Here is a 57,671-nt window from a genome sequence, read left to right on the forward strand (position 1 = left end):
CCTCCCATAACAGCTAACCAAAAGAAACTTACAAGAGTAGGTAAAAACAATGTTCCTACTACAAATTCTCTAATAGTCCGTCCTCTAGAAATTCGCGCAATAAACCCTCCTACAAACGGAGTCCAAGCAATCCACCAAGCCCAATAGAAGATAGTCCACCAACCTGGCCATTTACTCTGACTTATAGGACTAGTAAAGAAGCTCATATCAAAGATATTCTGAAAATATCCACCTAAACCTTGAGTAAAGTAATCAAAAACAAATACAGTAGGACCTACAATAATCATCAATAGTAATAATAGTGAGCCTAAAGAAATATTTATATTACTTAAAATTTTAATTCCTTTATCTAGACCTGTAACTGCCGATAGAATAAATGCCGCTGTCACTATACCAATGATAGTTACTGCTACTGTATTATTATTAGCTACCCCAAATAATGTATGGAGTCCACTATTAATTTGTTGTGCTCCTAGCCCTAAAGAAGTTGCAATACCAAAAAGAGTTGCAAATACAGCTAAAATATCAAATACTTTACCTGCAATCCCCTTAACTCCTTTCTTCCCTAATAATGGATATAAGGTAGAACTAGGTAGTTGTGGCATATCTCTTCTGAAGCCATAATAGGCAATCATCATCCCGAATAGAGAATATAAAGCCCAAGGGTGCAAGCCCCAATGAAAGAAAGAATATCTAATGGCTAACAAAGCAGATTTAGCAGTCTCCCCATCTCCAAATGGTGGGCTGGCATAATGATAAATCGGTTCAGCAACTCCCCAAAAAACAAGTCCAATTCCCATCCCCGCACTAAAAAGCATTGCAAACCATGATCTTGTACTGAATTCTGGTTCTTCATCAGGTTTTCCTAATTTAATATTTCCAAATTTACTTAATCCTAATACTAAAGTAACTACTAAGACTCCAGAAACAAATAATAGATAAAACCACCCAAACTTTCCTACTAAAAAATCAAAGACACTATTTACTACATTACCAAAGCTTTCATTAGCTACAATCCCCCACATGATTAATATAGCGGAGATTATAACCGAAGGCCAGAATACAACAGGATCTACGTCATTACTTTTCTTTGTAGAATTTGCCCCTATCTCTTCTTGTGGATTGGGCATATTAATATCACTCCTTTAAATTTATTTAGAATATGAAAGTGATAGTTGTTATTTATCACCCTCAAAAGATTACTCATTTAGTAAGTATTATGTTAATTTTCTGATAATTTATAGTAAAAAACAAACATCTTGTATAATATTGCGCTATCAATATCTTTATTATTTTAGCTGCTATTAAATAGTTAACTTATTACTCTTAGCAGCTTTAATATAATTAGCACAATAAGTATCATTACCTAAAAGTGTCTCAGAAGCTGTAGCTAATGACATGATTTTATCATCTAATGGATCCATAATTGCACTATCTAAACCTCTACTCATAGCTAATACTAAATAAGCTTGATTCAATAATTGCCGATTAGGTAATCCGTGTGAAATATTACTTAAGCCACACGTAATATGAACTTCTTCATACTTATTAGTAATTTCATCAATTGCATTTAAAATATGAACACCCATTCCATCATCCGTTCCAATCGGCTGAATAATCGGATCAACATAAATATCTTCTAAAGCGATTCCATCAGCTATTAAATCATCGATTAATTTAGAAGCAACTCTAATTCTATCATCAGCGTCGCTTGGCATACCGCTATCATCCATTGCTAAAGCAACTACAGCAGCATTATGCTCTTTAAGCAATGGTAGTATTTCTTCATATCTCTCTTCTTCAGCAGTAATAGAATTAATTATTGCTGGCTTCTCATGCTCATAAGCTTTTAATCCTTTCTTAATAGCATTTGGATCTGGGCTATCAATACAAAGAGGTGCATCTACAGCTTCTTGTACAGTACTAACTAACCACTCTAAAGCTTCAGGTTCTTCTCTAATTAATGTCCCACAATTAACATCAATGTAATCTGCCCCTGCCTCTTCTTGTTCTTTAGCTAAATTTTGAATAAACTCTGCATCTCTTTCTTTGACAGCTGGTTCCACATCATCTCTACTAGTATTAATTAACTCGCCAATAACTATCATAAGTTAATACCTCCTTAAAATTTACTTATTCTTAATAAACTAAAGTCGTACTATGAATGCAATAATAATATAATGTTATAGTAAGAAAGCTACCGTAATTTTGGCCGTCCCATAGCTACAATTTTAAATCTGCTTTCTACATATAAATCTTTCTTATCTGGATCTAGTTGGGAAAAACTACTATAAACATCTTCATGATCAACTGTCACTTTAAGATCAGTTGCTCCTGACCTTTTAGCTATATCTTTGACATATTCTTTCCCAACCTTTTTAACAAATTCCACAGCATCCTTCAACTCATTAAATCTCTTTACTTCCCAAGGAAGATGAACTACATAACCACGCTGGTCTCCTGGTTTAATTAAGATTTCAACTCGTTCAATTACTTTACCAGTAATAGTACCTACCGCGTTAGCTACTTCTGAATGGGATGGAATCCTTAATATAGTATTAAATCTTTCAGCTACTTCTGGAAAATAAGCTTCTACTGGAGCACCGATAGCAATAATAGGTAAATCTATTTTGCCTGAAAATTCAATTAATCCACCTTCATCTTGTTCTTCTACTCTTTTAAACATCTTCTCTAAAAGAAACTCTGTTAGACTATCCTCTTCCCAGTCAAACTGAACTTCTTGATTCTTAAGTAACATTTCACTTATTACTAACGCAATCTTATAATAAATTTCTTCATAAACTGCTTTGATAAATTCTTGAGATTCAGTGCCATATCTACTGGCTGCCATTTCTACTCCAATTTCTGCAACTTGATTATTCCAAATTTCTAATTTTTTAGTAGCATGGAGGATATCAGTAGGAGTCAACGAAGCCCGATGAATCGAGCCAATACTTACTAATCTTTCCCACGGTAATATATTAGGATCTTTTTCTAATTTCTTCCCTAAATGATATAGAGATTGAGGTTTATCTTGAATTAATTTAATAATCTTAGACTCCGTACTAGTTAGATCAACATGTAATGGTTCTTTTATGAAGAATAAAATATCTGTAGGTTGTGAGCTAACTGGGAAGTATTCTTCTCTCTTATTCTCCATTAACTGCTTTTTTAAATGCTTATGTTCTGCTACAGCCCAAGAAATAGGGAATACACGCTGAGGACCAACTTCAAGCAAACCATCTTTAGATACTTGGATATGACTATCTCCACCAATCCCAATTGTAGCAACATCTACTGCTTGCACTCTAGTTAACCAGCCACCAACCATAGCACCTTCTTTATTAAGAGTTGGAGTACCATCTCGTAGAAAAGCTACATCGGTAGTAGTACCACCCATATCTACTACTATCCCATCTTCAAAGTCAGTTAAATAAGTAGCACCTATTAAACTAGATGCTGGCCCTGACAATACTGTCTCAATCGGCTTTTCTCTAGCTACTCTTTCACTGATTAAACTACCATCACCTTTAACAATCATCAAGGGGGCATCTATATTCTTTTTAGCTAAACTCTCCTTTACTGCTTCAATAAGTTCAGTAATAATCGGAATTAATCGAGCATTTAAGACAGCAGTAGCAGTACGTTCATGAATCCCTAAAGATGAAGTCAACTCATGAGCACAAACCACTGGATAATCAATTAATTCCTTAACTAATTCTCTTACTTGCACTTCATGTTCAGGATTTCTCACACTTAAATAACCTGAAATAGCAAATGCATCTACTTTACCTTTCATTTCATCAACTATTTCTTTGACTTCATTAAGTTCTAATTCATCCTTAGGCTTGCCTTTAATATTATGTCCACCTTTTATTTGGGCTACATATTCTGTTGGAATCTCACGATCAGGCTCAAATCCAATTAAAATTAATCCCACTTCACAGCCTTGCCCTTCAACTGTAGCATTAGTTGCTAAAGTAGTAGAGAGTGATACCATCTCGATATCACTATAATCTATGCTATCAAGATTATTAATACATTTATTTATACCTATCGAAAGGTCTTGACGAGTTGTGAGAGCTTTTGCTTTATCATGAATAACCCCTTCATTAATATCCATTGTCACTCCATCAGTATAAGTTCCACCGGTATCGATTCCCAGTGCTATTTTCATGGGATATCCTCCTCAGTATAACAATATGCATTATCTTTCTTCTTAAATATGAATTATATTTTATCTTAGGCAAGGTAGCTTCTACCTCACCTAAGATTATGGGTTTATTATTCTGGTCAAATATCTAAATTACTTTCTGCTCTCTTAACTATATCATCTAATTTTTGAACAGTATCCTGTGGTAATGGCTCAGGATCATAATTTTCAAGAATTTCAATAACCTTATCATTGGCCCGATCAGTAAGAGTCTTTTCTCCATCATTTACCCACTCACCATACCGCTTTCGTTGGAATAAATCTGGATACCAAGTCTCCTCCTTAAAATGTTCCATTGTATGTTCATGACTAAGGAAATGTCCACCTGGCCCTACTTCATCAATAACATCAAGTGCTAATGTTTCTTCGGTAACTTCAATCCCATCAACTACTCTTCGAGCCATGCCAATTAAATCATCAGCTACTGCTAAATTCTCTAAACAACCAGCATTACCATGTTCAATATAACCTACATCATGATTTAAATTAGCCCCTGATTGAGCAGTCATTAAAATAGAAATTGCATCCTCAATTGCTGCCTGTTCATCTACAACTTTAGAATCTGTACAACCACAAGTACCAAACATTGGAATCCCTAAATAATGAGCCATATCAGCTAAAGCTGCCTGCATTAAATCAAATTCTGGAGCACCATAAGAGAAAATTGTAGTGTCCATGTCCATAATTGTAAATACTCCACCCATAATGAATGGATTTCCTTCATTAGTTAATTGGTTAAGAACTAATCCACTTAAACTCTCTGCTAAACCGTTAGCCATAGCTCCAGCTAAAGTTGCTGGAACAGTTCCCCCTGCCATGATACATGGTGTATAAACAACAGGTAATGACTTCTTACCAGCTAATACTAATTTATTAGAAGCATCATTATCATGCTGTAATGGAGAAATCGGTTCTGCATAAAGAGTCATGAATGGCTTTTGTCTTAATTCTTCTTCTCCTCCGGCAACAATTTCACACATCTCAATAATATCAGCATAACCATCAACATCAGTTGCTGTAGTAACGATCGGTTTAGATGTATTTAATATCTGAGCTCGAAATTGGTATCTATCATAAATTGGCTGTGGTACATCTTGAACAATTCCTAAAGACATTACGAAATCTAAATTAGGCAAAGCATCTATTACTTTAGTAGCCATCTTTACTGTTTCCTCACTAGCTTTGATTCTTTCTTGAGTATAAGGATCAATAAAGTAAGGAGTATCAGACCCTGTTCCAAAATATGCATTACTTCCTTCTAATCTTAATACTGGTTCTTTGGTTCTACTATTATATAAAGTTACCCTAGATGGTACACTTCTTAATGCCTTTTCAACTAATCTACTTGGAATCCGTACTCGATTTCCATCTACATAACATCCAGCATCATCTAGAGTTTCAAGAGCTTCATCATAATGGTACACAACTCCAGTTCGTTCTAAAACCTCCATAGCAGCTGATAAAATTTCTTGACATTGATCTTCACTTAATACCTCTAAGACTGTTGAAGCATTAGCCTTAAAATTACTGCTTGTCACCTTTTCCATAAACTCATCTCTCCTTTCACAGAATATCTATCATCAATTTAGCTTAATTAATTAGGATAATTAACCAATTAATTCTAAAGCTTGATCTTTAGCTGAAGCAGCATCCGGAGACCAACCATCTGCATTAATTTCTTCAGCAAAATCCGGAGTTACAGGAGCCCCTCCTACAATAATTTTTAGTGAGTTCCTTAATCCTTCTTCTTCTAATAACTCAATTGTATTCTGCATTTCTAACATTGTTGTTGTTAATAAAGCACTCATTCCTAATACATTTGGTTCATGCTCTTTTACAGCTTCTACGAATTCTTCTGGATCAACATCTGTTCCTAAATCAATAACGTCTAAGCTAGCACTCTCCATCATCATCCCAACTAAGTTTTTACCGATATCATGTAAATCACCAGCAACTGTTCCTAATAACACCTTTCCTTTAGAAGATGTCTCCCCATCAGTTAGTAATGGATTCACTAACTCTACTCCACTCTTCATTGCTTTAGCTGCCATCATTACTTCTGGTACAAACATATCTCCATCTTTAAACCTCTGGCCAACAACAGACATTCCTGCAATTAAACCATTATTAATAATCTTCTTTGGCTCTAATCCATCATCTATTGCCTCTTGAGTAAGACCAACTACTCTATCAACCTCACCAGCAATTACACCATCGCTTAACTTCTCAAAATCTGACATTATTTTTCCTCCTTTTTAATTTATTAATTTTCATTCATTTTAATCATAATTAAGTTTACTTTTAAGTAAATCACCTCCTAATTAACTCTAATACTAAAATTAGGCAATTTAATCAATATCACAATCAGATAAAAAATCATTATTGGCTTCACTATAATACAAATGCAACACTCATGCCAAATATTGAGTAATCATGATTATAATTAGTATTTTTACCATCAACCACCATATAATAGGAATTAAAACTATATTTTTTTAATATGAATTATTTATTTCTTTCTAAAAAGTCAGAATATTTTTGATATATTATCTAACTTTGAGATTTTTTTAAAATAATCATCTATGAATCCTTATATCTCAATAGTTATAGACTAATTCTCATTTTGATATTTCATCTCAAAATGAGAATTAGAAAAGCAGCCCGAATAAATCGGACTGCTTAACCTTTAATTAATTATATACTTTCCATATAATTAATTAACTTCTGTTCAATATCAGAATTTAATTCTGGAGCTTCAAAACCCTTTACAATTGACTTCCATTTTTTATTAGCTCGTTCAACGGCAGGAATCAAATCATCGTCTGATTTATAACCAGCTCTTGTACTCAAAATAGGATCTCTAAAATCTCTCATATGTTCCATAGTATGAGGTGATGACAAGTAATGCCCTCCATGCCCCACATTTTTAATCACTTCTTTAGCAACTGTATCCTCATTGACCTCAATACCTGCTTGGTAATTAGTTATCATCCCTAAGATTTCATTATCAATAATAAATTTTTCATAAGACATGGTCATATAGTTTTCTAAGAGTCCAACAGAATGTAATACAAAGTTCAATCCATGATTAATTGTAGACATAAACATCATCATCGATTCATATCCCGCCTGTGCATCGGCCATAATAGAGTCAGTAATAGACCCACCAGCTCGACAAGGTAATCCATAATATCTAGATAATTGAGCAGTTGCTCCTACAAATTTAGCATATTCCGGGCTCCCTACGGCTAAATTAGCTGTTCTCATATCAGTAATAGTTGTAGCAGAACCATAAACCACAGGGGTACCAGGATTAATCATCTGTGCTAAAACAATCCCAGCTAATACTTCTACATTCTGTAAGGTAAGAGTTCCTGCTATGGACATAGGTCCAGTAGAACCAGCCATAATTAAAGAAGCAATCACAACCGCTTGATTATATTTAGCATGTTCTATTAATGAATCTAACATCCTATGGTCATACTTTAATGGACTAGTCGTATTTATTAAAGTAATTACTATAGGTTTATCATCTATGATCTCATCTTCACCAAAAAGCATACTAGCCATTTTAAAACAATCCCGTGCTTTCTTCTTACCTAAAGCGCTTCCCATTAGACATTTATCTGAATATTTAGCTCCTGCATAGAGCATTTTAGCATGTCTTTTTTCATCCGGAATATCTGTCGGTTCTACCAAAACTCCACCTACTATATCAATGTGGTCACTAGCGGAAGCTAACTTTGTGAAATTTAAATAATCCTCAAAAGTTGAATTTCTTCTCCCAGTGTCTAAATCGGTTACAAACGGTGCTCCATAACCTGGAGCTATTACTGAATTATCATCACCAATTATCACATTATTAGCTGGATTTCTAGCATTTAATGTAAATGATTCCGGAGCTTTTTTTAAAGCACTTTCAATGATATCCTGTGATAAATAAACGCGATTTCCGTCAACCTTAGCACCATTTTTTTCAAAAATATCTCGTGCTTCTTCATGTAAAACTTCTATTCCTGTCTTTTTTAATAAATCCATTGATGCCTCATGAATCATCTCTACATCTTCACTTGACAAAATCTCTTGAACTGAAACCTTTTGTTTAATCATATTTTTCCTCCTTTTTATATAATGCAGTCTAATTGTCAATAAAATCCTTTTCAATAATGTAATATGGTAGAATTAAATCATAATTTAATTATTCTGTTCTCTATTAACTTTATATGCAATTTCTATACCAAACTTAATGAGATATGCTTTTTTATTATAATTTATTAAATAAGTGGTTAATTAAAGGAAATATCCTTTCAAAAACGATAAATTAGCTTAATATAATTAACAAAGACATCTCAATATGAGATGTCTTTGTTAATCAATCTTTATTAAACCCTATTACATTAGGGTTTAAATGCATTTTATATTTTTGAGAATTTATTTCATAATGAGAATCATCTACAATAATAAATACCTATGATAATTCTTTTATCTGCTTAGCCTCAATATCAATATGGGTAGAATCAATATCAAATTTTTTAATCTTCCGATATAAAGTAGCTCTACTAATTCCTAATGCTTTAGCTGCTCTCTTTTTAGCTTTACCACTTGTGCCAAATTCTTTTAATGCTTCAATTATGGCTTTCTGTTCTAATTCACTAATAGTAGGAATTATAGAATTATCTTCGAATTCAAAAGAGGTTTCATTTTCTATAATTCGATCTGGGAAGCTCTCTTTAGTAATATAATTTGAAGTTTCAAGATTGACGGCATATTCAATAGTATTTTCTAATTCTCGCACATTCCCTGGCCATGAATAATTAAGCAATTCCTTTTTTGCTGTTTTAGTAAAATCAATTATATCTTTTTGCAATGTTTGAGTATATTCTTTTAAGAATAAGTGTAGTAAAAGGGTAATATCTTCTTTCCTTTTACGTAAAGGAGGGATATAAAATGGAATAACATTTAATCTATAAAATAAATCTTTTCTGAAATCACCTTCTTGAACCATCTCTTCTAAGTTATGATGTGTAGCAGCAAGAATTCTTACATCAACATCAGTCGACTCTACTCCACCTACTCTTTCTATCTTTTTAGTCTCTATTACCTTTAGTAATTTAACTTGAAAATGAGTAGGCATATCTCCAATTTCATCTAAAAATATGGTACCTTTATGAGCTAATTCAAATTTACCAGGCTTTCCACCTTTTTTAGCCCCTGTAAATGCTCCTTCTTCATAACCAAACAATTCTGATTCTAATAAAGACTCTGGAATAGCTGCGCAGTTAACTTCAATAAAAGATTCATCACGTCTATCACTTTCTTCATGAATAGCTTTTGCAAACATACTTTTTCCTGTTCCACTTTCACCACGAATTAAAACGGTAGAATCAGTATGTGCAACCCTTTGCATATCATCTTTAATTTTTGTAATCTCTTCACTAGTACCTTTGATATTATCAAAGGTAAATTGATTATCTTTAGCAATGATCTTATTAGCTAATTTTTTTATCTCATCTAATTCTCTAAAAGATATAGTGGCTCCTGCTCTCTTATTATCATTTTCAATTAAAGTTATATTAGAGATTAAAGTCATTTTTTTATTCTCTTGTCTATATTTGATTCTAGTTTCTAAATAATTACCTTCGTTCATATTATTTAAAACTTCATCTAGATCAAAATCAGAAAATAAAATACTAATATCTTTTCCAATCTGCTCCTTTCCAATTTTCAGTATCTCTTTAGCTGATTGATTAATATGCGTAATCTGTTGCTGATCATTGATTGCAATGATACCTTCATGTACTGAATTAATTACCGCTTTAAATTTGTTAGCCATAACTATTACTTGGCTCTTCATCGCTTTTTCACCTAAAGTATTAGTAATGAATTCTGCTACTTTTCGTAAAAAAGTAATTAATTTTAAACGATTACTAATTAAGTTTTTTTGTTGTTCTTGATTGAAAGCCATTAAAGATAATGAACCTATAACTTCACTAGAATATACAATTGGACACATAATAACTGCCCAAACAGGACAACTCTCTCTATCATCACATTCCTCACATAAATCACTAGATTTAGAATCTTCTACTACTAATGCTTTTTGATCAGGATCAGATATAAGTTTCCTTGTCATAGAACCTGGTCCATATTGTGTATTTATCTCCTCTTGATATCGTCCAGTACCTGCTAAAACCTCTAATGCATCATCAATTACAGCAACTTCATAATCTAACACCGGCGCAAATGCTTCAGCTACCTGCTGAATAAATTCTTCTACATCCCTTAAATTAACCATTTAAAGCCTCCTTTTAAAATTATAAAACCTCATAAGTAAGAGTTTAAATGTAATTGCTGTAATTTGTTATAATATTCAGAATTATATATAGAAAAAATTGAGTGACCAGATCTGATCACTCAATTTGTAAATAATTCTGCAGATAATTTCGATGATTAAATAATTTCAATGATTAAAATTAGTAAACAAGTATATAAAGTAATCAGGTTTAGCTACTAAATTACATACCTTTTATTTCTATAACTAAATGAAATCTCCTGCATATTATTTATTATTTTTATATAATTTCCCATCATTTAGCCATGAATAGCTGTTCCCATTGTATCTTCAGCCGCCTCTAATACTGCTTCAGCTAATGTAGGATGAGCATGAATCATATCTGTCAATTCTTCTACAGTTAACCCAGATTTAATTGCTAATGCTATCTCATGAATTAAATCTGAAGCGTGAGGACCAACAATATGGCCTCCTAAAATAGTTTCATCCTTAGCATTCATAATAATTTTTACTAATCCTTGAGTTTCATTAAGGGTTACAGCCTTACCATTCCCTTTAAAGAAAAACTTACCAACTTCTATTTCAATATCAGCCTCTTCAGCTTCTTGAGTATTTAGGCCGACACTTGCTACTTCCGGATGAGTAAAGATAGTATTTGGTACTACCCGATAGTCCATCTCTTGCTTTTCATCTAAAATATTCTCCACTGCTACCATCCCTTGCTTAGAAGCAACATGGGCCAATTGGATCTCATCTGTCACATCACCAATAGCATAAATTCCTTCAACAGCGGTTTCTAAATACTCATTAACTTCAATAACTCCATTTGCTGTTTCTAAGCCAATAGCATCTAAATTTAGACCTTCAGTGTAAGGCTTTCTACCAATAGCTACTAAAGCCATATCAGCCTCAATTGAATCTCTATCTCCAATAATCGCTTCAATTCCTTCTTCATCAGTCTTTATTTCCTGAATTTCAGTTTCTAGATTAGTCTTAATTCTAGCTCTTTTAAAAGCCCGAGCTAAATTTTTACTAATCTCTTCATCTTCAGTTGGTAATAATCTAGACATTACATCTACAACAGTTATCTTAACGCCTACTGTAGCAAAAATAGAAGCAAATTCACATCCGATTACTCCAGCTCCTATAATTAAAAGACTCTCTGGTAATTCTTCTAATTCTAAAAGTTCTTTACTAGTCACTACCTTATCTCCATCATAATTAAAGGCCGGTACTACCCTTGGTTGAGATCCAGTAGCAATAATTACATTCTTTGCTTTTACTTCAGACACTTCATCGTTATCGGAAATTTCTAATAAATTCTTTTCTTTAAAAGAAGCAGTTCCAGAAACAAAATCAATATCATTCTTCTTAATTAAGTATTCAATACCTTTAACTAATTGACTAACCTTGCGGTCTTTATTTTTAGCCACATTTGACCAATCAATTTCAAAATCATTAACTTTTATTCCAAATCTTCTAGCTCCTTTAATATTTCTGACAACATCACAACTAGCGGTCAATGCTTTAGTCGGAATACAGCCTCGATTTAAACAAGTTCCACCTAAATCTTCTTTTTCGACTAAACAGACATCAGCCCCTAATTGGGCCGCTTTAATAGCCGCTACATAACCACCAGGTCCTCCCCCAACAACTGCAATATCATATTCTTTCATACTCTATCCCTCCTAGTAAACTATTCTATCTCTTAAAGTTCCAATCTTGACTACTATACTTTTCTGCTGCCAACTTTTTAGCTAAACTTAATTCTTTTTCCGTTAATTGTCCTTCTTCTAAAATAATGTCCATTCCTTCTTCCATACCTTTCTTAAAAGCAATAGATAATTCCTTTAAAGTAAAGCTTTGACCTATAGCCTCTTGAATAGTAGTTGCCTTTTTAGCAAAGATCTTTTTGAACCTTTCTTTTCTTCGGTCAGATTTAAATTTAAGAGTATCCATTAATTTATCAACGTCTTGAGTATTTAGAATAGAACCATGCTGTAAGATAACTCCATCTCGTCTAGTTTGAGCACTTCCTACCAGCTTCTTACCATCTACAGAAATCTCATACCACGAAGGAGCATCAAAGCAGGCAGCACTTTGACTACCTGATTTCTTCTTTTTATCTGCTAAAGAAACCATCTTAGCCTCTATACCCAATTCTTGTAATCCTGCTAATAATCCTTGACTAATTATCTTATAAGATTCAATAATAGAATCTGGCAAAAAATTAAGTTCTTCCGAAATTACTAAACTATAAGTCAATTCATCATCATGAAGCACTGCTCTACCACCGGTCAATCGCCGAACAATATCTACTCCTCTTTCTTTGCAGCCCTCTATATCAATCTCTTTTTCTAAACTTTGAAAGTAACCTAGTGAAACAGCTGCTGGATCCCAACCATAAAATCTGATTGTAGGTGGAACATCTCCTGCTTTTACAGACTTTAATATGGCTTCATCTAAAGCCATATTCATATCTCCAGTAGAATAACCGGTATTCAATAATCTCCATTTCATCTTAGCCATCTATAGTCACCAACTTACTCTCTTTAATAGCTTCTTTTATTTCTTTAGATCTTAATTTTCGTGGATAATTATAAATAGTCCCCCCTGGTTTTTCATTATAATAGGGTCGGTTACAATCAGGACATCCAACCGTTTCAAAAGCTTCACCAGTAGATAATATTTCTAAAAGTTTTGCATCAGTCGCTTCTACTCTTATTAACCTATTATTCTCAAAACCAAAATCATTCTTTTTAAAACCATACTTATTAATTAAATAATTAGCAATTTGGATTCGACGATACTTATCTATTTCTGGTCGAGGATGATCAACTAACTTTGTTCCTGGTAAAGGCGTAAAGGCAAAAATAGCAATCCCAACTTTTAATTTCTTTAATTCTAATAATAGCTCTATTACTTCCTTTTCACTTTCACCTAGGCCAATAATTATATGAGTAGAAATCTTTCCAGGAAACCTCTTAGCTGCTGCAGTCAATAAATTATACTTCTTTTGATAAGTACCACCTTTAATCTTTGTATGCTCCTTAGGATTAATTACATCAAGGGAAATATTAACCTTGTCTGCACCTGAATCTAAAAGTTTATTAATTTCATCTAAAGAATTAATATTCTTAGAAACACAAACAGGTAATTCAACTTTAGAATTCATTTTTTCTAAAAGACTTGGCAATAATTCCTTCACTGCTTTATTATTTACTACCTGAATACATGTTCGCTTTAACTTATCATCCTCTGCTGCTTGGTCTAAGTTTGCAACTATATTATTAATCTCATACTCCTGCCATCTAATTCTTGATAGATTATCTTTATTAGCATCACTAGTAATAGCTTGAGAACAAAATCCACAACTATTCTTACAACCTTCACCAGCCATTAAGTATGCGGTAGTAGGAGGAGCATCCGTCTTTAATCTCTTTAGACCTAATACATTGGCTGTTCCTGCTGATAATTTAATCATAATACACAACACTCCTCTCCCTTTTCGATCGTAAGTCCCAGTTCTTCTGCTTTTTTAACTCCAAAGCTAGTAGGCACTACTAACTTATTGACTCCAGCTTCTACTGCATAGTAATCTAATTCAGCCCGATATCTACCTTTTGGCCGCATACAGCCTAAGTGGATAGGGATTTCTGGAAACTTAATTCTGGCCATAGTTAGTAATTCTATTACTTCTTCTAAAGGAGGTGGAGTACAATCGGCATATTCAGTATCTTTAGTAGGAATAAATACAATGAAAACTAATCCATCTGCTCCTAATTCTTCTAAAACCTCCAAAGCCTCATACTCTCCCGCAAGCTCTCCTCCTTTTAAACCAATACAGATATGAGGAAGTACTTTTACTTCTTTTTTTAATTTTTGATAAGTATTTATATAATCCTCCACACTTCTATCTAAACCATATACTTCTTGAATAGTCTCTTGATCAGCTATAAAATCAAAAGAGACAACATCGGCTAATTGACTAATTTCTGCTATTTCTTCTTCTTCCACTAATCCTACATGCATATTAGTTCTTTTATTATCAGCAATTTCCTTTAATTCATCTAAATTTTTAGTAAGATTAACTTTTCCATTTGGGTCACATCCACCACTAATTAAGCAACTTTTAACATCTTCTTGGCTTTGAACTTGAAATTCCTCTAAAGAATCCATATGTTTTAAATAATGCCCTCCACAATGGGCACAATCCAGGCTGCACTCATTACCAGTTAAACTAATTGGTTTTGTTTTACTCGGATATTCAAATTTAATAAAAGAAGGGAAGTTCCTACAACGAACTTCCCAAGCTTCTTTTAACTTATTTTGTAAACTAGAACTTATTTCTCTGACTTCCATCTTACCTGCGGCTTTCTTGCAGCAGTAGTTTCATCTAATCTACCTACTACAGTATTATGTGGGGCCGCCTGAACTCTTTCTGGATCTTCTTTAGCTTCTTTAGCAATCTTCTTCATAACATCTATAAATTGATCTAAGCTTTCCTTATTCTCTGTCTCTGTTGGCTCTATCATTAATGCTTCATGAACAATTAATGGGAAGTAGATAGTTGGTGGATGTACACCAAAGTCTAATAATCTTTTTGCTATATCTAATGTAGCAACTCCATTTTCCTTTTGATGATCACCTGAAAACACAAATTCATGTTTACAGACTCTATCATAAGGTAATTTATAATCATCTTTTAGTTTTTCTTTTAAATAGTTAGCATTTAACACTGCATCTTCACTGACACTTTTTACCCCTTCAGCACCTAAGGCTAATAAGTAAGCATAAGCTTTAACTGCCACTCCGAAGTTACCATAATAAGATCTAACCTTACCTATTGAATCTGGCATATCATAATTAAATGAATAATCACTGCCGTCTTTTTCAACTAAAGGCTTTGGTAAGAACTTAGCTAATTCTTCTGTAACTCCTACTGGACCAGAGCCTGGACCTCCTCCACCGTGAGGAGTACCAAATGTCTTATGAAGATTAAGATGGACTACATCAAAGCCCATATCTCCTGGTCGAGCTTTACCCATGATTGCATTCATATTAGCACCATCATAATAAAGCAAGCCACCAACATCATGAACTATTTCTGCCATCTCTAAGATATCTTCTTCAAATAATCCTAATGTATTAGGATTAGTTAACATTAATCCGGCTGTCTTTTCACTAACTGATTCTTTTAAGGCATCTATATCTACTAATCCTTTATCATTAGATTCCACTTCTACTACTTTAAAACCAACCATAGAAGCACTTGCTGGGTTAGTACCGTGAGCTGAATCTGGAACGATTACTTCTGTCTTTTCATCGGCTCCAATTTTTCTTAAGTATTCTTTAATAATCATTAAACCGGTTAATTCACCATGAGCTCCAGCTGCTGGTTGCATAGTAAACCGATCCATCCCGGTAATTTCAGATAACTTATGCTCTAAGTCATAAATTAGTTCTAAATTTCCTTGTACCATATCTTCAGACTGTAGAGGGTGAGTACTAGTAAAGCCTGGATACCTTACTACATCTTCATTTACTTTAGCATTATACTTCATTGTACAAGAACCTAGAGGGTAGAAGCCATTATCTACTCCATGATTTCTAGTCGATAACTCTGTAAAGTGTCGAACTGCTTCTAATTCGCTAACTTCTGGCAATTCAGGGGCTTCATCACGCAGATATTCTTCAGGAATTTGATCTTCCACATTCACTTCCGCAAACTCATCTTCAGGAAGAGAGTAACCAACTCTATTTTCTTTACCTAATTCAAAAATTAATTCTTTCTCTCTTCTCATTTTATATCCCCTCCAATCCTTGTACTAGCTCATCAATTTCCTCTTTAGTTCTCTTTTCAGTTACAGCTAGCAACATAGTATTCTTTAATTCAGAATAATCTTTTCCTAAATCAAAACCGCCTACAATCTTATCATTTAACAATTCATCATTAATTAGAGAAACAGGCTTTGTAGTTTTAATAGCAAATTCTTTAAAAAACGGCCCATCAAATGCTAATTCATAACCATCTAATTCTGTAATTCTTTCAGCAGCATAATGAGCTTTCTTTAAAGACATCTCTGCTACTTGCTTTAAACCTTGCTTACCTAAGGCAGTCATATATACTGTAGCTGCTAGAGCATTTAAAGCCTGATTAGAACAGATATTAGAAGTTGCTCTTTCCCGACGAATATGTTGTTCTCTTGTTTGTAAAGTTAGAACATAACCTTTATTACCTTCATCATCTACTGTTTCACCAACAATCCGTCCTGGCATTCTACGCATATTTCTTTTAGTAGTAGCGAAGAAACCAAAATGTGGTCCTCCAAAATTAAGATTATTTCCTAAACTTTGTCCTTCACCGACTACAATATCAGCTCCAAGATTACCAGGAGCTTCTAAAAGAGCTAAAGAAATCGGATCAGTAGCTACTACGAATTGAGCATCAACTTCATGAACAATGTCAGATAATTTGGCTACATCTTCTAATTGTCCAAAGAAGTTAGGACTTTGAATAATTACAGCAGCAGTTTCTTCACTAATTGTATCTTTTAACTGCTCTATATCAATAATTCCTTCTGTAAAATCTACTTCTTTTATTGTTAAATCAGCGGCATTACCATAAGTATCTAATACTTCTCTATTTTCTGGACTAACAGTAGTAGAAACAACGATTTCTTTTCTTCTACGCTTAATAGCCGTAGACATTAAAGCTGCTTCAGCTACAGCACTAGCTCCATCATACATAGAAGCATTAGCTACATCTAATCCCGTTAATTCACAGATCATTGTTTGATATTCAAAAATAGCCTGTAAGTATCCTTGACTAATCTCTGGCTGATAAGGAGTATAAGCAGTATAGAATTCAGATCTTAATAAAATATGATCTACTACACTAGGAACATAATGATCATAAACACCTGCTCCTAAGAAAGATGTATATTCTGTCATATCTTCATTTTTATCGCTTAGCCTTTTCATTCTTCTCTTAATTCCTAGTTCTGAAAGAGGCGCCTCCAAATTAAGTTCTTGATTTAATTGAACATCTCTTGGAATATCTGTAAATAATTTATCTATCGACTCAACTCCAACTCCTGCCAACAGCTCTTTTCTATCTTCTTCAGTATGGGGTAGATAAGGAAACATTAGGTTTATTCCTCCTCTTCTTCACAGAATTTTTCATAATCTTCTGCATTCATTAAATCATCTAATTCTCCTTCATCTGACAACTCAATAGCTATCATCCAAGCTTTATATGGATTTCCGTTTACCTTTTCAGGTGCATCTTGTAGTTCTTCATTAACCTCTAAAATCTCTCCACTTACTGGAATATATAAATCTGACACAGCCTTAACAGATTCAATAACCCCTGCAGGATCACCAGCTTCATACTCATCTCCTTCAAATGGTAATTCTACAAATACAATGTCTCCTAAAGCCTCCTGTGCATAATCAGCAACTCCAACATAAGCCTTGCCATCTTCTACCTTTACCCACTCATGATCCTCAGTATAATATAATTCATCTAAAATTTCCATTTTCTTATCCCTCCATTTTTATTTTAAATTTAATTAAGCAAAGTTAATAACTTTACTTGTCACGCTTATACAATGGTAATTCTATCACTTTAACCTTACACTCTCTTCTTCTAATCTGCACCTTAAGCTCATTACCTACTTCAGCGTATTCTGTTTTAACATAACCTAACCCTACATTTTTATCCAAGGTTGGGGCATAAGAACCAGTAGTTATTTCACCAATCTCTTCTTCACCCTTTAATAATGCATATCCTTCTCGTGGAATCCCACGATCAATCATTTCTATACCAACTAATTTACGTTCATATCCATTCTCTTCAATCTCTTGTAAAGCCTTTTGGCCGATAAATTCTACATCTTTATCTAGGGCTACAAAATATCCTAACCCAGCCTCCAATGGATTTTTATCTTTACCTATTTCATGACCATATAAAGGAAGTGTAGCTTCAAAACGCAAAGTATCTCTAGCTCCTAGACCAACTGGTATAACATCTTGATCTTCTCCAGTTTTTAAAATTGCATCCCAAACTTGTTTAATATCTTCATTAGCAGTATATATTTCAAAACCATCCTCACCAGTATATCCAGTACGAGATACTATGACCTCCACTCCTGCTATCTTTACACCATCTTCGAACCAAAAATATTTAATATTACTTAAATCAAAATCAGTCAATTCTTGAAGCACTTCTTCAGCCAATGGCCCTTGAAAGGCTACTTCTGCCACTTCAGTAGATTGATTAATAATTTCTACTCCCTCTTCTTCATGCTCCTTAATCCATTCATAATCCTTATCTATATTGGAGGCATTAACTACTAATAAAAACTCTTCATCATTATAACGATAAACTAACAGGTCATCTACAACTCCTCCATCTGAATAGCACATCATAGTATACTGAACCTGATTATCTTCTATTGTAGATAAGTCATTAATTAGTAACTTTTGTAGAAATGTTAGAGCATTACTACCAGTAACTCTAATCTCTCCCATATGAGAAACATCAAAAAGTCCTGCTTGATTTCTAACTGCCTTATGTTCATCAATTACTCCACTATACTGAACCGGCATATTCCAACCACCAAATTCAACCATTTTTCCACCTAAATCAACATGTTTTTGATAAAGTGGAGTCTTCTTTACATTATCACTCATTTGTTAACTCCCTCCTTTTTTAATTTTAAATTATTATTATTTTACTCCCCCTTTTTATATTATCCTCATCTTTATATTATTTATAAAATTCAAATAATTACAACATTATTAAATAATAAAAACAGAGGAGAGATAAGCTAGCATAGCTAACTTTAAACTCTCCTCTGTCCTAATCAAAGTGATCAGTCCAAAGTCCGTCCTCTTAAGGTCCTGGTGCCTGAGAGTTTAAGAAAATTCTGTCTTCCTTGCCCCTTCGGCGTCTAATCATGCTGACTAGACCTCTCCCTTAAGATTCATCCGGTCTATAAACTAATATAATTCTAAATTTTAATAGAGTATTCTATTCTACCATATAAACAATATTATTATACTTAATTATTCCACTTTTTATGACATAATTCCTGCATCATTTATTAATTTTTTTAATTATATTTAATTCTATGGTTATTATTTTATACTCACTTAATATTTATAACTTACTTATTAATTATTATTCCAATCCATGAACTATATTAAAGTAATAAAAAACAGAGGAGAGATAAGCTAGTATAACTAACTTTAAACTCTCCTCTGTCCTAATCAAATTAATCAGTCCAAAGTCCCGTCCTCTTTAAGGTCCTAGTGCCTGAGAGTTTAAGAAGATTCTGTCTTCCTTGCCCCTTCGGCGTCTAGTCATACTGACTAGCTCTCTCCCTTAAGATTCATCCAGGATTTATTCTTTTATTATACTGATATTCAAAATAATTTAATATTATTCCTACTTAATTAAAAATAATTATACATTTTATTCTTTACGACCTATCTTTTTCCTATATTATTATTTCATGATTAATTTAATAATCCCTTCATTTTTTCTAAAAAATTTAATTTTATTTAATACCCATTTCTTTCAAAATGATTTTTAATTTATTCATTGTTTTATAGCGGCTCCACTGATTAAAAGAAGGATGGGGAATTTCTGAAATAATTCCCTTCTCTTGAATAACTCCATTTGAATTTTTAATTAAATCTAAATAAGTGGCTGCTAGTTTACCACAAGGAACTAAATACTTAAGCTGAGGTATGCTTTTTATTTGATTAACTAATCTTTCTTTAAAGTCAGTTAATATGATCTTCTTTATTTGATTCCAATCTTGATTTCTATGTTCTTTTGTTTTGTAATTAACTCTCAATTTCTCTAGAACCTCTCCTACTTCTTTATCTTCAACAGTTAAATCATAACCTTTAAGTCCACCTAATTGCATAGGTGCTGGTGATACATTTAATAATCCAAAATTCTTTATATTATTATATTCTTTTTGATGCTTTTTAGGTTGGCCAACAATCTTCCCAAAAGCATCATCTTTATCATCCCCATAAATAAATTTAGTCATTTCTAATCCTGAATTACCAGCTACAGGATAACCATATTTAATCTCCTGAGTATGAGGTGATTCAAGAATAAATAATACAGTAGTTTCCTGGTAAACAACATCTTCTACTTCATATTTTTTAAAATAACACTTTGCCATATTAGCTATATTTTCCATGTTATCTCTTTATCGGAAATTAATGTCTAACTCCGATAAAAATTCCTCCCTTCTTAATGAAACTTCTATAAATAACTTTCGACAAATAAACAAGTTTTCCTTAAATAAATTTTATTTTTTCGATTGAGTTACAGTTATTATAAATTTTAATTACTGGAATTTAGTTAGATGATTCCAGTGATTTTTTCTATATTTTTTTAAGAAATTTATTTAAGAATATATATCTGAAAACTCTATATTAACTTTATCTATAAGATGTTTTTCAATTTGGTGATTATCACCTTGAGGTAACTTCTCATTAGGTAATTTTACAATAAATCTACTTCCCTTACCTAATTCACTTTCTACTTTTATACTGCCACCATGCATCTCAACAAGTGACTTAACAATGAATAAACCTATTCCACTTCCTTCACTATTTCTTGTAAAAGATTTATCTACTTGTCCAAATCGTTTAAATATTATCTCTTGTTTTTCCTCTAGGATACCAATCCCTGTATCCTTAACTTCAATTACTACATAATCATCTGTTTCATATGTTTTCACTAATATTTCATCATCTTCTTCAGTAAATTTTATCGCATTTGAAATTAAATTTAATATAATTCTTTCTAAATTAAAGAAATCACAAGCAATTATCTTTTCTTTTAATTCTGAATCATATTTTAATTCTCTATTTATTTCTTTTGCATATGACTCAACCGATAAAACTATTTTTTTAATTAAATCTACTACATCATGATTTTCTAAATTTAATTCCAAAGCATCAGATTCTATTTTATTAATATCAACTAAATTATTTATCAATTTCAATAGCCTATAGCTATTTTGCTTAATAACATTTAAATATCTGTCACTTTTCTCATCTTTATCTATCTTTAAATTCTTATTTAAATGTAAATTTAACATTTGTAATCCAGAGAATATTAAATTTAATGGAGTTTTAAACTCATGTGATAGATTAGCAAAAAACTCATTCTTTAATTTACTATACTTTAATTCTTCTTGTAACTGTTTTCTTTCTGTTATATTTAAACCAATCTTAAAAAAACCTATTACTTTATCTTGATTATTCCTCATGGGATATATTCTCTGTAAAAATATCTCTCCCTGATAATTTGTACGCTTCCCTTCCTCAATTTTACCTGTTTCTTGTGCTTGTTCTACTATACATCCTTCACAGATATCGTCTCGATTATGTAATGCTTTATAACAATATTCACCTTTAATTTCATCTAGTGATAAATCATATTTATCTAACATTGTTTGATTAGCCCATATTATTCTATAATTTATATCCTTATAGACAACAAGGTCATGTAGACTATCTAATACTCCGGCCCAATTCTTACTAAAGTCAACTTCTTGGTCAACTAATCTTTGTAGTAAGTCTTCCACTCCTATCCCACCTTTTTGCAATTAATAAATCATAACGTTAAGATTTGGGTTTCAATATATAACATATTACTATATAATATTATACATTGTATATAAAAAATACTTTTTATGTAATATTTTTGTAAAAAAGTAAGTTGGTTATCCATTTAGAAGATGGGGGTGAAATCACGATTCTAAATTCCAATATTTAACTAATTTATCTACAATCTCTTTTGCATCTGGAGGACAACCTAATACATTATCCTTAGCCATTTTAGTACAATTTCCTATTCCTAAGCTAGCCACTGCTTCTTTTTGAAAACCCTGTCCAATATAAATAGAATCATATTTTTTAGGTAACCCATACTTTTCATCAATTCGTTGCAAAGCATGAACTAAACTACCAAAACAAGCAGAACAAGCCTCATCTTCTTCAATATATCTAGTTATATTAGCAACCTTTTGGGCACCAGAATCTGCAAAATCCATAGTTTTATTTTTATCTATTTCTAATTCCCCCACTTATGTAAGTCTTAGTCATATCATCTTTTCATTTAATTCTAAATCCATATTTTCTAATAACTTATATGCCATCTCTTTACCATTAGCACCAAACAGGTTATAAATCTCCCGCATCTATTTCCCTCCTAATACAACATTTAGCTTCAATTGTTTATATTCTAGTAAACAATTATACCATAAATATTTGACTTCTTAAAATAGTCTCATTAACTATTAATCCTTTTTACAAACTTTTGAATATCAGTAATAGGTGCTTCACAAGCATAATTTTCACAGATATAAGCTGTTGGCAAATCTCTAATTGATTCTTGATCTGCTACAAATGGTACTAACTCTGATAATTTCTCATTTTCATTTTCAGTATTTAATATAGTAACTGTAAATGGAGTAAACTTCTTTCTTAAACCATCTAACATTTTTTTAGTATTAGCATGGTCACGTTCACCAGTAATTACAATTTCCTTGCCATTATTTTGGATGAATAATAAAGCTGATAAGAAATAAGTATAAGCAGTTGGATTCTGTTTAACTTTCCCGCTAAAGAACTTAAACTGTTCTTCAGCTTTCTTATCTAATTCTTCATCTCCTAGCAATTTAGCTAAACGCAATAAATTTAGAGTAGCTACAGAATTGCCCGATGGTGTTGCTCCATCATAAATCTCTTTAGGACGAGTAATTAATTCTTCGCTATCTTCACCATAAAAATAGAGGCCACCATGCTCTTCATCCCAAAAATAATTTAACATATCTTGATTCAATTCTTTAGCCATCTTAAGATATTTAGTCTTAAAGCTAACTTCATAGAGTTCAATTAACCCCCAAACCAAATAAGCATAATCATCAACATATCCTAAATAAGCAGCTTCTCCTTCACGATATCGTGCTAACAATCGACCATCTTCACGTCTTAGATTTTTTGAAATAAAGTCTACTGCTCTTTCGGCAACTTCCTGATACTTTTTATCATCCAACACTTGGGCAGCTGTTGCCATGGCAGCAATCATTAATCCATTCCAAGAAGTTAAAATCTTATCATCTTTATGTGGGTGAACCCTTTCTTCTCTGGCTTCAAATAATTTTTGTCGTTGTTGAGCAAATTCTTTATCTATTGCTATCTTACCTCGCTTATTTCCTATCAAATTAAGAATACTCTTTCCCTCAAAATTACCTTCTGAAGTAATATTATAAAGTTCACAGAACCTTGTTCCCTCTTTTTCTCCTAATACTGACTTTACTTCCTCCGGTGTCCAAACATAAAATTTACCTTCTTCTCCTTCAGAATCAGCATCTTCTGCAGAGTAAAAACCACCTTCTGGTGAAGTCATATCACGCATTATATAATCTAAAGTTTCCTTTGCTATTTGAGCATAATCTTTTTTATTAGTAATCTGATATAATTCAAGATAAGCTATAACTAATAAAGCATTATCATATAACATTTTTTCAAAATGGGGTGCTAACCACTTTCTATCAGTCGAATATCGAGAGAATCCATAACCTATATGATCGTAAATTCCACCTCTCCACATGCTATCTAACGTTTTTTGGACCACTTGTAATGCTTCATGATCACCGATTAATTTCCAATATCGTAATAGAAACATCAAGTTATGAGGTGTAGGGAATTTTGGAGAAGTTCCAAAACCACCATGTTTATTATCAAAGTTTGCTTTTAATCGTTTAAAAGTATCATAAACTAAATCATGAATTTCTTTTTTAGAAAGAGTTCCTGTAACATGGGAATCACTTCTTTTTTGTAATACATTCAATATTTTCTCGCTAGAATCTATAAGATCTTGCCTATCATTCATCCAAGCCCGTTGAATCTTATTTAAAATTTCTAATAAACCTCGCCGTCCTCTTCGAGACTTTTTTGGAAAATAAGTTCCAGCAAAGAAAGGCTTCTTAGCAGGATCCATAATGATTGTTAAAGGCCATCCTCCTCTACCAGTTAAAGTCTGACAAACAGCCATATAAATATTATCAACATCCGGTCTCTCTTCTCTATCTACTTTAATTGATATGAAATTTTCATTTAAAACTTCAGCTACTTCCTCATCTTCAAAAGATTCACGTTCCATCACATGACACCAATGACAGGTTGAATAACCTATTGATAGAAAAATTGGCTTATCTTCTTCCTTAGCTCTCTTAAATGCGTCTTTTCCCCATGGATACCAATCAACTGGATTGTAAACATGCTGTAAAAGATAGGGGCTTTTTTCATTTATTAAATGGTTTGGATTACGATTCTGATTCTTTATCATAATTAAATTACCTCCTATGTTAATAATATTCCTATTTAAATTATGACACTTTTCTTGCTCTCTTATTAATATTACTCTAATTAATTAAAATAGAGATTAATTTTAGTGTTTACTTTCGAGTAGAAATATAAGTATAAATATAATTTTAAGGGGTGATAATAAAATTAAACATGAAGGTAAAGGGGGCAAAACATGGAAATCTCATTTAAGAGGAATATTGGATCAATTGATAGAGTAATTCGCATGATTATTGGCCTTACTTTAATTGCCAGTGGATTTTTAGGTTTATTTGAAAGTAATTTAATAGCAACTCTAGCTTATTTATTAGGTCTAAGTCAAATTATTGAATCCATATTAGGATACTGACTAGTCTACGATATTTTAGGTTGGTCAACCTATCGAAAAGAAAATATTTAAACAAAAAAGTCTTCCTTCTATGGAAGACTCAAATTTAATCATTATTTATTTGAGATTCTAATTTATCTATTAAATTAATATATTTATCTTGAACCCCTTTATCTTTAGCATTTTCTTCAATCACTTTACATTCTTTTCCTATCTCATCTAAAGATTCTTTACTTAAATTCTCTTTTCCATAATTATAGACAATATTATTCTCCTTAAATATATGTCTATTAAGCAAATCAGCATAACAAATAGCATTGGCAATTATATCAATTTTTGATTCTTCATCTCCATCTTTAACTGCTTTTAATGCTTGTTCTAAGTTATTAATAAAGTATCTGCCAAAATCATGCTCTGAATGCATGGCAGCAATTGTAATCTCTTCTACATCCTTTTCTAATTCGCCCGCCATTCTTTCAAATAAAATATCTTCTTCTTTACCATGATGATGATTATCAGCATAATTTCTAACAAAATCTATAATATCGTAAAATGCTTCAAAATCAACATCACCGGTATTTAATATATTAATACATAACTTACGAGCCACTACTAATACTCTTTTTATATTATCATGTTCCTTTACTAATAAATCTATTGCTTGCAAATTATTTTCCCCCTTTACTCTTTTGATTTGTTTTTTAAAAGTTTATCCATGAATGATAAAATTGGAGCTATTTTAACTAAAGTAGGTGCTCCTCTTAACCACACAACCTGTCGCAGCACTTCAATTATTTCTTCTTTAGTAGCACCATATTTTATTGCTTTTTGCAATTCTAGTTTAGCTCTAGCTTCATGGTCACCAAAAACAGCTGAAGATATTGCGATTAAGTATTTGTATTTTAATGGAATCACTTCATCGCGCCAAACGATATGATGGTAATCTGAAATAATCTTTTGAAAATCTTCACCTAAAACCTCTCCAGTCATCACACCTGGAGGAATAAATCCTATCTCTTCTTTAAAACTTTCTTTCATTTTTTCACGGTCAAAGCTTTCTTTATCCATGTTAATTCCTCCTACTTAAACTTCTTTAATTTATTCTTTGCTTTTCCCATAACTACTATTCAATAAAAAACCATACTTTAAAATTTTAAGGTATAGTTTCATGAGGCTTATATTTACCAAGTATGAGAAATACTAACTCCATCATATGTTTTTATATAACTTAGATTTTCTCTATTACTCCTTTTAAATGTTCACTCACTTGATTAGCAACTTTCAATAATTTCTCATTACCAGCAATATTTAAAGCCTTTTCAGGATTTATACTAGATACAACTACGTCACTAGTCTCTTTTTCATAAACAATTACATTACAAGGTAATAGTAATCCTAATTCCTCTTCTAACTTTAATGCTTCATAAGCAAAATTGGGATTACATGCTCCTAAAATCATATACTTTTTAAAATTTTTTCCTAATTTTTTCTTTAAAGTAGCTTTTACATCAACCTCTGTTAAAACTCCAAATCCTTCTTCTTTTAGTGCACTTTTTGTTTTCTCTAATGCTTCTTCATAACTATAATCTACTACTTTATTAAAGTCATAATGTCCTATGTTCATCTTTTCTCCTCCTTAAGATTATTTCGATTATATTTTATCCCAAAAATCCTCTAATTTATTAAATTAATCTTTTCCAATATTCACTATTAATCTTACTTCAAAGTTAATTTAAGTAATTCTAACATTAATTTGAATATTGCCCTGTTTTTTATTGATGATTAAAAACATAATCATCTTAGCAAATATAGATACTAAATTTATAGATATTAATATAGAAAGGAGGAAAAATATGAAACAGACTAAAAAAATATTGACTCTACTTGTGCTCAGCCTTACCTTTATTTATTTAGTTACTATTTTTAGTGGATGTTCAAATAAGAATCAAGCTCAAGTAGTCCCAGATACTAAAGAAGAAAATAATGTAGCAAAGGCAAATCAAAATGACTGGCTAGAAAAAAGATATCAATTTCAAAAGAATTATATTCAAAAACAATTAAAGAGAGATTTAATTACTGAACGACAGGCTGAATATATGTTAGAAAGATTAAATGCAATGAAAAATTATTATGAAGAGATAGATGATAATCTACCTCAAAAAAATTACCAATTCCAAAAAGATTATATTGAAAAACAATTAGAAAAAGGATTAATCACAAAAGCTCAAGCAGATTATATGCTTGCCCAATTAGACACCATGAAAGATTGTTTTGAAGAATACGGGCAAAGTTGTAACTCCGGCATGTTTGGAATGATGTCTGGCTTTAGTCCAATGATGCATGGGCCAGGAATGATGAATGGTTATGGATGGGGGTCTCAAGGTAACCAAAATTTTGGTCCCAATATGATGCAAGGAAGTCAAGGATTTGGTCCTGGTATGATGCGAGGAAGATAATCATCTAAAGTAAAAGGCCATTCCAATATTGGAATGGCCTTTTACTTTAGTTATTTTCTATTTATGCCAAATATATTATTTAACCAAAAATGCAGGATAGAATTAGTTTAATATAGAATGTTATTCATAGTAGAGTAACTTAGCAAGCAAGGAGTTGTCATAATGAAGAAATATTTAATAATCATTTTAATTATTTTAATTATTAGCCTATTGATAGGTTGTAATAGAGTATGTAACTTTAACCAATCAAAATTTTTGGAAATGAAGAAAAAAGAATTTGATATTTCTAAATTCTCTAATCCTGATAAAATAGCTATTAATCAACGAATGAACAAGTATTTACTAACTAATATTACAGAGAATCCTAAAACTTTACACACTTTATTTGTACCTAATCAACCTATTTCAATCTCGGTTCATGGAGTCAGTCCTGTCTTTATTCTCATTAATAAACAGCTTAAGATAGCTGGTACATATGATAATAGAGATGAATGTGTAAAAGAGGCAAAAAAGAATTGGCAATATGTAGACACTAAAATAAATAAAATTTTAAATAGAAGCATTTCAATTTCCGGCAATTCAGCTACTTTAACAGGCGAACTATGTGCAGAATCTTACATAGATAAATCTGCTCTTGTCGGTACTGTTACTGCATTAGGTACTGTTAAAGTTAAATTCTTAAAGTTGAATGAAGAATGGTATATTCGTGCAATAGATATTAACATGGCAGGCTGTCAGATAAGTAGTTAATGCACTAAAATTTATCTTTAACAAGTGATTTTAAATTCACCATACTTCCCTGCCAGTCTGGTTCAAATTGCTCTTTACTTTCACGATTAATAAGAAAATCATTAATTAAGAAAGTAGTCACCCCTAATTTGCCTACCACCATATCTTCTTGCACATCATTCCCTATCATTATACAATTTTGTGGAGACGTGTTAACCTTGTCCATTATCTCTTGATAATACTTTAAATTCGGTTTAGAATAATGCATATTTTCATAACTAGTTACTAAATCAAAATCATCAGGGTTTAATCCTACCCATCTCATCCGTTCTACCACAGCTTCCCTAGGAAATAAAGGATTAGTAGCTATAACCATTCGATATCCTAAATCTTTAAATAATTTCACTAATTCAGAAGAAATATTATTCAATTCCCAGTTTTCTTTTAAAAGCGGAAATTTTTCTCTATAAAATTGATCAAAGCGCCCAATAATCTCAGTTTTATCATCTATTTCCACCTGTGGAATGAATGCTTCCATAAACACCTCTTGATTAAGTTTTTCTCCATTATTATTAATCATTTCTCCAGTAGCCTTCATTAACATATTTATGAATTCATTTGGATTAGCTACATCCATAAATTCCTTAGTCAATGCTTGAAAATAATTTTCTAAAAAAACGTCTAATTCAATTGGTAGTAATGTGCCATCTAAATCAAACAAGACTGTGTCACGCCCTTTTATTAAGTCCAATACTTTATTCACTCCTCTACATTTATATTTATTATACTATTCTTCACTGCTTCATTAATTTCCTGCAAAATAAAAAAGACTGGATTACTCCAGTAAATTTTCTATGTAGTAGAACCCCGCTCTAAGCAGGATTCTAATATTTAATTGTTAATCATACTTACGTCTATTATTATGATGATTATGATTATATTCATCACCATGTTTCTCCATATAATCTCTTACAATATCTAACGTCTCACCAAATCGCTGGAAATGAACTACCTCTCGTTCTCTTAAGAAACTAAGAGCATCAATTACCCCTGGATCATTAGTAAGATTAATTAGATTTTCATAAGTGGCTCTTGCTTTCTGTTCAGCCGCCATATCTTCGTGTAAATTAGCAATTGGATCTTGATGTGACTGTAAATAAGCAACAGTGAACGGTACTCCTGCAGCATCATGAGGGAATAACGCTCGACCGTGTTGAGCATAATGAGCACCTAACCCCGCTTCTTGTAAAGTCTCAACTGGTACTCCTTGAGTTAATTTATAGATTAAAGTAGCAATAATCTCCCAATGTGCTAATTCTTCAGTACCTATATCTGTTAATACTGCTTTAGCTTCATCAGTAGGCATGGTATATCTTTGAGTTAAATACCGAATCCCTGCTGCTAATTCACTATCTGGACCTCCATATTGAGCATAAAGCATACCTGCTATTTCCAAATCATTACCGGATACTTCCACCGGATATTGAAGCATTTTTTCATAAACCCACATATATTTTTTCCTCCTTTTTAGTAACTATAATCAATCTGCCATGGCCATGGAGTAGAAATATATTCCCATAAAGGTCCACATTCCTCAGCACATTCCCATGGCTTTTGAGTCGGATGATAAGCAACAATTGGACCATACTCTCGTTGATATTCCATCTTTAAATCTCTTAATTGATTTGCATACTTATTATGATCTTCTAATGCTTCCCTACTCTGTGGATGAGTGTCAAGAAATAATACAAGCTCATGCACAGTAAATTGTAACTCCATAATTTCTATTAACATGTGAAGCTGTTCTCGAGTCATACTTTCACCTCCTTATTTAAAATTCTAATATCTTTTTCTTTGATAAGGGAAATATAAGTCTGGAAAGAGTGTTCCTCTTTCTAAAGCCTCCTCAGGATAAAAAATTTCATCATACATCTGATAAGGAACATACGCCTGAGCTAATCTAGAATCATGTGAATAACTTAGCTTTAAATTCTTGTTTTTATTTTTATTGCGCATTAACTTCACCTCCATTGACAATTTAATACATTTTATGAACTAGCTAGATAATCTGTGCATAAAAAATAGCCCTCACACCAAATTAAGGCATGAGGGCTAAAATACTTAGACACTTTCTTCCCATAAATTATAATATTTTTTTAATTTTTCTTTTGTCTCTTCATACTCCTGTGATAATTTAGCTAACTCTTCTTCATCATTATATAATTCTTGATTATTAAACTTTAATTCTAATTCTTCAACCTTGTCTTCTAATTCTATAATCTCTACTTCTAATTCTTCTATATCTAATCTTTGATTCTTTTCATCTTGCTTATCCTTCTTTTCATTCGTTTTTTTCATAACAGTTTCTTTTTTAGCTTCTATATTTTCTTTATACTCTTGACGATAATCTGAGTAGGACCCTATATACTCTACTAAAGTATCATCTTGAAATGCATAAACTTTATTGATTAATCTATCTAAAAAATAACGATCATGAGAAATAACTAAAATAGTCCCCTGGTACTCTTGTAAAGCTTTCTCTAAAATCTCTTTTGACTTAATATCTAAATGATTTGTCGGCTCATCTAATAATAATAAATTATAATCTTGTAATGATAATTTTGCTAAGACTAACCTTGCCTTTTCTCCTCCACTTAAAGTCGAAATCTTCTTAAACACATCATCACCTTTGAATAAAAACCGAGCTAATACGTCTCGGGCTTGACTTTTAGTAACATCTTTAATCTTTTGCATCTCTTGTATTAAATTATATCCTAAAGTTAATTCATCTTGTTCCTGATCATAATAACCAACCTTTACTTTAGCGCCGAATCCAATCTCACCACAATCTGATTCTTCCTTATCAATTAACAATTTAAAAAGTGTAGACTTTCCCGTGCCATTTGGCCCAACTAAAGCAACTTTTTCTCGACGATATAACCTAAAATTAATATCTGAAAATATTACTTCATCATCATAAGATTTAGTCAAACCTTCTACTTTAAGAACATCCTCCCCACTAGTAGTCTCTAAATTGAATTCAATTTTTGGAATATGTAAACTAGGAGGAGGAGGAATTATTTCCATACGATTTAATTGCTTTTGGCGACCACGAGCTTGTTTTGCATCTACTCCAGCTTTATTCTTTCTAATATAATCTTTCATTTTCTTAATCTTTTTTTGCTGCTTTTCATATTCACGTTTCCAAGTTAATAATTTACGTGGTTTCTCTTCTAAATAAAATGAATAATTACCGGCATATTTCTCTAATCTACCCTTCTCTAGTTCCCAGATTCGATCAACTACTTCATCTAAAAAATAACGATCATGAGAAATAACTATAATTGCACCTGGATAACTATTTAAATAATCTTCTAACCATTCTTTAGCTTGTAAATCAAGATGATTCGTAGGCTCATCTAAAAGCAAAAGGTTTGGCTTTTGTAATAATAATTTAGCTAATGCTACCCTAGTTTTTTGACCTCCACTGAAATTAATTATCTTTTCTTCAAAATCATTTTCTGTAAACCCAAGTCCTCGTAGTACTCCTTTAATCTGACTTTCATATTGGTATCCATTTCTTTCTTCATATTCCTGGCGTAGTCTACTATATTTCTTCATTATCTTATCTAAATCATTACCGTTAACTTGACTCATTTTAGATTCTAATTCTTTTATTCTTTCTTCTAATTTAAATAATCCTTGATAAACACTCAACATTTCTTGATAAAGAGTAATATTTACTTCTAAATCAGCATTTTGAGCTAAATAACCTATCTCTAAATCATTACTAGTTAAAATTTCGCCATCATCTAAATATTCTCTATCACTAAAAATTTTAATTAATGTAGATTTCCCTGTACCATTCTTTCCAATTAAGCCTATCTTATCATCTTTTTGAATTTGTAAGGAGATATTGCGAAAAATTTCTTCTTCGGGATAGACCTTTGTTGCGTTTCTTAATTGTAATAAAGCCACTTTTATTCCTCCTGATTTTAACACTGTGAAATAAACTAGTTATTTTTTTATTTTAAGATTTTTATTTAATCTTCTAATATAGCTTATCATCTATTAAGTATATTGTTAAGTACAGAACGTAAAATTAAAGCTTATAATTTATTTAAGCATTAATTTTAGTATACCTGTAAAATATTTTTTAAAGACATAAAAATAAAGGAGACCATTAATGGCCTCCTTTAAGATCATTCTTGCATTTTATTATCAAATTTGAATATTATTGATAATTATTCTTCTGTAGAAGCTACTTGTTCTGTAGCGGCAGCCACTTCGCCTTCAGTATTATTCTTCTCCTTTATGGCTGCTAATAATTTTTCTGGAGTAATAGGTAATTCTTTTATTCTAACTCCAACAGCATCATAGATTGCATTAGCAATTGCTGGAGCAGTAGCGACTAAACCAGATTCTCCAACACTTTTAGCGCCAAAAGCACCTGTTTCAGAAGCAGCTTCTACTACAATTGGATCCATATCTGGCATATCCACTGATGTCAATACTTTATAATCAGAGAAATTAGCATTCATTGGATGACCATCATCTGAATACTGCATATCTTCTGTTAATGCATAACCCATACCCTGTTGAATTGCTCCTTCAATCTGCCCTTCAACAGATGGTGGGTGAATGGCAACACCAGTATCATGAGCAGCTACAAAATCTAACACATCTACTTTACCAGTCTCCACATCGACTTCTACTTCAGTAAACTGCACTGCATATACCGGTGGGTTTCCTGGCGGTTCAGTACTAGCTATACCCATGATTTGATGACCATGTTCTCCAAAGTGAGCTTCAAAAGAAACCTCCTCAATCGATAATGATCTTTCTGGATCTTCTTTAAGATACACATGACCATCTCCAGTTTCTAATTCTTCTGGAGAGCAGTCCATCATTTTACTAGCCATTTCTAATAGGCCATCTTTAGCGTCTTTAGCTGCTTGTTCAACAGCATATCCTCCAGAATAAATCTGTCTACTGGCATGACTTCCAATCTCAAATGGAGCTGTGTCAGTATCCGCATCTTGAGTTATAACTACATCTTCAAATTTAACCCCTAAAGTTTCTGCACAAATTTGACTTAACGCTGTAGCTGATCCAGTTCCTATATCAGAACAAGCATAAGTTAAGTTTACTGAACCATCTTCATTAACCTTTATTATTGCTGAAGAGTTTTCATGTAATTCAGGTTTAGCTCCACTTACATGCATCATATAACCAAAACCGACCCCGCGGCGCTTAGTTCCTTCTTCTTTTTTCTCTTTATTCTTCTTTTCTTCCCAACCGATTCTTTTAGTAGCTTTTTCAATACACTCTTCTAAACCACAACTTTCAATCGGCATCTTACTCCATAACCAAGTTTCTCCCTCACATGGATGATTCTTTAATCGAATTTCTATTGGATCTAACCCTAGTTCTTCAGCAATCTCATCAACTTGTGATTCAACTGCAAAAGCAACTTGTGGATTACCATATCCTCTAAATGCACCAGCTGGTGGAGTATTAGTATGAACTGTATAGCCATCAAGTTGAATATTCGGCGACTTATACATTCCAACAAACCAACCACCTAAAACAGCAGTTAAAGATGGACCATGAGTAACATAGGCACCTGTATCAACTAATGCCTTCATATATCTAGCTGTAAATGTTCCATCTTTCTTAATACCAGTCTTTAAAGTCATAGTAGCTGGATGTCTAGATTCTGTATAGAAAGACTCTTCTCGATCATATGTTACTCTAACAGGTTGTCCAGTCTTTTTAGCTAACAGGCCTGCAATTGGTTCATTAACCAAGCCTAATCTACTACCAAATCCTCCACCTACATAAGGTTTTACAATCTGAACATCCCGAATAGGCATATCTAAACTCCGAGCAGTAATCTTTCTAACTAAATGTGGCATCTGTGTAGAAGTTGTAATCTTAATCCGTCCATTAATATCTGGTTCTGCTAAAGCAGCACTACACGGTTCCATTGAAGCTTGAAAAGCTTTCTGAGTTTTATAAGTGCCTTCAAAAATGTAATCTGCTTCATCAAATCCTTCTTCCATATCTCCAATAACAGCTGGAATCTTACCACAGATATTACCATCAATATGTTCTTTAGGTCCATCATGTTCATGAATTAATAATTCTTTATTCTTAAAAGCCTCTTCAGCACTTAAAATAGTCGGTAAAGGCTCATACTCTACTTCTATTAACTCTAATGCTTCTTGAGCTGTTTCTTCATCAACAGCTGCTACCCCAGCAATCGGATCACCGACAAATCTAGCTTTATCACTAAAGATATATTGATCTTCTATTAAGATTGCTGCTTCTGATGGAGGAAACGCTGCAAAGTTGAATGGTACCTTTGGTGTGTCCTTATATGTTAAAACTGCTTTAACTCCAGATAACCTTTCAGCCTTTGAAGTATCAATATTAAGAATTTTGGCATGGGCATAAGGACTACGTAAAACTTTACCGATTAACATTCCCCTTGCATACATATCACCAACATATCTTGCTTCTCCAGTAGCTTTAGCTTTAGCATCAACTTTAACTTCATTCTTACCAATAGTAGTATAATTCATCTCTTACATCCCCTCCTCTCGTAAATACTCACTAGCTTGTAGAATTGCTTCTACTATCTTTTCGTATCCTGTGCATCTACATAAATTACCAGAAATAGCCTGACGTACTTCCGTTTCAGTTGGCTCTAAATTATTATTTAATAGCGACTTTGCTGTTAGAATCATACCTGGTGTGCAAAATCCACACTGAATAGCTCCAATTTCTACAAAAGCTTGTTGGATCGGATGTAATTCTCCATCATCACCTTTAAGTCCCTCAATAGTCTCTATATCTTTTCCTGAAGCATCTATAGCTAAAATCATACAAGAACTGACCGGTTTTCCGTTCATTAAGACTGTACATGCACCACAATCTCCTTCATCACAGCCTTTTTTGGTTCCGGTTAATTTGAATTCATCACGAATTAAATCAAGAAGAGTCATATTAACAGACACTTCTGCTTCTACCTTCTCTCCATTTAAAGTAAATTGTATCTGCATCTTCATTATCTACTACCCCCTTATATTGAATTAGCTGAAATGATAGCACGTTTAACTAAAACTTGTATTACATCTTTACGGTACCAATCTGTAGAACGTTGATCTGTAATTGGAGATACTATATCCTCTAATACCTGACTTAAACGCTCAAGATTATTCTCATTAATCTCAGTAAACCAATCTAAACCATTTAAAAAGACTGGTGTTGGTCCTACTGCTCCCATGGCAATCTTCAAATCAGATATTTCTCCATCTTTATTTAAATAACTGACTGCACAGTTGATAATTGCAATCTCATGAGCTTTTCGTTTTCCTTCTTTAAGAAAATGACTTTTTAAGTCTTGATCAGGCTCTGGTACTATGATAGAAACTACTATTTCTCCTGGCTTTAATTTTGTCTTTCCAGGGCCTGCAAAGAAATCTTTAAGTTCAACCAAGCGCTCGCCATCTTTAGATTTAATCTTTATTCGTGCATCATAAACCAATAGTGCTGGAGTAAGATCGGCAGCAGGTGAGGCATTACAGATATTACCTACTACTGTTGCTAAATTTCTAATCAAGGGAGAACTATGCTTAGCACAACTTTCTACTAACGCAGGATACTTTTCTTTAACAATATCATTCTTAATTAAATCAGCTATCTTTACTAAAGCTCCTATTTCCATTCCTTTTTCATTAAATTCAAGAAAATTTAATTCTCTAACTTTCTTTAAATTAATTACATTTTCAGGTGTTGAATTACTTCTTTTCCACCTAACCAATAAATCTGTTCCACCTGCTAATAATCTATAATCATCTTGTTCTTCTATAAAACCTAAAGTCTCCTCTATTGTTGTTGGCTGATATAAATCAAACTTCTTCAATGAATTCCCCTCCCTTATTATTAATAATATTAAATACTTATATAAGTAACCTAACTTTTACCAGCTACCCCTCCTTTTTTTACACTCATAATATTCATAATATTAAGATTAATTGTGGTGCTAATTCTTACCTGGAATAACTCTTTTAACATCATTTTACTTACAATATTCGCCATGTTTTCATGTTGTTATTATTTATTTCTCTATAATAGATTTTTTTCCTGCATTCTCCCTTGAATTATCTAAAAATTTTAAACATTTATTATTATCTTATAAGGATTGTATTTTTTTCTTATATTTATTCCATAGTAATTTTTATCCTATTTTGAGCAAGATTAATCACCTCCTAAACCTCATATAATTCAAAAGCTCCTAATCTATAGATTAGGAGCTTTTAATTAGCTAACTATTCTTCACAGAACTCATCCATAATCTTTTTATTCTTTACGATAAGTTTAGGAGTCTCTAAATTATCCTTTATCTTTAGTTTTTATTTTACCAAAAACGTATTTTATTTATGATTTTTTGGAAGGCACTAGGTGCAGTATATTCTCCTACTAGTTTACCATCGGTAGTCATCTCAATCTTTACTGGTAATTTAAAGTCTTGATTTTTCATACCAACTGAAATCTTACCTGATATACTTTGATTAAAAGTTGCTACATCTATCCAATTATATTCGCGATCTAAAATTATCTCTCCAGTTTGATTACCATTAAAATTAGAAGCTAATTCCATACCTTCTTGTTTAAATTCTATATTCCCTACATCAATATTACTATTTGAATCAATAATTATTTTATCATCTTTAACATCCTTTAAAGTATAACTAGTAATAATTGTTATATCTAATGGATCTGTCATCTTAAATTTATTTTCCCAACTTTCACCTATACTTACAGAATGATCAGGAAGATACCCCATAGGTTGCTTCCAATTTCTTTTTATGAAATTTTTATTGATAATTCGCTTAAGAACTTTTTCTTTCATTGTATTATCTTCCATGTCAGATAATATTTCTTCAACTAACTTTTCATACCCTTCTATATTAATTATATTACCCTTATTAGATACTGTAATAGTGATTTTTTTATTCAAAAAAGCCTTTGATATCTTTTTCATTTCATTATTAAGTTTCTGATTTAATTCCTGGCTATTTATTCCTTGTGAACCATTCTGAATATTCTTTATTTGTAAATCCATCTTAGTATACTTCATAACTAAATTATAATTATTTTTTGAATCTATATCTTTAACTTTAAGAGTATATCCTATATCAAAAGTTTGTTCCATAGCCATATTTTTACCTAACATTTGCTGATTAACCTTTTGATAGATTGAAGAGTTTAATTTATATTCTACTCCTTTTTCAAACTTAACCCCTAAGTCATACTTTCGTTCTACCTTCTTAGCAATCGTTGCATAAGAAAGAGTTATTGTTAATGCCAAAACTAAAATAAGACATATTATTTTTTTGTTTTTCATTCTTAATCCCCTCACCTTCTAAAATTTAATAAAAATTTCCCCCTTACTCCTTATAACAATATAAACTCATTTATAAATAATACTAATATATAGACCTACCACCTCCAACACTAATTAGATAAATTTTACAATTAATGTCTCTACTATATTATTACTAGATAACTTGTCCTACTCCTTGCTTTAAATTATAAAATATAACAAAAAACTCCTGCTAAAAACACAGGAGTATAAGAATTAATTCTTCAATTTTTCTATTCTTCTTTCTAAAGATGGATGAGTAGAAAAAATATCGAAAAACTTACGCGGTGAACTTACTTTTAGGGAAGCATAAGATTGTTGTAACTTTGGGGGTTGCTTTGTGTCTTGGGCTAATAACTTCAAAGCATGAATCATAGACTGACCACCTATTAATTTTGCTGCAGATTTATCAGCTTCAAATTCTCTATGACGAGAAAAGAGTTTAACTATTAAACTGCCTACAAAAGTTAAAATTAAAGTTGCTATGAATCTAGCAATAGTTATTAATAAGTAACTTAAGAAGCTGGCTTCATCCGAAAATAAACTTACCCAACCAAAAATTCTTAAAGGTAACGTAATTATTAATACAATTGTATTAACTACTGCTTGAATTAAAGTCATTGTTACCATATCACCATTAGCAATATGGGAAATTTCATGTGCTGCTACACCATGAACTCCTTCGTAATCCATATTTTCTAATAAAGCTGTACTAAAAGCAACCATAGAACTACTCTTTCTCATCCCAGTAGCAAATGCATTCATATCTGGACTATCATAAATTCCTATTTCTGGCATTTGTGATAAGTTAGCTTTATTACTTAATTCAGTAACTAACTCATATAAATCTTTTTCTAATTCTGAACTAAAATTTTGTGGATCAATTATGTATACACCATGTGCTTTCTTAGCTAACCATTTAGAAAAAAATAAAGAAACAAATGCACCCGCACTACCAAGCAAAGGAATAATAATAAATCCTGGGGTAAAGCCTTGTAATACAATACTCATGGTAGCAATTATCCCTGCATTAACTGCAAAGAAGAATCCTAATCGTTTTTTCATGTTATCCTCTCTCTTTCCTAGTATGTTTTTTGCTGCAACTTAACTCTATATCTTAAAAATAATTAACCATAGGTTATGAATCTCCTTCTTTTTTAATGAATTTATTAATTTAGAATAATGTTTTATTCACTAGCATTATTTTCAACTAGTTTTACTAAGATTTCTTTTATCTGTTGTTCTTTCTAATGCTTTATTAAAATTAAACTAATGCTTTATTAAAATTAAATTCTAACTTTTTATATTTTTTCTTGTTCATATTAAAACTTCGCTTTATAAATTTTATATCATTTTTAAAAACAAAAGTCCCTAATTAAAGGGACTTAGCTACTAAACCTGTACGATTTTTCTATCTTCATTTTTATTTCTTATCTTTCTTCATTCAAAGTAGCTGCTGCTTCTTGTAATGGGCTTTTAATAGCTTCTTTAAAAGCTTCATAAAGTTCATTACTACTATCTTCTTCAATATTTTCAGTTAGTACATGTAATATTCTAATGAAAGTCTTTAGTTCCGGATTAAAGTTATCACTACTTTCTAATTTAGAGATAGCTGATTGAGTAGTATCAAGCTTTTCTGCTAGTTTTGTTTGTGATAATCCAGCTCTAACTCTTGTTTTTATGATTAATTTTTGTAATTCCCGCAGTGGTCGCATTTTCTCATAGTATTCTTTTTCTTCTTCAGTTTTAAATAATCTTCATACTCAAAATATACTACTCTATATTGATTATTTTTATAATTTACTCTAACTACTGAGAAATTCTTATTAATACTTAGCTCATTGATTAGAAGAAATATAAGTAATTTAGTATGACTTAATCTTTCAATTTCAATCTTTGTTATAGTACCTAGTTACTATCTCTCAAATTAAAAAATCCCAGTTTCCAAACGTTTATAACCAGCCTTGAATTGTAGGCTGGATATTGGAATGTTGATTATAACGCACAAAAAAAATAAGCCCATTATCTGGGCTCATAAGTTTTAATCCTTGTTTTAGAACTCTGCTCCTAGCTTTCAATCCTTGTTTTAGTGGAATGTTGATTATATACCTTAATTACTACCGGTGCAGCAGTTAGCAGTGATGCTAGTTTCAATCCTTGTTTTAGTGGATTGGTGATTATCGGTCCAACCCCTAAATATGGAAAATATGTTTGTTAAGCTCACTCATTCTTAGTTTCTCATTTTTCTTTTAGGCTAGTACTGGTTCAACAACTATTTTTTCTGCTTTAGCCATTTCATAAAATCTTGCTGGTGGCATATCATTAAGACAGCCATGACGGTATCTGTTATTATAATAATTCATATTTGCTGACTTTTTATAGGCATCATTGATTGAATAACTATCTTTTTCTAGAACTAAATGATGGGATTCTCTTTTGTCCTGTTGATTGTATAAATGCTCTATTTTTACGCGATCTTCATAACTTAGATGTCTACCTTTTTCTCTTTTTGTGTTACAATTATTTTGACACATATTCTGTACCTTCCTAATGTTTTTGTGGTTATTAACACTATACAAAAGGTACAGGTATGTGTCTATTTTTTTATTAAATCACCGCGTGCATTTAATTATACAATTTATCTTTCAGCAGGAAAATTTTCTGGATGTTTTAGAAATACTAACTTAAAATCCAAACCATTCAGTTTTTTCTTTTGGATCCTGACGCTCTTTTACAGGAGGATCCATATCAGGAATCCCAATCGGTATAATTCCAGCTATTTCTTCTGATTCAGATAAATTGAGCAGATTTTTTACTCTATCACTGTGGGCTACATGTCCAGCTATCCAGACAGTACCAAGGTCCTCATCAGCAGCAGTTAACATTAAATTTTGAACTGCAGCAGAAGCAGCCATTAAGGATTCTTCATCTGCTATCGGATCATCTTCAGTTTCATAACTTACAATTATGTGGACTGGTGCTCCTCCAAAATCCTTTGCATATTCAAGCATAGGCTGCTTTTTCTCCTCTGGAATATAGGAAGCATTAGGAATATGTTCTTTTGCATAGCTGTAAAACTCGTCACAGATTCCATCCACAACCTCTCCCTTTGCAACATAAAACTTCCAGGGCTGACTGTTACCATCAGAAGGAGCCCAATTTGCTCCCTCAATAATTTTTTCAAGTTTATCCTTAGCCGGTACCTCATCTTTATAATTTCTAATACTTCTTCTGTTTTTTACAACATCAAATAATTCGCTCATTTAATATCACCTCATATAAATTATTTATTAATAAATGTTAATAAATTTAAATGGCTTTGTCAAGTATTTGTTTTTATTTCACCCCTTTCAAAAATCAATTTCCATATAACGGGATTTTATTTACTTTGGGATTCCACTGAAAGACTCTTAAGACTTCCTGCATAGTTTTAGCAAAACGCTCATCATAGCCTAATCCTCTAAAACTTAAACGGCAGACTAAATGATGTCCTCGTAGCTTCATAAAAGCCCCAACTCTCCTTTTAAATATAAGGATATCATCACTAATTCGAGATAAATGTCAGTGTCAGATAAAAAGAAATGCTATTGGCTCCACTGACACTGACCCTAACCACTAATAACTAACTATTAAAATACTCATCTACATCCACTAACGCTTCAGATATTGGTATCCCCTGTGGGCATAATTCTTCACATTTAGTACAGCTCACACAAGCACTAGCTCTTTGATCATCTTTAATTCGTTTATACTCTTTACGTTTCTCTTCAAATAAATCAAAAGCATGGGCTTCATTGTATAAAGAAAAGATCCGTGGAATACTAACTTTAGTAGGACATGGAATACAATAACCACAGCCTGTACAACTAACTGGTGATAATTCCTTATACTTTTTGGCTAATTTTTTAACTAACTCTATTTCTTCTTCAGTTAGTTTATTAATTTCTGATTTATTAGCACTCTCTATATTCTCTTTAACATGGCTTAACTCACTCATTCCACTTAAAACCATAGTCACCTCTGGCTGATTCCATAACCATTGTAGCGCCCAATCAGCAGATGTTCTTTTAGTTTCAGCTTGGTCAAATATACTTTGAATATCTTCTGGCATCTCTCCTGCTAAACTACCGCCTCTTAACGGTTCCATAACTATTACCGGAATATCCTTAGAATCTGCATATTTCAAACCTTTCTTTCCAGCCTGAAACTCTGTATCAATATAATTATACTGAATCTGACAGAAATCCCAATCATAAGCATCAATAATCTCTTCAAATAGCTCATAATCATCATGAAAAGAAAATCCAATATAATCTATCTTTCCTTCATCTCTTACCTTTTCTAACCACTCAAAAATATCAACATCTAATTGCTTATAGTTATCCCAAAACTTTCTATTTAAAGTATGTAGAAGATAAAAGTCAATCTTATCGACATTTAACTTTTCTAACTGTTTATCTAAATACTCATCTAAATCTGCCTTGCTTTTTATCATCCAGGAAGGTAATTTTGTAGCAACCTTTACTTTTTCTCGATATCCATCTTGTAAAGCTTTACCAACTAAGTTCTCACTCTCTCCTCCATGATAAGGCCAAGCAGTATCAACATAATTAATACCCTGGTCAATCCCATATCGGATCATCTCAATAGCCTTCTCTTCATCAATATCTCCTTCATCACCCTGGGGGAGCCGCATTGTACCAAAACCTAATGCTGAAACCTCCCAATCTAATCCTTTAAAGTTTCTATACTTCATCTTTAGTCCTCCTTTAGTCTTTATAATTTAGAATAAATGATTAATTCATATTTTTTATACCACCTGCATTATTTCTTCATAATTAGTATATACAATATAATTACTAGAGACAACAAAAATCTATAATTTTTTCTTTTCTATTAAATTCTATCTTAATAATGAAATTATCAAGATTCGAGGAATAAATTTAAAAAAATAAAATAGTAGGTGGTCAATTGACCACCTACTAGAATTAATCTCACATATTATTATTTCCATTTACAAACTAGGCGTCTTAACATTCAAGACTACAAACCGCTCATTTTGATCTGCTTTAAGTGACATCTTAGTATTTGGAGGACATGGTATTATATCTTTTGCTTCTACTACTTTCTCATCATCCCCAATCTGTAATCTTCCTTTACCTTCTACGATATAAAAGAAAACATTAACCGGTACTGAATGCTCTGGTACTTCATCTCCCGACTCTAAAACTAAATTCATAATCTGTGCATCTTCATGTTTTAAAACTTTTTTAGCCGTAATTCCTCTCTTATTTGTCTTACCCTCAATTTCATCCATCTTAATAATTTCCATCATTAATCCTCTCCTTTTTGTTAATATTAAATTAGTCCTGACCAAATAAAATTAAATAATTCTTCTTTAGCCATCTCAAAATCATAATCATCCTGATTTTCGACTGCTTGAATAGCTACCCCTCTAATTGCATGAAAGATAGCATTAGCAATTAATTGTGGATTAATTGCTTTAATCTCCCCTTTATCTATTGCTTCATTTAATATCTTAGCTAACAATTGTGGTAAATTATTTATAAAATTATCCACAGATTCTAAACTATATTTGCTAGGTAATCTGCTTTCTTGAACTAAAACTGTCGCTTCATTAGGGTTAGCTTGTAATGCAGTAAAGTGATTATCTAAAAAGATCCTTAACTTTTCTTTAAGCGATATCTCCTCCTTATTCAGCCTATCTAATAACTTAGTTCTCTTTTTAAATTCTACTTTAAAAATATAATTTAAAATCTCTTTTTTATTACCGAAATAATTATAAATAGTGCCTACTGCTACTCCTGCTTCATCAGCAATCATCTGCACTGTTGTATTATGATATCCTTCTTGAGCAATAACTTTTGCAGCATTTTTACGAATTAATTCCTGCTTAGTCACTATTACATCTCCTTTTTGAATGAATACTCATTCATTTAATGATAAATATTAAAATTATCTTAATTAAATAATATATTAAGCCATCTTAAATCTCTATGATATAAATCACAAACTAATTATATTTTATTCTGGTTGAGCAGTAATTAACTTAACTAAAGAAGACGCTACATCTTCCACTTCAATTATCTTTAAACCAGCCTCTTTAATATTGTCAACAGTTCTCCGGTTAATATTGGCTCCCCACAATGTAACTGGAATTGGGTTTATTAAATCCATAAATTTACCTAAGATTAAATTTTCACTACGAACATGTTCTAACATAACTACTCTTCCTTCTGGTTTACAAACTCGCTTAATCTCCTTTAATCCTTTAATCGGGTCAGGAACTGAACAAAAAACACAAGTAGTAACTATAGTATCAAAAGTATCATTAGCAAAATCCATATTCTGTGCATCCATTTCAATTAAATCTACTTTCACATCAGTTTGATCTGCTCTTTCTCTTGCCTTTTCTAACATCTTTTCACTAAAATCTATCCCTACTACTTCTACTCTCTCTGGATAATATTCAATATTCTTGCCAGTTCCTATCCCTACTTCTAAAAGCTTTCCCTCTGTTTTATTAAAGACTAATTCTCTTAAACTTCCCTGGGCTAACATTTCCATAGGTGCTTCTAGAATATCATAAACCCTTGCTACTCGATTATAACGTTTTTTAATTTTCTCTGTATCAGTATTACTCATATTATCCTCCCCTAATACTTCTATGAATAATATAGACGCCATGCTTATATAGATAAAGTCATGGCGCCAATTTAATTTATATTACTTTGCTATCATCTTACGGCACTCTTCAGCACATTGTCTACAAATATCAGCACATTCTTGACAATGGGCATCATCGAACTTATCACATTCATCAGCACATGCTTCACAAATTTCTGCACATAATTCACAAACTTCTTTAGCATATCTACTATTTCCTGCCATATACTTAGAAGCTAAACCACAAATCCCAATACAATCTAAAAGCAAACTCATACACTCTACTCGCTTATCTACATCTGGTGAATTCATACACGCATCTAAGCAGAATTCACATTCATTCATACACTTATTACAAATTTCTAAACAATTTTGATACTTCTCCATATGGGTTCCTGCTTTGGCAGACATCTTACCACTCCTTATTAATTTTATTTATTCTTTCGATATTAGTATTAGAAGAATAAGATAATCTATACATAAACTTAGTAAGGAGTTACCCTAAGCCTTCTAGTTAATTTAAGGAATTTTTGTAACACTATAATAACCAAACCCATAATATATAATAAAATAACTTTAAAAATTAAAGGAGGAAGAAAGATGCCTTTTGAAGATCAATTGTTAGAACAAATCGGTGATTATGTAGCAGTAATTATCACAGCAGGCGGTGGATGTTGTCGTCACGAAGGAATCCTGTGTTCAGTTATGGCTGACTTTATTACATTAATCAATAATAATGTACGAGTAGAAATTCCTATAGAAAGCATTGCTGCTGTACGTAAATTAGCCGGAGGAGCACCTATTGAAGAAGTTGGTACCTTATCGATTGAAACACCTGTAGGATCTGAAATTAATGAAGAGGTTAATGAAGAAAACACTTCTGAAGATGAAGACACTATCTTTGATTTTGATAACGAACTTGACTTTTAATACCTAATTAAAATTATATTTAAATAATAAAAATCAGATGGTTAACCATCTGATTTTTAGTTGCTCTATAATAAGTATATGTTTCATATTAAATACCAGAGTAATCCAACCCATTCATGTAAAGCGGTTAATGAGTTATCTAAAGACTCTTTATTAGGGAGAAAATCTAATATACTAATATCTCTATCTAAAATATAGTCCGCAGGAGCAGGTTTTAGTTCGGATTTCCAATTCTTTTTAAATGAATACATAGATCGTTTCATATGAGTTGCACTAGTAACAAGTATTATTTTTTCATAATCTAAATCTTTTAATAAAGCCGAAGTATTTACTGCATTTTGCCAAGTGTTTTTGGACTCATTTTCAGTAATAATTTGGTTATCAGCTACTCCCCAATCTTTTAATACTTTTTTCATAGTTTCAGCTACTGAACCACTTTTAGCACCTGGTACAACTCCACCACTAACAACTAACTTTAAACCTGTCTTTTTATGTAACCTCCAACCAGAATATAGCCGTTTTAAGGTTGTCCTACCAATTTGCATACCATTAGGAGTTCCTCTAATGACTCCTCCACCTAATACAACTATTGCACTCTTGAGATCAACTTTAGTTTTCACTTTTGATACTGATAAAGGTGCAAAATTATCCTCTAATGGCTTAACTAAGATTAATTCTCCTGGATAAGAGCTTAAAATATACATTAAGAGAAATAATATTATTAACCAATTACAAATACACTTTTGTCTTGATTTCCGAAAACAATACTTCTTATTATTAGTTTTGTATAATACAAATATAATCCCAATCAATATTAAAAATAATCCTGGGGGAAGCAATAACTTAGACAGCATTTTAACTACAAATAGCATCATATCTTTCCCTTCCTCTTATTAATATATTTTGAATTCATAATTAATATTTCTATTTACTGCCTTATTTCCCCTTGCTATTTTCAGATTTTTAATAAAAAAACCTTATCTGCTGTAAATTTATTACAACAGATAAGGTTTAATTCAATTTAAATTTAATTTATAACTTATTAACTACTTCTAAACAATCAGCACAAATGTTAGCATGTTCATCATCATTACCAACACTTTCTCTATACTTCCAACAACGTTCGCATTTCTCACCTGGTGCAGGTTTAACTACTACTTTAATAGCTGTCTCCTCTCCAGAATAAGCATCCTCTCCAACATCATCTTCTGGTTGATATAAATCAACTTTAGAAATAATAAAGAGATCCGATAAATTATCAAATTGACTTAGAAAATCATAAAGATTTTCAGATGGATAAATTTCCACAGCTGCATCTAAAGAATGACCTACTACTTTATCTTCTCTGGCCACCTCTAAAGCTTTAGAAACATCTTTTCTAACTGCCAATAATCTATCCCATTTATTCTCTAATTCCTCATCTAAATAACCTTCTTTTACTTCTGGCCAATCTGCTAAGAAAATACTCTCTGTTTCTCTACTTACTTCTGGCAAATGCTGCCAAGCTTCTTCAGCTGTATGAACCAACACTGGTGCTAGAACCTTAACTAACGTCGTTAAGATTTCATACATAACTGTTTGAGCTGCTAGTCGTTTTTTAGAATTAGTTGGAGATGTATATAATCTATCTTTTAATACATCTAAATAGAATGAACTCATCTCTATAGCACAGAAATTGTGTACCTTATGATATAATTTGTGATACTCATACTCATTATAAGCAACAGTAACTTCTGCCACCAATTGTTGTAATTTATGCAATACCCACTTATCAATTTCAAGTAATTCTTCATAATCAATTGAATCTTCATTAGGATCAAAATCTTGTAAGTTTCCTAATATATATCTAAATGTATTTCTAATTCTTCGATATACTTCAGAACTCTGCTTTAAGATTTTATCAGAAATCCTCACATCCTCTTTGAAATTAGAAGATGCAACCCATAATCTCAAAATATCAGCACCATATTGATCAATTACTTCATGTGGAGAAACTACATTCCCTACTGACTTAGACATCTTCTTACCTTTAGCATCAACAGTAAATCCATTAGTAACTACTGCTTTATAAGGAGCCTCTCCTTTATAAGCAATCGATGTTAATAATGAAGAATTAAACCATCCTCGATATTGGTCTGTTCCTTCTAAATATAAATCCGCAGGTCTTTCTAATTCATCATAATTCTCTAATACTGCTGAGTGACTGGCACCAGAATCGAACCAAACATCCATGATATCAGACTCTTTTTCAAATTCAGCTGCTCCACATTCACCACATTCAAATCCTTCTGGTAGAATCTCTGCTGCTGATTTCTCAAACCACGCATTCGACCCTTCATTAGCAAATAAATCTCTAACAGTATTTAATGTTTCTTCCGTAGCAATTGACTCACCACATTCCATACAATAAAAAATTGGAATCGGCACTCCCCAAACCTTCTGTCTAGAAATACACCAATCTGTACGATCAGCAATCATATTAGAAATTCTTTCTTCTCCCCAGCTAGGATACCATTTAACATTCTTAACAGCTTCTAAAGCTTTATCTTTGATGGCTTCTACAGATGCAAACCACTGTTCAGTAGCTCTAAAGATAACTGGGCTCTTACATCTCCAACAATGAGGGTAAGAATGATCAATAAAGCTTAAACTCATCAATAAATCATCTTCTTTTAACATATCAGTTACTTTTATATTAGCATCATCATAATACATACCAGCAAATGGTCCAGCTTCATCAGTAAATACTCCATCATTATCCATAGGAGCAAAAACTGGAATATCATTCTCTTTTCCAACTATATAGTCTTCATGACCATGACCAGGCGCTGTATGAACACAACCAGTACCTTGTTCTAATGTAACATGATCACCTAAAATAAGTGGTGATTCTCTATCAAAGAAAGGATGTTTAGTAACTAACCCTTCTAACTCGTCACCTTTTGTTTCTTCTATAACTTCATATTCATCAATGCCTACAATCTCCATTACCTCTTCTAATAAATCTTTAGCAAGAACTAATAAGTCACCCTCAGCTTCAACTACTACATATTCAAAATCCGAATGAACACTAATGGCCATATTAGAAGGAATTGTCCATGGAGTTGTAGTCCAAATAACTACATAACTTCTTTCTGATGTTAATTCCGTATCTCCAATAGTCATTGAATCTTTAACTGGAAATTTAACATAGATAGAAGGACCTCTTGAGTCTTCATGCTCCACTTCAGCTTCAGCTAAAGCAGTTCCACAATCTGGACACCAATGAACCGGCTTTAATCCTTTATATAAATAACCTTTCTTAATCATCTCTCCAAATACTTCAATCTGTTTAGCTTCATATTCTGGCTTAAGAGTAATATAAGGATTATCCCAATCACCCCATACACCTAATCGCTTAAATTGATCCTTTTGACGATCCACATATTTTAATGCGTAATCTTCACATTCTTCCCGTAATTCTGCTATACTTAATTCTTTTCTTTTCTCACCTAATTCCTTGGTTACCTGATGCTCAATAGGTAACCCATGAGTATCCCAACCAGGAATATAAGGAGATTGATACCCCTGCAAAGTTTTATAACGAGTTACAATATCCTTTAAAATTTTATTTAACGCATGACCAATATGAATGTCTCCATTGGCATATGGTGGCCCATCATGAAGAATAAACTTTTCATCATCTTCTCTGTTTTTAAGTGCTTCTTCATAAATTTCATTTTTATTCCAGAATTCCTGGAAATCTTCTTCTCTTTCAGATAGATTAGCTCTCATAGGAAATTCAGTCTGTGGTAAATTTAATGTTTCTTTATAATCCATTAATTTTTGCACCTCCATTTGATATAAACTTAAAATAAAATATACTAAACTTAAAAAAATCCTTGCCCCGGTCAGGGGCAAGGATTAACTTGCGGTACCACCCTATTTAAAAATACTAATTATAAAAAAGAATTAATATTTTTATCTCTAAAACAAATAACGGCTGCAACCGGTTAAACCTTACTAATGATTTCAGGTTAACTACTAAGAGATGATATTCAATAATATCTTAGCCACTAGGCTTTCACTATCCCTAACTCGCTAAAGACTTCAGCATTATCTACTCTTCTCTATTATCGTAATTAAAACTATTTCTAATTTTTGATATCATTTTACAGTCTATCTAATATTGTATTATAATATAATATACATTCTCCGTCAAGACTAATTAGCATATTTCTCTTTTATTAAATATTATTCAACATTTCCTCAACTATCTGGTAAGATCTATCAGCAGCAACTTTCATAAATGTAGGATAATCAACATCAGCACTTCCATCAGCCTTATCAGACATAGACCTAATAACGACAAATGGAGTATCATTTAAGAAACATGCCTGTCCTACAGCAGCCCCTTCCATTTCAGCACAATATCCTTTAAATTTTTCTCGTAACCAATTTACCTTTTCAACGGAAGCAATAAATTGATCTCCTGATAAAACTCTTCCTTTTATTACTTTAATATCTTCCCCAGATTCCTTCACTTTTTCTCCAGCTTCCTTAGCTAATTCAACTAATTCCTCATCAGCTTTAAATATGATTTTATCCATTTCTGGCACTTCACCTAATTCATAATCTAAAGGAGTAGCATCAAGATCATGTTGAATAGTATCTATAGATATAACAATATCTCCTACATCTAATTTCTCATCTACCGCCCCTGCTACTCCTGTAAAGATAACTTTATCTACTCCAAATCTATCTATCAAAATTTGTGCACAAAGAGCTGCATTTACTTTGCCAACTCCGCTTCTAACTAAAACTACTTCCTTATCATTTAAATTACCTTCATAAAATTTTATATTGGCTTGCTTAACTTCCGATTTTAACTCTAAATCTTCTTTTAATAATTCAATTTCTACATCCATAGCCCCAATGATTCCTAACTTCATCCTCATCACACTCCACCAAACTATTTTTATTTATTCCCCATCATTCTCTTCACTAACCGTTATTTCATCTTTACTAGTTTCCATTTCATCTCTTTCTTCTAACATAGTTAAATACGTATTTAATAAAGTTTTAAATTTAATAGCAAATAACTGTTCACTTTCTACCAAATTTTTATATTCTCTTTTCTTTTCTTGAACTTCTTTTTCAGATTCCTCTATTACCTTATCAGCCTTTACTTCTGCTTTTTCAATAATCAATTTAGCTTCTGCTTCTGCTTGCTCTTTTATATTAACTGCTCGTTCTTGAGCATTTTTAATTATCGCTTCTGCTTCTTGTTTTGCAGTTTGTTGCTGATTATCAGCTGTAGCATTCACAGTATCTATGGTCTTATTTAAAGTCTTTTCTCTATCTTTATAATCCTTCAGCCTTGCTTTTAAATCTGCTACCTGCTTACATAATTCTTCATTATCTATATATAATCTTTCGTAACATTCACCAACAATATCCAAAAAATCATCAACTTCTTCAACACTATAAGACCACATAGAAAAAGTCTTATTAAATTCTTTATTATAAACCTCTAATGGCGTTAATAAATCTTCCATTTATAGCCCCCTCCTACTAATTAAATTTAATCAAATATATCGTTTTAAAACTAATTTAATCCTTCCTTTACGTGACTTCCCTAATCTTTTATCTATCTCTACTCTACCTCGACCACGAATAGAGATAATATCATCTATATCTACTATTTTAGCTGAATCATTTTCTACTTTCCAATTTAATTTCACATTTCCTGCTTTAATCTCTTTAGCCATCTTAGAACGAGAAGTTGTAAAACCAGAACTAGCAACTGAATCTAACCTTAAGGAAGCTACAGTACTTTTAATCTTTTTTATTCGTTCCGGAGCTACCTCTAATCGTTCTTGACTAATTTCTTCAATATCTACTGGTACTCTATGAACTTTATCTAATTGTAAAGTCAAATATTCTTTAATTTCTTCAGCCACAATAGCTTGACATTTATTACTACCAATCACTAAATCTCCAACCATTTCTCTCTTAATTCCTGTTCCTAAAATAGCACCTAAAAAATCACGATGGCTAACGGATTCAAATTTAAAATTACCTTTAATCTCTAAAACCGCTAACGGTTCTTCGACTAGTTCTAACATATAATAATCTGGCATTAAACCAATTCTTTTTCGTTCTGCCTGTTTAAATTTTCCGTACTCCCGATATTTCAAATCATAAATTTGATCTAAAATAGGATTTAATAGACTTCGTTGATAAGGATTTAAGAAATTAGTAAACGTCGGTTCATGTCTCTTTAGTGCCAACTCTACTTTATCTAAAGTACTAGCTATCGTTAGTTCTTCTTCCTCATCTTCAACATGTGACATGAGTTTTTCACGATCAAACAAATTCTCCCCTCCTAAAGTTCAACTAAAATTAATATAGCAATGCTCTACTTAAAATTCTAATTAAAGAACTATGAATAATCCCTAAGGCAATAAAAGCAATTATAGGAGATAAATCAATCCCTAAACTACTAGTTGGTAACATTCTTCTAATTGGTCCTAATACAGGTTCAGTCCAATTATAAATAAATCTTAAAATCTTGCGCATATTAGCATGATGTGTAGGGGGTTGTACCCAAGAAGATATAACCCTAGCAATTAAGATCCAATTATAAAAAGTAAAAGCCATATCAATCAATCTAATTAACCAGTGCATCTATCTCACTCCTTATTAATATTTTATAATTCCTTTGATCTTTCAGTGGCCGCAATTACTGCTTCCATTAATCCTGCTCTTAATCCAGCTTCTTCTAATTTATATAAACCTTCAGCAGTAGTTCCTGCTGGTGAAGTAACTTGATCTTTTAAAGCAGCTAGATGTTGATCACTTTCAGCAGCTAATTTAGCCGTTCCAATTAAAGTCTGTATAGCTAAATCTTTTGCCTTTTTCTGCGAAAGCCCCATTTTAATTCCACCAGCTACTAATGCTTCTAATACTAATAATACATAAGCAGGTCCACTCCCACTTAAACCAGTTACTACATCCATTAATTTCTCTTTAACCTGTACTACAGTTCCAATAGGATTCAATAATTCTTCTACTTCTTCACCTAGCTCCTGACTAGCATAACTCCCTAATGAATATGCAATAGCTCCTTCTTTTACTAAGGCTGGGGTATTAGGCATAATTCTTACTACTGAAATGTTTACTCCAATTATCTCTTCAATCTTAGCAGTACTTACTCCTGCAGCAATCGAAAACACCTTTTGGTCTTTAGTAAAAGAACCATTTAATTCTTCTAAAACCCCGCCAATCACCTGAGGTTTAACAGCTAAAATTACATAATCACTCTTTGCTACTACTTCCTGATTATCACTTATAGTTTTAATTCCGTATTCCATCTCTATTAACTCTCTACGTTCCTCTGTAATATCACTGGCAATTATTTGTTTAGAACTGGCTTTACCACTGTCAATCAATCCACTAATTAAAGCTTCTGCCATAGAGCCAGCACCTATAAAACCTAGTTTATATTCCGACATTTTCTATTCACCTCATGCTCCTTATTATTAACTATATTTTATCCATTAATTCATAAATTACTAATTAAAGAAAAATATTCTATTTATTTGTATTGGCGTGGTCCAAAGATTGCTGAACCTACCCTAACAATAGTAGCACCTTCTTCAATAGCTACCTCATAATCATTAGTAATCCCCATAGATAATTCTTCCATCTCTATATTTGAAATATTCCTTTTCTTAGCCTCTTCAAATAATTCTTTTAACTTTCTAAAATAAGGCCTTACTTTTTCAGTGTCCTCCACATGAGGTGCCATAGTCATTAAACCTTTAACTTTAATATTATTAAACTCTGAAACTTCTTGTAAATAACTCATAAGATTTTCAGGTTTTAAGCCAAATTTGTTTTCATCACCGGCTGTATTGACTTGAATTAAAATATCGATTACTCTATCATTCTTATTGGCTCGCTTATTAATCTCTTTAGCTAATCGAAGACTATCAACAGAATGAATTAAATTACATCTTTCTCTACGCATCAAATATTTGACTTTATTTCTCTGTAAATGCCCAATCATATGCCAATTAACTTCTGCATTTACTTCTCCATATTTATCTCTTAACTCTTGTGCTCTATTCTCACCTAGATCAAGTACTTCAGCATCTACTACTGTCTTAATCTCTTCAATTCCTCTAGTTTTAGTAACCGCTATCAATTTTATATCATCACTATCTCTACCGACTCTTTTGGCTGCAGTTATAATATTCTCTCTTACTCTCTTTAAGTTTGCTTTGATTTCTGACATAGCTCCTACCTCCTTACTCTATTATTTCGTGATTAATAATAACTATCCTTCATTAAATATTTTATAAATAATTATGAAAAAGAGATACAACCATTGGCTGTATCCCTTTAAATAAAGATCTATAAGAGTGATGCTGCTAACTCTGCTAATTGAGATCGTTCTCCTTTGTTTAAGGTAATATGGCCAGCAATCTCTTCATTTTTGAATCTTTCTACTAAATAAGTTAACCCATTGCTATTACTATCTAAATAAGGGTTATCTATCTGATAAGGATCTCCGGTCAAAATAATCTTTGTACCTTCTCCAACTCTAGTAATAATTGTCTTAACTTCATGAGGAGTTAGATTCTGAGCCTCATCAACTATAATAAATTGTTGGGGAATACTTCTACCTCTAATATAAGTTAAAGCTTCCATTTCGATTAAATTCATATCCTGTAAATCTTGAATTATATCTGAAGCTTCTCCTTCCCGTTGACCCCCAACTAAGAATTCCATATTATCAAAAATTGGCTGCATCCAAGGACGTAACTTTTCTTCTTTATTTCCAGGTAAATAACCTAAATCATTACCCATTGGCACAATAGGTCTAGTAACCAGTAATCTATTAAAGTTTTTTTCTTCTACTACTTTTTCTAACCCTGCAGCTAAAGCCAATAAAGTCTTTCCAGTTCCAGCCTTACCAACTAAAGTGATTACTTTAATTTTATCATTTAAAAGTAAATCAAAAGCACACTGCTGTTCCTTATTCCTAGGTCTAATCCCCCAGCTTTCCGGTTTTTGGAAAATTAAAGGTTTTATTACCCCTTCTTTATCATCATACCTACATAATGCCGATTGTGAACCACCTACATTATCTTCCAACAATACAAACTCATTCGGATAAAAATCTTGTTCTAACTTTAACTCATTCTCAGTATAAAATTGATCTATTAATTTAGGATCTATTTGTAAAGTAGATAATCCTGAGTATAGCTCTTCAATATCTACTTTATTAGTTTCATAATCTTCAGCTTCTATACCTAAGGCATCAGACTTAACTCTCATATTAATATCTTTAGTTACTAAAATAACCGGTTTTTCTATATCTTTATCTTCATTCAACCCCATAGCTGTAGATAAAATACGATTATCTGGTTTGGTTTTATCTAGCCCTAAGGGTAATAAATCAACAACTTGATGATTTAATTCTACCTTAAGACTACCTCCTCTTTTTAAGTTAACTCCTTCATAGAGTCTTCCCTCATCTCTTAACTTATCTAAATACCGAGAAACTTCTCGTGCATTTCTTCCTATTGAATCTTGTCGTTTTTTTTGAGAATCTATCTCTTCAATAACAACAATAGGAATTATTACATCATTATCATCAAAAGCAAAGATAGCTGTAGGATCATGGAGTAATACATTAGTGTCTAAAACATAGATTTTTTTCATAATTATCCCTCCATTTTTTGTTTAGGTTTTTCAAGAATTTGAATTCCTAGACCAACCCCTTTAACTATAGCCTTTTCTTCTCCTTTGCTTACCACTTTTATTTCTTTAAATGAATGTTTATCATCTTGTATGACCATTACTCCTGTTTTAGAACCTTTTTTAACTAATGCTGAAATAGGAACTGTAATACCATTATATGAAGACCTAATTAATTTTACATCTGTTTTCCTCAAATTTAAGAAAAGAGGTGGGAAGCTTTCCACTCTTAAAACTAATAAATCCTTAGGTTTACTTTCAATTATATGATCGACTTTAGCAGAAAATTTTTTTTGAATCTCTTTCTCTAATAATTCAAATCTGACTTCTGTTCCTGCTTCAAATAAATAACTCTTATTTTTAGAAAGTGGCATAATTAAATATAATAAATAATTTTCAACTATCTTAAATATAGGTCGACCATTATTTAGTTTTTCTCCATCATTAACCTGATTTACCTTATATCTTAACTTTTTATAGCGATCATAGTTCAAACGTTTCAAATTATCAATTGTTAAACTTGACTCTAAACCATCTATATGATAACTCACTACACCACTATTATAAGTATATAATTTGTGTCTTGTTTGATTATTCTTAATATTAGCTATTAAAGTATTAGCACTTACTCTTTGTCCTTCTTGCACTTTAATCTCTAATTTACCTGATATAGGCGCAATAGTAATCTTTTCATTTCTAATAAAAAGCCCTTCACCCTCAATTGCCTTTATAAGCTGCCCCTGCCTAGTTAAAACTGTTCTACTAGTAGAATGAATAAATAGATTAACCACAAAAGATAAAAATATAATAAATAGAATGAAGGTAACTAATACTTTAGTAAGTTTAGCACTTTGATCAATTATATTTTTTTGTTCTTTGATTAAATCTTTTTCTTCTTTAGTAATCCTTCTTCTCTTTTTATAATTATTTTTCACACTCATCAGCCATCCTTTATGCTAAATCCACTTATATATGTAATATTCTACATAAAACAAATGAGTCCTTTTATTAAGAATAATTAAACCTCCTAATTGTTTATAGGAGGTTTAATTAAATATTATTCATCTTATAGACTAACTCTCTTTCCAGTTACCATATATACAATTCGTTCACAAATATTTGTGGCATGGTCAGCAATTCGTTCTAAGTATCTACCAGTAAACATTAAACGAGTCGCCTGGGTAATCGTGGAGGCATCTTCCATCATATAAGTTAATAATTCTCTTAAAATCTGCTCATTAATTCTATCCACTTCTTCATCCATATCAGCAACTTCCTTAGCTTTATCCACATCTAGGTTAACAAAAGCATCTAAACATTCTCTAACCATCTCTTGAGTGATTTTAGTCATCCGAGGAATATCTACTAAAGGCTTAATTAAAGGTTCATTTGCTATTTCTGTTGTAATTCTAGCAATGTTATACGCATAATCTCCCATACGCTCTAAATCTGTAATTATTTTAGAAATCATCCCAATCGTTCTTAAATCTCGAGCTACAGGTTGTTGTAAGGCAATTAATTTAATACATTTCTTCTCAATTGTAACTTCAAATTCATCAATCTGATCATCATTTTCCATTACTTCCTCAGCTAGTTCTACATCACCTTCTGCCAAAGAGGTAACAGCTTTATGAATTGCTTCTTCTACCATGCTTCCCATCTTTAATAATTCTTGATTCAGTTCTTCTAACTCTTGATCAAAGTTTTTTCTAACCACCTAATTATTCCCTCCTCATATTTCATATTTAAATTATTAACCAAATCGACCAGTTATATAATCTTCTGTTCTCTGATCTTCTGGTCGTTCAAAAATTTTCTCTGTAGGCCCCGCTTCTACTATTTCTCCAGTTAAAAAGAAGGCAGTATAATCAGAAATCCTAGCTGCTTGTTGCATGCTATGTGTTACAATCACAATTGTGTAGTTCTCTTTTAATTCCTCTACTAGTTCTTCAATTTTAGCAGTAGCTACTGGGTCTAAAGCAGATGTAGGTTCATCCATTAAAATAACATCAGGATTAACTGCTAAAGCTCGGGCAATACATAATCGTTGCTGTTGTCCTCCTGAAATACCAATAGCAGATTTATCTAATCTATCATGTACTTCATCCCATAAAGCAGCCCTCTTCAAACTTTTTTCTACAACTCTATCTAATTCTTCTGGACTTTTAACTCCATGTGCTCGCGGACCATAAGCTACATTATCATAAATAGATTTAGGAAAAGGGTTCGGATCCTGAAAAACCATTCCTATTTTCTTCCGTAAATTAACTACATCTAGATTCTCTTGATATATATTTTCACCATCAATTAAGACTTTTCCTTCAACTTTAGTTCCTTCAATTAAATCATTCATACGATTAAGAGTTCTTAAAAAAGTTGATTTCCCACAACCTGAAGGTCCAATTAATGCAGTTACTTGATTAGCTGGTGCTTTTAAATCAACA

General features: G+C 31.9%; 56 protein-coding genes, 1 pseudogene, 2 riboswitches and 1 other annotated feature (2 of these 60 cut by a window edge). Of the genes and pseudogenes, 4 read left to right on the forward strand and 53 right to left on the reverse strand.

Annotated elements, in window-relative coordinates; translation table 11 throughout:
* The 19 genes from B5D41_RS00235 to B5D41_RS00325 all read right to left on the reverse strand — a co-directional run.
* On the reverse strand, positions 1-1,130 hold the 5' portion of the coding sequence (locus B5D41_RS00235; RefSeq protein WP_078808588.1) for a glycine betaine uptake BCCT transporter. Its footprint begins 439 nt before the window's first position; the window shows 1,130 of its 1,569 coding nt (coding positions 1-1,130); its start codon is at positions 1,128-1,130; its stop codon lies off the left edge, out of view.
* Positions 1,131-1,304: 174 nt separating this feature from the next.
* On the reverse strand, positions 1,305-2,108 hold the full coding sequence (locus tag B5D41_RS00240) for a methyltetrahydrofolate cobalamin methyltransferase (protein ID WP_078808589.1): 804 nt from the start codon (positions 2,106-2,108) through the stop codon (positions 1,305-1,307).
* 89 nt (positions 2,109-2,197) lie between these two features.
* On the reverse strand, positions 2,198-4,177 hold the full coding sequence (locus B5D41_RS00245) for a hydantoinase/oxoprolinase family protein (RefSeq protein WP_078808590.1): 1,980 nt from the start codon (positions 4,175-4,177) through the stop codon (positions 2,198-2,200).
* 116 nt (positions 4,178-4,293) lie between these two features.
* Positions 4,294-5,760 (reverse strand): trimethylamine methyltransferase family protein, encoded by a 1,467-nt coding sequence (locus B5D41_RS00250; RefSeq protein WP_078808591.1) that lies wholly within the window; start codon positions 5,758-5,760, stop codon positions 4,294-4,296.
* Positions 5,761-5,820: 60 nt separating this feature from the next.
* Entirely contained in the window at positions 5,821-6,453 is a 633-nt protein-coding gene (locus B5D41_RS00255) for a corrinoid protein (RefSeq protein ID WP_078808592.1), read from the reverse strand.
* 454 nt (positions 6,454-6,907) lie between these two features.
* Complete coding sequence (locus B5D41_RS00260; RefSeq protein ID WP_078808593.1) at positions 6,908-8,323, reverse strand: trimethylamine methyltransferase family protein; 1,416 nt, start codon at positions 8,321-8,323, stop codon at positions 6,908-6,910.
* A 358-nt stretch (positions 8,324-8,681) separates the two neighbouring features.
* Positions 8,682-10,508, reverse strand: coding sequence for a sigma-54-dependent Fis family transcriptional regulator (locus B5D41_RS00265; protein WP_078808594.1), 1,827 nt, complete (start codon positions 10,506-10,508; stop codon positions 8,682-8,684).
* A 296-nt stretch (positions 10,509-10,804) separates the two neighbouring features.
* Positions 10,805-12,181, reverse strand: coding sequence for a dihydrolipoyl dehydrogenase (gene lpdA, locus B5D41_RS00270; protein ID WP_078808595.1), 1,377 nt, complete (start codon positions 12,179-12,181; stop codon positions 10,805-10,807).
* A gap of 25 nt (positions 12,182-12,206) precedes the next feature.
* Positions 12,207-13,034, reverse strand: coding sequence for a lipoate--protein ligase family protein (locus tag B5D41_RS00275; protein WP_078808596.1), 828 nt, complete (start codon positions 13,032-13,034; stop codon positions 12,207-12,209).
* Entirely contained in the window at positions 13,027-13,989 is a 963-nt protein-coding gene (locus B5D41_RS00280) for a LipS2 family lipoyl synthase (protein WP_078808597.1), read from the reverse strand. The genes B5D41_RS00275 and B5D41_RS00280 overlap by 8 nt, the downstream gene beginning before the upstream one ends.
* A complete protein-coding gene (locus B5D41_RS00285) occupies positions 13,986-14,867 on the reverse strand; it encodes a LipS1 family lipoyl synthase (protein WP_078808598.1) in 882 nt (293 codons plus the stop codon). The genes B5D41_RS00280 and B5D41_RS00285 overlap by 4 nt, the downstream gene beginning before the upstream one ends.
* Entirely contained in the window at positions 14,849-16,309 is a 1,461-nt protein-coding gene (gene gcvPB / locus B5D41_RS00290; RefSeq protein ID WP_078808599.1) for an aminomethyl-transferring glycine dehydrogenase subunit GcvPB, read from the reverse strand. The genes B5D41_RS00285 and gcvPB overlap by 19 nt, the downstream gene beginning before the upstream one ends.
* 1 nt (position 16,310) lies before the next feature.
* A complete protein-coding gene (gene gcvPA, locus B5D41_RS00295; RefSeq protein ID WP_078808600.1) occupies positions 16,311-17,654 on the reverse strand; it encodes an aminomethyl-transferring glycine dehydrogenase subunit GcvPA in 1,344 nt (447 codons plus the stop codon).
* A gap of 5 nt (positions 17,655-17,659) precedes the next feature.
* A complete protein-coding gene (gene gcvH, locus B5D41_RS00300; RefSeq protein ID WP_078808601.1) occupies positions 17,660-18,046 on the reverse strand; it encodes a glycine cleavage system protein GcvH in 387 nt (128 codons plus the stop codon).
* Between the two features lie 52 nt (positions 18,047-18,098).
* Positions 18,099-19,202, reverse strand: coding sequence for a glycine cleavage system aminomethyltransferase GcvT (gene gcvT / locus B5D41_RS00305; protein ID WP_078808602.1), 1,104 nt, complete (start codon positions 19,200-19,202; stop codon positions 18,099-18,101).
* 195 nt (positions 19,203-19,397) lie between these two features.
* Positions 19,398-19,499, reverse strand: a riboswitch (glycine riboswitch).
* A gap of 306 nt (positions 19,500-19,805) precedes the next feature.
* Positions 19,806-19,907, reverse strand: a riboswitch (glycine riboswitch).
* Positions 19,908-20,071: 164 nt separating this feature from the next.
* Complete coding sequence (locus B5D41_RS00310; RefSeq protein WP_234983851.1) at positions 20,072-20,713, reverse strand: uracil-DNA glycosylase family protein; 642 nt, start codon at positions 20,711-20,713, stop codon at positions 20,072-20,074.
* Positions 20,714-20,941: 228 nt separating this feature from the next.
* Positions 20,942-22,129: a PAS domain-containing sensor histidine kinase gene (locus B5D41_RS00315; protein ID WP_159442859.1), complete on the reverse strand. Its 1,188-nt coding sequence runs from the start codon at positions 22,127-22,129 to the stop codon at positions 20,942-20,944.
* Positions 22,130-22,294: 165 nt separating this feature from the next.
* Complete coding sequence (locus B5D41_RS00320) at positions 22,295-22,630, reverse strand: hypothetical protein (RefSeq protein ID WP_143555620.1); 336 nt, start codon at positions 22,628-22,630, stop codon at positions 22,295-22,297.
* A 206-nt stretch (positions 22,631-22,836) separates the two neighbouring features.
* Entirely contained in the window at positions 22,837-24,897 is a 2,061-nt protein-coding gene (locus tag B5D41_RS00325) for a thioredoxin domain-containing protein (RefSeq protein ID WP_078808606.1), read from the reverse strand.
* Between the two features lie 192 nt (positions 24,898-25,089).
* On the opposite strand from B5D41_RS00325, the gene B5D41_RS00330 reads away from it, so the two are divergent.
* A complete protein-coding gene (locus B5D41_RS00330; RefSeq protein ID WP_078808607.1) occupies positions 25,090-25,263 on the forward strand; it encodes a YgaP family membrane protein in 174 nt (57 codons plus the stop codon).
* Between the two features lie 85 nt (positions 25,264-25,348).
* On the opposite strand, the gene B5D41_RS00335 is transcribed toward B5D41_RS00330, so the two are convergent.
* From B5D41_RS00335 to B5D41_RS00345, 3 genes are all read right to left on the reverse strand, one after another.
* The gene (locus B5D41_RS00335) at positions 25,349-25,909 is read right to left on the reverse strand and encodes a hemerythrin domain-containing protein (protein WP_078808608.1); all 561 of its coding nucleotides are present in this window, start codon (positions 25,907-25,909) and stop codon (positions 25,349-25,351) included.
* 14 nt (positions 25,910-25,923) lie between these two features.
* Complete coding sequence (locus B5D41_RS00340) at positions 25,924-26,310, reverse strand: carboxymuconolactone decarboxylase family protein (protein ID WP_078808609.1); 387 nt, start codon at positions 26,308-26,310, stop codon at positions 25,924-25,926.
* Positions 26,311-26,470: 160 nt separating this feature from the next.
* Complete coding sequence (locus B5D41_RS00345; RefSeq protein ID WP_078808610.1) at positions 26,471-26,866, reverse strand: DUF302 domain-containing protein; 396 nt, start codon at positions 26,864-26,866, stop codon at positions 26,471-26,473.
* 229 nt (positions 26,867-27,095) lie between these two features.
* On the opposite strand from B5D41_RS00345, the gene B5D41_RS00350 reads away from it, so the two are divergent.
* Positions 27,096-27,698 carry a DUF2680 domain-containing protein gene (locus tag B5D41_RS00350; RefSeq protein WP_078808611.1) on the forward strand — a complete coding sequence of 201 codons (603 nt, stop codon included), beginning with the start codon at positions 27,096-27,098 and terminating at the stop codon, positions 27,696-27,698.
* A 162-nt stretch (positions 27,699-27,860) separates the two neighbouring features.
* Positions 27,861-28,448: a hypothetical protein gene (locus B5D41_RS00355; RefSeq protein WP_078808612.1), complete on the forward strand. Its 588-nt coding sequence runs from the start codon at positions 27,861-27,863 to the stop codon at positions 28,446-28,448.
* A gap of 4 nt (positions 28,449-28,452) precedes the next feature.
* Here the strand turns inward: B5D41_RS00355 and B5D41_RS00360 are convergent, their stop codons facing one another.
* The 19 genes and pseudogenes from B5D41_RS00360 to B5D41_RS00445 form a co-directional block, all read right to left on the reverse strand.
* Positions 28,453-29,178: an HAD family hydrolase gene (locus B5D41_RS00360; protein WP_234983852.1), complete on the reverse strand. Its 726-nt coding sequence runs from the start codon at positions 29,176-29,178 to the stop codon at positions 28,453-28,455.
* Positions 29,179-29,325: 147 nt separating this feature from the next.
* Positions 29,326-29,937 (reverse strand): manganese catalase family protein, encoded by a 612-nt coding sequence (locus B5D41_RS00365; RefSeq protein ID WP_078808613.1) that lies wholly within the window; start codon positions 29,935-29,937, stop codon positions 29,326-29,328.
* 17 nt (positions 29,938-29,954) lie between these two features.
* Complete coding sequence (locus B5D41_RS00370) at positions 29,955-30,242, reverse strand: spore coat protein CotJB (protein ID WP_078808614.1); 288 nt, start codon at positions 30,240-30,242, stop codon at positions 29,955-29,957.
* Between the two features lie 24 nt (positions 30,243-30,266).
* Positions 30,267-30,443: a spore coat associated protein CotJA gene (locus tag B5D41_RS00375; protein WP_078808615.1), complete on the reverse strand. Its 177-nt coding sequence runs from the start codon at positions 30,441-30,443 to the stop codon at positions 30,267-30,269.
* Between the two features lie 105 nt (positions 30,444-30,548).
* Positions 30,549-32,405 (reverse strand): ABC-F family ATP-binding cassette domain-containing protein, encoded by a 1,857-nt coding sequence (locus B5D41_RS00380; protein ID WP_078808616.1) that lies wholly within the window; start codon positions 32,403-32,405, stop codon positions 30,549-30,551.
* Between the two features lie 266 nt (positions 32,406-32,671).
* Entirely contained in the window at positions 32,672-35,014 is a 2,343-nt protein-coding gene (locus tag B5D41_RS00385; protein ID WP_078808617.1) for a xanthine dehydrogenase family protein molybdopterin-binding subunit, read from the reverse strand.
* A gap of 3 nt (positions 35,015-35,017) precedes the next feature.
* On the reverse strand, positions 35,018-35,500 hold the full coding sequence (locus B5D41_RS00390) for a (2Fe-2S)-binding protein (protein WP_078808618.1): 483 nt from the start codon (positions 35,498-35,500) through the stop codon (positions 35,018-35,020).
* A gap of 14 nt (positions 35,501-35,514) precedes the next feature.
* A complete protein-coding gene (locus B5D41_RS00395; protein WP_078808619.1) occupies positions 35,515-36,357 on the reverse strand; it encodes an FAD binding domain-containing protein in 843 nt (280 codons plus the stop codon).
* Positions 36,358-36,852: 495 nt separating this feature from the next.
* Entirely contained in the window at positions 36,853-37,842 is a 990-nt protein-coding gene (locus tag B5D41_RS00400; RefSeq protein ID WP_078808620.1) for a DUF6263 family protein, read from the reverse strand.
* 234 nt (positions 37,843-38,076) lie between these two features.
* A complete protein-coding gene (htpX, locus tag B5D41_RS00405) occupies positions 38,077-38,925 on the reverse strand; it encodes a protease HtpX (RefSeq protein ID WP_078808621.1) in 849 nt (282 codons plus the stop codon).
* A 365-nt stretch (positions 38,926-39,290) separates the two neighbouring features.
* On the reverse strand, positions 39,291-39,575 hold the full coding sequence (locus B5D41_RS00410; RefSeq protein WP_078808622.1) for a helix-turn-helix transcriptional regulator: 285 nt from the start codon (positions 39,573-39,575) through the stop codon (positions 39,291-39,293).
* A gap of 534 nt (positions 39,576-40,109) precedes the next feature.
* A pseudogene (locus tag B5D41_RS14200) lies at positions 40,110-40,292 on the reverse strand (IS3-like element ISHahy4 family transposase); the annotation flags it as partial.
* Positions 40,293-40,544: 252 nt separating this feature from the next.
* Positions 40,545-41,123, reverse strand: a complete 579-nt coding sequence (locus B5D41_RS00420; protein WP_078808624.1) for a nitroreductase family protein — start codon at positions 41,121-41,123, stop codon at positions 40,545-40,547.
* Positions 41,124-41,217: 94 nt separating this feature from the next.
* Positions 41,218-41,364: a hypothetical protein gene (locus tag B5D41_RS14050; protein WP_159442860.1), complete on the reverse strand. Its 147-nt coding sequence runs from the start codon at positions 41,362-41,364 to the stop codon at positions 41,218-41,220.
* Between the two features lie 118 nt (positions 41,365-41,482).
* The gene (locus tag B5D41_RS00425) at positions 41,483-42,616 is read right to left on the reverse strand and encodes an aldo/keto reductase (protein ID WP_078808625.1); all 1,134 of its coding nucleotides are present in this window, start codon (positions 42,614-42,616) and stop codon (positions 41,483-41,485) included.
* 258 nt (positions 42,617-42,874) lie between these two features.
* A complete protein-coding gene (locus B5D41_RS00430; protein WP_078808806.1) occupies positions 42,875-43,192 on the reverse strand; it encodes a cupin domain-containing protein in 318 nt (105 codons plus the stop codon).
* Between the two features lie 26 nt (positions 43,193-43,218).
* Positions 43,219-43,782 (reverse strand): TetR/AcrR family transcriptional regulator, encoded by a 564-nt coding sequence (locus B5D41_RS00435; protein ID WP_078808626.1) that lies wholly within the window; start codon positions 43,780-43,782, stop codon positions 43,219-43,221.
* Positions 43,783-43,905: 123 nt separating this feature from the next.
* Positions 43,906-44,526: a class I SAM-dependent methyltransferase gene (locus B5D41_RS00440; protein WP_078808627.1), complete on the reverse strand. Its 621-nt coding sequence runs from the start codon at positions 44,524-44,526 to the stop codon at positions 43,906-43,908.
* Between the two features lie 81 nt (positions 44,527-44,607).
* Positions 44,608-44,958 carry a four-helix bundle copper-binding protein gene (locus B5D41_RS00445; RefSeq protein WP_078808628.1) on the reverse strand — a complete coding sequence of 117 codons (351 nt, stop codon included), beginning with the start codon at positions 44,956-44,958 and terminating at the stop codon, positions 44,608-44,610.
* Between the two features lie 189 nt (positions 44,959-45,147).
* Here B5D41_RS00445 and B5D41_RS14205 point away from each other — a divergent pair, with 189 nt between their 5' ends.
* Complete coding sequence (locus tag B5D41_RS14205) at positions 45,148-45,477, forward strand: hypothetical protein (protein ID WP_200806385.1); 330 nt, start codon at positions 45,148-45,150, stop codon at positions 45,475-45,477.
* Between the two features lie 83 nt (positions 45,478-45,560).
* On the opposite strand, the gene B5D41_RS00455 is transcribed toward B5D41_RS14205, so the two are convergent.
* The 12 genes from B5D41_RS00455 to pstB all read right to left on the reverse strand — a co-directional run.
* On the reverse strand, positions 45,561-46,352 hold the full coding sequence (locus tag B5D41_RS00455) for a YdcF family protein (RefSeq protein ID WP_078808629.1): 792 nt from the start codon (positions 46,350-46,352) through the stop codon (positions 45,561-45,563).
* Positions 46,353-46,509: 157 nt separating this feature from the next.
* On the reverse strand, positions 46,510-49,296 hold the full coding sequence (gene ileS, locus B5D41_RS00460; protein ID WP_078808630.1) for an isoleucine--tRNA ligase: 2,787 nt from the start codon (positions 49,294-49,296) through the stop codon (positions 46,510-46,512).
* Positions 49,297-49,366: 70 nt separating this feature from the next.
* Positions 49,367-49,602: a binding site (T-box leader), on the reverse strand.
* A 101-nt stretch (positions 49,603-49,703) separates the two neighbouring features.
* Complete coding sequence (locus tag B5D41_RS00465) at positions 49,704-50,408, reverse strand: 5'-methylthioadenosine/adenosylhomocysteine nucleosidase (protein ID WP_078808807.1); 705 nt, start codon at positions 50,406-50,408, stop codon at positions 49,704-49,706.
* Between the two features lie 30 nt (positions 50,409-50,438).
* The gene (locus B5D41_RS00470) at positions 50,439-51,014 is read right to left on the reverse strand and encodes a DivIVA domain-containing protein (RefSeq protein WP_078808631.1); all 576 of its coding nucleotides are present in this window, start codon (positions 51,012-51,014) and stop codon (positions 50,439-50,441) included.
* Between the two features lie 30 nt (positions 51,015-51,044).
* Complete coding sequence (locus tag B5D41_RS00475) at positions 51,045-51,833, reverse strand: YlmH family RNA-binding protein (protein WP_078808632.1); 789 nt, start codon at positions 51,831-51,833, stop codon at positions 51,045-51,047.
* Between the two features lie 28 nt (positions 51,834-51,861).
* Complete coding sequence (locus B5D41_RS00480; RefSeq protein WP_078808633.1) at positions 51,862-52,146, reverse strand: YggT family protein; 285 nt, start codon at positions 52,144-52,146, stop codon at positions 51,862-51,864.
* A gap of 23 nt (positions 52,147-52,169) precedes the next feature.
* Positions 52,170-52,973 (reverse strand): pyrroline-5-carboxylate reductase, encoded by an 804-nt coding sequence (gene proC / locus B5D41_RS00485; RefSeq protein WP_078808634.1) that lies wholly within the window; start codon positions 52,971-52,973, stop codon positions 52,170-52,172.
* Positions 52,974-53,056: 83 nt separating this feature from the next.
* Positions 53,057-53,758 carry a YggS family pyridoxal phosphate-dependent enzyme gene (locus tag B5D41_RS00490; protein ID WP_078808635.1) on the reverse strand — a complete coding sequence of 234 codons (702 nt, stop codon included), beginning with the start codon at positions 53,756-53,758 and terminating at the stop codon, positions 53,057-53,059.
* Positions 53,759-53,877: 119 nt separating this feature from the next.
* On the reverse strand, positions 53,878-55,191 hold the full coding sequence (locus B5D41_RS00495) for a PhoH family protein (protein WP_078808636.1): 1,314 nt from the start codon (positions 55,189-55,191) through the stop codon (positions 53,878-53,880).
* A 2-nt stretch (positions 55,192-55,193) separates the two neighbouring features.
* Positions 55,194-56,162 (reverse strand): biotin/lipoyl attachment domain-containing protein, encoded by a 969-nt coding sequence (locus B5D41_RS00500; RefSeq protein WP_078808637.1) that lies wholly within the window; start codon positions 56,160-56,162, stop codon positions 55,194-55,196.
* A gap of 131 nt (positions 56,163-56,293) precedes the next feature.
* On the reverse strand, positions 56,294-56,944 hold the full coding sequence (phoU, locus tag B5D41_RS00505) for a phosphate signaling complex protein PhoU (protein ID WP_078808638.1): 651 nt from the start codon (positions 56,942-56,944) through the stop codon (positions 56,294-56,296).
* A gap of 36 nt (positions 56,945-56,980) precedes the next feature.
* Positions 56,981-57,671, reverse strand: partial view of a phosphate ABC transporter ATP-binding protein PstB gene (pstB, locus tag B5D41_RS00510; RefSeq protein ID WP_078808639.1) — the 3' portion only. The gene runs 74 nt beyond the window's last position; the window shows 691 of its 765 coding nt (coding positions 75-765); its start codon lies off the right edge, out of view; its stop codon occupies positions 56,981-56,983.

The organism is Selenihalanaerobacter shriftii, assembly GCF_900167185.1.
Classification (GTDB): domain Bacteria; phylum Bacillota; class Halanaerobiia; order Halobacteroidales; family Acetohalobiaceae; genus Selenihalanaerobacter; species Selenihalanaerobacter shriftii.

Excerpts from the sequence above, each read along its gene's own strand:
- B5D41_RS00280 (WP_078808597.1), bottom strand. The coding sequence starts at position 13,989 with ATGATTAAATTATCAGCAGGAACAGCCAATGTATTAGGTCTAAAGAGA.
- gcvT (WP_078808602.1), bottom strand. The coding sequence starts at position 19,202 with ATGAGTGATAATGTAAAGAAGACTCCACTTTATCAAAAACATGTTGAT.
- B5D41_RS00400 (WP_078808620.1), bottom strand. The coding sequence starts at position 37,842 with ATGAAAAACAAAAAAATAATATGTCTTATTTTAGTTTTGGCATTAACA.
- B5D41_RS00430 (WP_078808806.1), bottom strand. The coding sequence starts at position 43,192 with ATGGAAATTATTAAGATGGATGAAATTGAGGGTAAGACAAATAAGAGA.
- B5D41_RS00345 (WP_078808610.1), bottom strand. The coding sequence starts at position 26,866 with ATGAACATAGGACATTATGACTTTAATAAAGTAGTAGATTATAGTTAT.
- B5D41_RS00265 (WP_078808594.1), bottom strand. The coding sequence starts at position 10,508 with ATGGTTAATTTAAGGGATGTAGAAGAATTTATTCAGCAGGTAGCTGAA.
- B5D41_RS00470 (WP_078808631.1), bottom strand. The coding sequence starts at position 51,014 with ATGGAAGATTTATTAACGCCATTAGAGGTTTATAATAAAGAATTTAAT.
- B5D41_RS00340 (WP_078808609.1), bottom strand. The coding sequence starts at position 26,310 with ATGGATAAAGAAAGCTTTGACCGTGAAAAAATGAAAGAAAGTTTTAAA.
- B5D41_RS00245 (WP_078808590.1), bottom strand. The coding sequence starts at position 4,177 with ATGAAAATAGCACTGGGAATCGATACCGGTGGAACTTATACTGATGGA.
- B5D41_RS14050 (WP_159442860.1), bottom strand. The coding sequence starts at position 41,364 with ATGAAGCTACGAGGACATCATTTAGTCTGCCGTTTAAGTTTTAGAGGA.
- B5D41_RS00260 (WP_078808593.1), bottom strand. The coding sequence starts at position 8,323 with ATGATTAAACAAAAGGTTTCAGTTCAAGAGATTTTGTCAAGTGAAGAT.
- B5D41_RS00490 (WP_078808635.1), bottom strand. The coding sequence starts at position 53,758 with ATGTCAGAAATCAAAGCAAACTTAAAGAGAGTAAGAGAGAATATTATA.
- B5D41_RS00420 (WP_078808624.1), bottom strand. The coding sequence starts at position 41,123 with ATGAGCGAATTATTTGATGTTGTAAAAAACAGAAGAAGTATTAGAAAT.
- B5D41_RS00440 (WP_078808627.1), bottom strand. The coding sequence starts at position 44,526 with ATGAGTAATACTGATACAGAGAAAATTAAAAAACGTTATAATCGAGTA.
- B5D41_RS00370 (WP_078808614.1), bottom strand. The coding sequence starts at position 30,242 with ATGACTCGAGAACAGCTTCACATGTTAATAGAAATTATGGAGTTACAA.
- B5D41_RS00410 (WP_078808622.1), bottom strand. The coding sequence starts at position 39,575 with ATGCGACCACTGCGGGAATTACAAAAATTAATCATAAAAACAAGAGTT.
- B5D41_RS14205 (WP_200806385.1), top strand. The coding sequence starts at position 45,148 with ATGCCTTTTGAAGATCAATTGTTAGAACAAATCGGTGATTATGTAGCA.
- B5D41_RS00330 (WP_078808607.1), top strand. The coding sequence starts at position 25,090 with ATGGAAATCTCATTTAAGAGGAATATTGGATCAATTGATAGAGTAATT.
- B5D41_RS00365 (WP_078808613.1), bottom strand. The coding sequence starts at position 29,937 with ATGTGGGTTTATGAAAAAATGCTTCAATATCCGGTGGAAGTATCCGGT.
- lpdA (WP_078808595.1), bottom strand. The coding sequence starts at position 12,181 with ATGAAAGAATATGATATTGCAGTTGTTGGGGGAGGACCTGGTGGTTAT.
- B5D41_RS00480 (WP_078808633.1), bottom strand. The coding sequence starts at position 52,146 with ATGCACTGGTTAATTAGATTGATTGATATGGCTTTTACTTTTTATAAT.
- B5D41_RS00325 (WP_078808606.1), bottom strand. The coding sequence starts at position 24,897 with ATGATAAAGAATCAGAATCGTAATCCAAACCATTTAATAAATGAAAAA.
- B5D41_RS00285 (WP_078808598.1), bottom strand. The coding sequence starts at position 14,867 with ATGGAAGTCAGAGAAATAAGTTCTAGTTTACAAAATAAGTTAAAAGAA.
- gcvH (WP_078808601.1), bottom strand. The coding sequence starts at position 18,046 with ATGGAAATTTTAGATGAATTATATTATACTGAGGATCATGAGTGGGTA.
- gcvPA (WP_078808600.1), bottom strand. The coding sequence starts at position 17,654 with ATGTTTCCTTATCTACCCCATACTGAAGAAGATAGAAAAGAGCTGTTG.
- B5D41_RS00250 (WP_078808591.1), bottom strand. The coding sequence starts at position 5,760 with ATGGAAAAGGTGACAAGCAGTAATTTTAAGGCTAATGCTTCAACAGTC.
- B5D41_RS00385 (WP_078808617.1), bottom strand. The coding sequence starts at position 35,014 with ATGAATTATACTACTATTGGTAAGAATGAAGTTAAAGTTGATGCTAAA.
- B5D41_RS00455 (WP_078808629.1), bottom strand. The coding sequence starts at position 46,352 with ATGATGCTATTTGTAGTTAAAATGCTGTCTAAGTTATTGCTTCCCCCA.
- gcvPB (WP_078808599.1), bottom strand. The coding sequence starts at position 16,309 with ATGAGAAGAGAGAAAGAATTAATTTTTGAATTAGGTAAAGAAAATAGA.
- B5D41_RS00275 (WP_078808596.1), bottom strand. The coding sequence starts at position 13,034 with ATGGCTAAGATGAAATGGAGATTATTGAATACCGGTTATTCTACTGGA.
- B5D41_RS00310 (WP_234983851.1), bottom strand. The coding sequence starts at position 20,713 with ATGGCAAAGTGTTATTTTAAAAAATATGAAGTAGAAGATGTTGTTTAC.
- ileS (WP_078808630.1), bottom strand. The coding sequence starts at position 49,296 with ATGGATTATAAAGAAACATTAAATTTACCACAGACTGAATTTCCTATG.
- B5D41_RS00425 (WP_078808625.1), bottom strand. The coding sequence starts at position 42,616 with ATGAAGTATAGAAACTTTAAAGGATTAGATTGGGAGGTTTCAGCATTA.
- B5D41_RS00390 (WP_078808618.1), bottom strand. The coding sequence starts at position 35,500 with ATGAAGATGCAGATACAATTTACTTTAAATGGAGAGAAGGTAGAAGCA.
- B5D41_RS00375 (WP_078808615.1), bottom strand. The coding sequence starts at position 30,443 with ATGCGCAATAAAAATAAAAACAAGAATTTAAAGCTAAGTTATTCACAT.
- proC (WP_078808634.1), bottom strand. The coding sequence starts at position 52,973 with ATGTCGGAATATAAACTAGGTTTTATAGGTGCTGGCTCTATGGCAGAA.
- B5D41_RS00445 (WP_078808628.1), bottom strand. The coding sequence starts at position 44,958 with ATGTCTGCCAAAGCAGGAACCCATATGGAGAAGTATCAAAATTGTTTA.
- B5D41_RS00350 (WP_078808611.1), top strand. The coding sequence starts at position 27,096 with ATGAAACAGACTAAAAAAATATTGACTCTACTTGTGCTCAGCCTTACC.
- htpX (WP_078808621.1), bottom strand. The coding sequence starts at position 38,925 with ATGAAAAAACGATTAGGATTCTTCTTTGCAGTTAATGCAGGGATAATT.
- B5D41_RS00495 (WP_078808636.1), bottom strand. The coding sequence starts at position 55,191 with ATGAAAAAAATCTATGTTTTAGACACTAATGTATTACTCCATGATCCT.
- B5D41_RS00465 (WP_078808807.1), bottom strand. The coding sequence starts at position 50,408 with ATGAAGTTAGGAATCATTGGGGCTATGGATGTAGAAATTGAATTATTA.
- B5D41_RS00355 (WP_078808612.1), top strand. The coding sequence starts at position 27,861 with ATGAAGAAATATTTAATAATCATTTTAATTATTTTAATTATTAGCCTA.
- B5D41_RS00240 (WP_078808589.1), bottom strand. The coding sequence starts at position 2,108 with ATGATAGTTATTGGCGAGTTAATTAATACTAGTAGAGATGATGTGGAA.
- B5D41_RS00255 (WP_078808592.1), bottom strand. The coding sequence starts at position 6,453 with ATGTCAGATTTTGAGAAGTTAAGCGATGGTGTAATTGCTGGTGAGGTT.